This is a genomic window from Pseudomonas fluvialis, assembly GCF_002234375.1.
Classification (GTDB): domain Bacteria; phylum Pseudomonadota; class Gammaproteobacteria; order Pseudomonadales; family Pseudomonadaceae; genus Aquipseudomonas; species Aquipseudomonas fluvialis.
This window is the reverse complement of sequence record NZ_NMQV01000014.1, coordinates 1-55829: the sequence shown is the minus strand read 5'-3', so window position 1 is coordinate 55829 and position 55829 is coordinate 1. Positions and strand designations below refer to the sequence as shown.

52 protein-coding genes are annotated in these 55829 nt (G+C 64.0%); 20 read left to right on the top strand and 32 right to left on the bottom strand.

The genetic code is table 11. The features are described from left to right. Nucleotides 1-14: 14 nt before the first annotated feature. The 8 genes from CFY91_RS08390 to CFY91_RS08355 all read right to left on the bottom strand — a co-directional run bounded on the left by CFY91_RS08390 (nucleotide 15) and on the right by CFY91_RS08355 (nucleotide 6235). Nucleotides 15-422 carry a ClpXP protease specificity-enhancing factor gene (locus CFY91_RS08390; protein WP_093985905.1) on the bottom strand — a complete coding sequence of 136 codons (408 nt, stop codon included), beginning with the start codon at nucleotides 420-422 and terminating at the stop codon, nucleotides 15-17. 9 nt (nucleotides 423-431) lie between these two features. Further along, nucleotides 432-1049, bottom strand: coding sequence for a glutathione S-transferase N-terminal domain-containing protein (locus tag CFY91_RS08385; RefSeq protein ID WP_093985904.1), 618 nt, complete (start codon nucleotides 1047-1049; stop codon nucleotides 432-434). A gap of 92 nt (nucleotides 1050-1141) precedes the next feature. After that, on the bottom strand, nucleotides 1142-1921 hold the full coding sequence (locus CFY91_RS08380; protein ID WP_093985903.1) for a cytochrome c1: 780 nt from the start codon (nucleotides 1919-1921) through the stop codon (nucleotides 1142-1144). After that, a complete protein-coding gene (locus CFY91_RS08375) occupies nucleotides 1921-3132 on the bottom strand; it encodes a cytochrome b (RefSeq protein ID WP_093985902.1) in 1212 nt (403 codons plus the stop codon). Before CFY91_RS08375 ends, CFY91_RS08380 begins: the two co-directional genes overlap by 1 nt. Then, entirely contained in the window at nucleotides 3132-3725 is a 594-nt protein-coding gene (gene petA / locus CFY91_RS08370; RefSeq protein ID WP_093985901.1) for a ubiquinol-cytochrome c reductase iron-sulfur subunit, read from the bottom strand. The genes CFY91_RS08375 and petA overlap by 1 nt, the downstream gene beginning before the upstream one ends. Nucleotides 3726-4021: 296 nt before the next feature. Continuing rightward, complete coding sequence (gene rpsI / locus CFY91_RS08365) at nucleotides 4022-4414, bottom strand: 30S ribosomal protein S9 (RefSeq protein WP_093985900.1); 393 nt, start codon at nucleotides 4412-4414, stop codon at nucleotides 4022-4024. 14 nt (nucleotides 4415-4428) lie between these two features. Further along, nucleotides 4429-4857, bottom strand: a complete 429-nt coding sequence (gene rplM / locus CFY91_RS08360) for a 50S ribosomal protein L13 (RefSeq protein WP_093985899.1) — start codon at nucleotides 4855-4857, stop codon at nucleotides 4429-4431. A 241-nt stretch (nucleotides 4858-5098) separates the two neighbouring features. Then, complete coding sequence (locus CFY91_RS08355) at nucleotides 5099-6235, bottom strand: acyl-CoA dehydrogenase family protein (protein WP_093985898.1); 1137 nt, start codon at nucleotides 6233-6235, stop codon at nucleotides 5099-5101. A 255-nt stretch (nucleotides 6236-6490) separates the two neighbouring features. On the opposite strand from CFY91_RS08355, the gene CFY91_RS08350 reads away from it, so the two are divergent. Further along, nucleotides 6491-7390: a GlxA family transcriptional regulator gene (locus CFY91_RS08350; protein WP_165765317.1), complete on the top strand. Its 900-nt coding sequence runs from the start codon at nucleotides 6491-6493 to the stop codon at nucleotides 7388-7390. Between the two features lie 15 nt (nucleotides 7391-7405). Here the strand turns inward: CFY91_RS08350 and zapE are convergent, their stop codons facing one another. The 3 genes from zapE to CFY91_RS08335 all read right to left on the bottom strand — a co-directional run bounded on the left by zapE (nucleotide 7406) and on the right by CFY91_RS08335 (nucleotide 10592). After that, the gene (zapE, locus tag CFY91_RS08345; protein WP_093985896.1) at nucleotides 7406-8497 is read right to left on the bottom strand and encodes a cell division protein ZapE; all 1092 of its coding nucleotides are present in this window, start codon (nucleotides 8495-8497) and stop codon (nucleotides 7406-7408) included. Between the two features lie 92 nt (nucleotides 8498-8589). After that, the gene (locus CFY91_RS08340) at nucleotides 8590-9936 is read right to left on the bottom strand and encodes a tryptophan--tRNA ligase (protein WP_093985895.1); all 1347 of its coding nucleotides are present in this window, start codon (nucleotides 9934-9936) and stop codon (nucleotides 8590-8592) included. Nucleotides 9937-9965: 29 nt separating this feature from the next. Continuing rightward, complete coding sequence (locus tag CFY91_RS08335) at nucleotides 9966-10592, bottom strand: alpha/beta hydrolase (protein WP_093985894.1); 627 nt, start codon at nucleotides 10590-10592, stop codon at nucleotides 9966-9968. A 126-nt stretch (nucleotides 10593-10718) separates the two neighbouring features. On the opposite strand from CFY91_RS08335, the gene CFY91_RS08330 reads away from it, so the two are divergent. The 4 genes from CFY91_RS08330 (at nucleotide 10719) to CFY91_RS08315 (ending at nucleotide 16559) form a co-directional block, all read left to right on the top strand. After that, nucleotides 10719-11153: a Z-ring associated ZapG family protein gene (locus CFY91_RS08330; RefSeq protein WP_093985893.1), complete on the top strand. Its 435-nt coding sequence runs from the start codon at nucleotides 10719-10721 to the stop codon at nucleotides 11151-11153. Nucleotides 11154-11393: 240 nt separating this feature from the next. Next, nucleotides 11394-12548, top strand: coding sequence for an efflux RND transporter periplasmic adaptor subunit (locus CFY91_RS08325; RefSeq protein WP_093985892.1), 1155 nt, complete (start codon nucleotides 11394-11396; stop codon nucleotides 12546-12548). A 24-nt stretch (nucleotides 12549-12572) separates the two neighbouring features. Next, a complete protein-coding gene (locus CFY91_RS08320) occupies nucleotides 12573-15623 on the top strand; it encodes a multidrug efflux RND transporter permease subunit (protein WP_093985891.1) in 3051 nt (1016 codons plus the stop codon). A gap of 9 nt (nucleotides 15624-15632) precedes the next feature. Next, nucleotides 15633-16559 carry an alpha/beta hydrolase gene (locus tag CFY91_RS08315; RefSeq protein WP_093985890.1) on the top strand — a complete coding sequence of 309 codons (927 nt, stop codon included), beginning with the start codon at nucleotides 15633-15635 and terminating at the stop codon, nucleotides 16557-16559. 60 nt (nucleotides 16560-16619) lie between these two features. Here the strand turns inward: CFY91_RS08315 and cysN are convergent, their stop codons facing one another. The 4 genes from cysN to CFY91_RS08295 all read right to left on the bottom strand — a co-directional run bounded on the left by cysN (nucleotide 16620) and on the right by CFY91_RS08295 (nucleotide 20766). Beyond that, nucleotides 16620-18515: a sulfate adenylyltransferase subunit CysN gene (cysN, locus tag CFY91_RS08310; RefSeq protein WP_093985889.1), complete on the bottom strand. Its 1896-nt coding sequence runs from the start codon at nucleotides 18513-18515 to the stop codon at nucleotides 16620-16622. A 71-nt stretch (nucleotides 18516-18586) separates the two neighbouring features. Next, entirely contained in the window at nucleotides 18587-18931 is a 345-nt protein-coding gene (locus tag CFY91_RS08305; RefSeq protein WP_093985888.1) for a four helix bundle protein, read from the bottom strand. A gap of 38 nt (nucleotides 18932-18969) precedes the next feature. Next, nucleotides 18970-19887: a sulfate adenylyltransferase subunit CysD gene (gene cysD / locus CFY91_RS08300; RefSeq protein ID WP_093985887.1), complete on the bottom strand. Its 918-nt coding sequence runs from the start codon at nucleotides 19885-19887 to the stop codon at nucleotides 18970-18972. Nucleotides 19888-20007: 120 nt separating this feature from the next. Then, complete coding sequence (locus CFY91_RS08295; protein WP_093985886.1) at nucleotides 20008-20766, bottom strand: Nif3-like dinuclear metal center hexameric protein; 759 nt, start codon at nucleotides 20764-20766, stop codon at nucleotides 20008-20010. Between the two features lie 102 nt (nucleotides 20767-20868). On the opposite strand from CFY91_RS08295, the gene algW reads away from it, so the two are divergent. Next, nucleotides 20869-22008 carry a Do family serine endopeptidase AlgW gene (gene algW / locus CFY91_RS08290; RefSeq protein ID WP_093985885.1) on the top strand — a complete coding sequence of 380 codons (1140 nt, stop codon included), beginning with the start codon at nucleotides 20869-20871 and terminating at the stop codon, nucleotides 22006-22008. Between the two features lie 49 nt (nucleotides 22009-22057). Here the strand turns inward: algW and CFY91_RS08285 are convergent, their stop codons facing one another. Continuing rightward, nucleotides 22058-22399 (bottom strand): zinc ribbon domain-containing protein YjdM, encoded by a 342-nt coding sequence (locus tag CFY91_RS08285; RefSeq protein ID WP_093985884.1) that lies wholly within the window; start codon nucleotides 22397-22399, stop codon nucleotides 22058-22060. A gap of 197 nt (nucleotides 22400-22596) precedes the next feature. Between CFY91_RS08285 and CFY91_RS08280 the strand changes: the two genes are divergently transcribed. Continuing rightward, on the top strand, nucleotides 22597-23223 hold the full coding sequence (locus CFY91_RS08280; RefSeq protein ID WP_093985883.1) for a c-type cytochrome: 627 nt from the start codon (nucleotides 22597-22599) through the stop codon (nucleotides 23221-23223). Between the two features lie 67 nt (nucleotides 23224-23290). On the opposite strand, the gene CFY91_RS08275 is transcribed toward CFY91_RS08280, so the two are convergent. The 6 genes from CFY91_RS08275 to CFY91_RS08250 form a co-directional block, all read right to left on the bottom strand. After that, on the bottom strand, nucleotides 23291-24097 hold the full coding sequence (locus CFY91_RS08275) for an outer membrane protein OmpK (protein WP_093985882.1): 807 nt from the start codon (nucleotides 24095-24097) through the stop codon (nucleotides 23291-23293). 119 nt (nucleotides 24098-24216) lie between these two features. Then, the gene (locus tag CFY91_RS08270) at nucleotides 24217-24558 is read right to left on the bottom strand and encodes a winged helix-turn-helix domain-containing protein (RefSeq protein WP_093985881.1); all 342 of its coding nucleotides are present in this window, start codon (nucleotides 24556-24558) and stop codon (nucleotides 24217-24219) included. Nucleotides 24559-24621: 63 nt separating this feature from the next. After that, nucleotides 24622-27759 (bottom strand): efflux RND transporter permease subunit, encoded by a 3138-nt coding sequence (locus tag CFY91_RS08265; protein WP_093985880.1) that lies wholly within the window; start codon nucleotides 27757-27759, stop codon nucleotides 24622-24624. Continuing rightward, nucleotides 27756-29222: an efflux RND transporter periplasmic adaptor subunit gene (locus CFY91_RS08260; protein WP_093985879.1), complete on the bottom strand. Its 1467-nt coding sequence runs from the start codon at nucleotides 29220-29222 to the stop codon at nucleotides 27756-27758. The genes CFY91_RS08265 and CFY91_RS08260 overlap by 4 nt, the downstream gene beginning before the upstream one ends. Further along, nucleotides 29219-30469 carry a TolC family protein gene (locus CFY91_RS08255; RefSeq protein WP_093985878.1) on the bottom strand — a complete coding sequence of 417 codons (1251 nt, stop codon included), beginning with the start codon at nucleotides 30467-30469 and terminating at the stop codon, nucleotides 29219-29221. Before CFY91_RS08255 ends, CFY91_RS08260 begins: the two co-directional genes overlap by 4 nt. 81 nt (nucleotides 30470-30550) lie before the next feature. Then, entirely contained in the window at nucleotides 30551-30880 is a 330-nt protein-coding gene (locus CFY91_RS08250) for a hypothetical protein (protein WP_093985877.1), read from the bottom strand. A 160-nt stretch (nucleotides 30881-31040) separates the two neighbouring features. On the opposite strand from CFY91_RS08250, the gene CFY91_RS08245 reads away from it, so the two are divergent. Beyond that, complete coding sequence (locus CFY91_RS08245; RefSeq protein ID WP_093985876.1) at nucleotides 31041-32210, top strand: L-lactate dehydrogenase; 1170 nt, start codon at nucleotides 31041-31043, stop codon at nucleotides 32208-32210. On the opposite strand, the gene arsJ is transcribed toward CFY91_RS08245, so the two are convergent. The 3 genes from arsJ to CFY91_RS16295 are packed head-to-tail and all read right to left on the bottom strand — an operon-like array spanning nucleotide 32207 to nucleotide 35277. Further along, a complete protein-coding gene (gene arsJ / locus CFY91_RS08240; protein ID WP_093985875.1) occupies nucleotides 32207-33424 on the bottom strand; it encodes an organoarsenical effux MFS transporter ArsJ in 1218 nt (405 codons plus the stop codon). The genes CFY91_RS08245 and arsJ overlap by 4 nt on opposite strands. A 9-nt stretch (nucleotides 33425-33433) precedes the next feature. After that, on the bottom strand, nucleotides 33434-34438 hold the full coding sequence (locus CFY91_RS08235) for an ArsJ-associated glyceraldehyde-3-phosphate dehydrogenase (protein ID WP_093985874.1): 1005 nt from the start codon (nucleotides 34436-34438) through the stop codon (nucleotides 33434-33436). 56 nt (nucleotides 34439-34494) lie between these two features. Continuing rightward, a complete protein-coding gene (locus CFY91_RS16295) occupies nucleotides 34495-35277 on the bottom strand; it encodes a metalloregulator ArsR/SmtB family transcription factor (RefSeq protein ID WP_093985873.1) in 783 nt (260 codons plus the stop codon). Between the two features lie 105 nt (nucleotides 35278-35382). On the opposite strand from CFY91_RS16295, the gene arsB reads away from it, so the two are divergent. The 4 genes from arsB (at nucleotide 35383) to CFY91_RS08210 (ending at nucleotide 38263) form a co-directional block, all read left to right on the top strand. Next, the gene (gene arsB / locus CFY91_RS08225; protein ID WP_093985872.1) at nucleotides 35383-36462 is read left to right on the top strand and encodes an ACR3 family arsenite efflux transporter; all 1080 of its coding nucleotides are present in this window, start codon (nucleotides 35383-35385) and stop codon (nucleotides 36460-36462) included. Between the two features lie 11 nt (nucleotides 36463-36473). Beyond that, complete coding sequence (locus tag CFY91_RS08220) at nucleotides 36474-37478, top strand: permease (protein ID WP_093985871.1); 1005 nt, start codon at nucleotides 36474-36476, stop codon at nucleotides 37476-37478. 18 nt (nucleotides 37479-37496) lie between these two features. Further along, a complete protein-coding gene (locus CFY91_RS08215; RefSeq protein WP_093985870.1) occupies nucleotides 37497-37733 on the top strand; it encodes a thioredoxin family protein in 237 nt (78 codons plus the stop codon). Between the two features lie 62 nt (nucleotides 37734-37795). Further along, nucleotides 37796-38263 (top strand): hypothetical protein, encoded by a 468-nt coding sequence (locus tag CFY91_RS08210; protein WP_093986048.1) that lies wholly within the window; start codon nucleotides 37796-37798, stop codon nucleotides 38261-38263. A 4-nt stretch (nucleotides 38264-38267) separates the two neighbouring features. On the opposite strand, the gene CFY91_RS08205 is transcribed toward CFY91_RS08210, so the two are convergent. Continuing rightward, nucleotides 38268-39437, bottom strand: coding sequence for a nucleotide sugar dehydrogenase (locus tag CFY91_RS08205; RefSeq protein WP_093985869.1), 1170 nt, complete (start codon nucleotides 39435-39437; stop codon nucleotides 38268-38270). A 259-nt stretch (nucleotides 39438-39696) separates the two neighbouring features. Between CFY91_RS08205 and CFY91_RS08200 the strand changes: the two genes are divergently transcribed. The 5 genes from CFY91_RS08200 to CFY91_RS08180 all read left to right on the top strand — a co-directional run bounded on the left by CFY91_RS08200 (nucleotide 39697) and on the right by CFY91_RS08180 (nucleotide 45088). Then, the gene (locus tag CFY91_RS08200; RefSeq protein WP_093985868.1) at nucleotides 39697-41106 is read left to right on the top strand and encodes a circularly permuted type 2 ATP-grasp protein; all 1410 of its coding nucleotides are present in this window, start codon (nucleotides 39697-39699) and stop codon (nucleotides 41104-41106) included. Nucleotides 41107-41108: 2 nt separating this feature from the next. Continuing rightward, a complete protein-coding gene (locus tag CFY91_RS08195) occupies nucleotides 41109-42050 on the top strand; it encodes an alpha-E domain-containing protein (protein WP_093985867.1) in 942 nt (313 codons plus the stop codon). Next, nucleotides 42047-42844, top strand: a complete 798-nt coding sequence (locus CFY91_RS08190; RefSeq protein WP_093985866.1) for a transglutaminase family protein — start codon at nucleotides 42047-42049, stop codon at nucleotides 42842-42844. The genes CFY91_RS08195 and CFY91_RS08190 overlap by 4 nt, the downstream gene beginning before the upstream one ends. A gap of 43 nt (nucleotides 42845-42887) precedes the next feature. Then, entirely contained in the window at nucleotides 42888-43622 is a 735-nt protein-coding gene (locus CFY91_RS08185) for a proteasome-type protease (RefSeq protein ID WP_093985865.1), read from the top strand. A 143-nt stretch (nucleotides 43623-43765) separates the two neighbouring features. Further along, a complete protein-coding gene (locus CFY91_RS08180) occupies nucleotides 43766-45088 on the top strand; it encodes a sensor domain-containing diguanylate cyclase (RefSeq protein WP_093985864.1) in 1323 nt (440 codons plus the stop codon). Here CFY91_RS08180 and cysD (CFY91_RS08175) read toward each other — a convergent pair. Genes cysD (CFY91_RS08175) through CFY91_RS08165 form a run of 3 tightly spaced genes read right to left on the bottom strand, consistent with a single transcriptional unit; the run spans nucleotide 45085 to nucleotide 48286 of the window. Then, entirely contained in the window at nucleotides 45085-46008 is a 924-nt protein-coding gene (gene cysD / locus CFY91_RS08175; protein ID WP_229727128.1) for a sulfate adenylyltransferase subunit CysD, read from the bottom strand. The genes CFY91_RS08180 and cysD (CFY91_RS08175) overlap by 4 nt on opposite strands. Before the next feature lie 19 nt (nucleotides 46009-46027). After that, nucleotides 46028-46837, bottom strand: a complete 810-nt coding sequence (locus CFY91_RS08170; RefSeq protein ID WP_093985862.1) for a DUF6671 family protein — start codon at nucleotides 46835-46837, stop codon at nucleotides 46028-46030. A gap of 9 nt (nucleotides 46838-46846) precedes the next feature. Then, nucleotides 46847-48286 (bottom strand): NADP-dependent isocitrate dehydrogenase, encoded by a 1440-nt coding sequence (locus tag CFY91_RS08165; RefSeq protein ID WP_093985861.1) that lies wholly within the window; start codon nucleotides 48284-48286, stop codon nucleotides 46847-46849. Nucleotides 48287-48383: 97 nt separating this feature from the next. On the opposite strand from CFY91_RS08165, the gene CFY91_RS08160 reads away from it, so the two are divergent. Beyond that, entirely contained in the window at nucleotides 48384-49316 is a 933-nt protein-coding gene (locus tag CFY91_RS08160) for a LysR family transcriptional regulator (protein ID WP_093985860.1), read from the top strand. A gap of 71 nt (nucleotides 49317-49387) precedes the next feature. Then, the gene (locus CFY91_RS08155) at nucleotides 49388-49687 is read left to right on the top strand and encodes a DUF7352 domain-containing protein (RefSeq protein WP_093985859.1); all 300 of its coding nucleotides are present in this window, start codon (nucleotides 49388-49390) and stop codon (nucleotides 49685-49687) included. A gap of 84 nt (nucleotides 49688-49771) precedes the next feature. On the opposite strand, the gene CFY91_RS08150 is transcribed toward CFY91_RS08155, so the two are convergent. Genes CFY91_RS08150 through CFY91_RS08140 form a run of 3 tightly spaced genes read right to left on the bottom strand, consistent with a single transcriptional unit; the run spans nucleotide 49772 to nucleotide 54500 of the window. Continuing rightward, nucleotides 49772-50968 (bottom strand): osmoprotectant NAGGN system M42 family peptidase, encoded by a 1197-nt coding sequence (locus CFY91_RS08150; protein ID WP_093985858.1) that lies wholly within the window; start codon nucleotides 50966-50968, stop codon nucleotides 49772-49774. An 8-nt stretch (nucleotides 50969-50976) separates the two neighbouring features. Beyond that, nucleotides 50977-52710: an N-acetylglutaminylglutamine synthetase gene (gene ngg / locus CFY91_RS08145; protein ID WP_093985857.1), complete on the bottom strand. Its 1734-nt coding sequence runs from the start codon at nucleotides 52708-52710 to the stop codon at nucleotides 50977-50979. 20 nt (nucleotides 52711-52730) lie between these two features. Beyond that, nucleotides 52731-54500, bottom strand: coding sequence for an N-acetylglutaminylglutamine amidotransferase (locus tag CFY91_RS08140; protein ID WP_093985856.1), 1770 nt, complete (start codon nucleotides 54498-54500; stop codon nucleotides 52731-52733). A gap of 140 nt (nucleotides 54501-54640) precedes the next feature. On the opposite strand from CFY91_RS08140, the gene CFY91_RS08135 reads away from it, so the two are divergent. Beyond that, nucleotides 54641-55090 carry a MarR family winged helix-turn-helix transcriptional regulator gene (locus CFY91_RS08135; RefSeq protein WP_093985855.1) on the top strand — a complete coding sequence of 150 codons (450 nt, stop codon included), beginning with the start codon at nucleotides 54641-54643 and terminating at the stop codon, nucleotides 55088-55090. Nucleotides 55091-55829: the final 739 nt, after the last annotated feature.

Sequence of the window (55829 nt, the reverse complement as noted above, 5' to 3'; positions counted from 1 at the left end):
GTACGGCCGCCCCCTTACTTGACGACCTTCAGGCTGGGCCGACCGCCGGGCTTGGGCGGTTCATCCTGAGGCGTCGCACCTTCCTCTTCAGCCAGAACAGCTTCTGCTTCCGGGGCTTCCAGCTCGAAGACCATGCCTTGCCCGTTTTCTCGGGCATAGATCGCCAGCACGGCCGCGCAAGGCACGTATAAACGGTGCGCCACACCTCCGAAGCGCCCTTCGAAACTGACCGCCTGGTTGTCCATTTCCAGGTAGCGCACCGCCGACGGCGAAACATTCAAAACGATCTGTCCATCGCTGGCAAAACCGGGCGGCACGCGCACCTGCGGATAATCGCTATTGACCAGCAGATGCGGCGTGCATTGGTTATCCACGATCCATTCGTAGAGTGCACGCAACAGGTAGGGACGACTGGAGTTCATGCAGGCTCCTCAGCGCATATCGCGTTCGGCCGCCGACAGGCTGGCCTGGAACGCCGGTCGGGCAAAACCACGCTCCATATAATCAAGCAGGGGTTTGGCCGCACGGGGCAGTTCAATACCCAGCTGTGGCAGGCGCCAGAGAATGGGCAACAGGCAGCAATCTACCAGACTCATGTCCTCGCTCAAGAAGAAAGGCTTGTCGGCAAACAGTGGTGACACACCAATCAGGCTCTCGCGCAACTCCTTGCGCGCCTGCACCCGTACGGCATCCTTTTGCCGGGGATCAAGGATCTGGTCGACCTGTCGGCACCAGTCGCGCTGGATACGATGCACCAGAAGGCGGCTGTTAGCCCGCGCCACCGGATAAACCGGCAACAACGGCGGATGCGGATAGCGCTCGTCCAGGTACTCCATCACCACACTGGTCTCGTAAAGCGCCAGGTCGCGATCGGCCAGGGTAGGCAGGCTTCCGTAAGGATTGAGCTCGCTGAGTTGCGCCGGGCATTGTCCGGCCTGCACCTCGATCAGTTCGGCCTGCACGGATTTCTCGGCAAGTACCAGACGTACCCGATGGCTGTAATGGCTCAGCGGATCGGAAAACAGCGTCAGCTTGTTGATGGCGGCCATGCGGTGAGGCTCCTCCTCGCGGTTCAACTTTTTGGGAGGCAGAAAGACGCGCGCGCCCCGTAGGGCGCGCGCTGCGAACGGCCAGACAGTGCTTAGTGCACGTCTTTCCAGTACTCGCGTTTCAGCAGGTAGGCGAACACGAAGAAGAACGCCAGGAACAACAGTACGTAGGTACCGATGCGCTGGCTCTCCAGCTTGACCGGGTTGGCCGAGTAGGCCAGGAAGGTCACCAGGTTCTTCACCTTCTCGTCGAACTGCTCGGGTGTCAGCTCGCCACTGTTCGGCACAATGGTCAGCTGGTCACAGGCTTCGTGAGTGATCGGCGCACCGGTCAGCGGGTCGAACTGCTTCTTGCCGCCCTCCACTACCTGTACCTGCTTGCAACCTACTACCTGACGGCCTTGCAGACCAGCCAGTACGTTGGGCATGCCGACATTCGGGAAGACCTTGTTATTGACGCCGTAGGGACGGGTCGGGTCTTCATAGAAGGCACGCAGGTAAGTGTACAGCCAGTCGTTGCCACGTACGCGAGCCACCAGGGTCAGGTCGGGCGGCGCCGCACCGAACCACAGCTTGCCGTCTTTCTCGCGCATGCTGCTCTTCATGTGGTCGCCGATCTTGGCGCCAGTGAATACCAGGTTGGCCTTCATCAGTTCTTCGCTGATGCCCAGGTCACGCGCGACACGCTCGTAACGCTGGTACTTGGCGCCATGGCAGCCCATGCAGTAGTTGGCGAAGGTACGCGCGCCGTCCTGCATGGCGGCCTTGTCGCGCAGGTCGATATCCACTTTATCCAGCGGAACTTCCAGAGCAGCGGCAGAGGCAAAAGCCGGCAGGAGCGCAAAAATAAGTGCTGCAAATTGCTTTTTCATTAGCCAGTCACCCTTTCCGGAACCGGTTTAGTCTTCTCCATCCGGGTGTAGAACGGCATCAGGATGAAGTAGGCGAAGTACAGTACGGTGCAGATACGCGCCAGCAGCGTGCGACCATCGGTCGGCGCCAGCACACCCAGCACACCGAGGATCACGAAGGACACGCAGAACACCAGCAGCCACAGTTTGCTCATCCAGCCTTTGTAGCGCATGGACTTGACCGGGCTACGGTCCAGCCAGGGCAGCACGAACAGCACGGCAATCGCTGCACCCATGGCAATCACACCCAGCAGCTTGTCCGGCACGGCGCGCAGGATGGCGTAGAAGGGCGTGAAGTACCACACCGGGGCAATGTGCGCAGGCGTCTTGAACGGGTTGGCCGCTTCGAAGTTCGGTTTCTCCAGGAAGTAACCGCCCATTTCCGGGAAGAAGAACACCACGGCACAGAACACGAAGAGGAACACTACGACGCCAACGATATCCTTGACGGTGTAGTAGGGGTGGAAGGGGATGCCATCCAGCGGCACGCCATTCTCGTCCTTCAGCTTCTTGATCTCGATGCCATCGGGGTTGTTCGAACCCACTTCGTGCAGCGCCAGGATGTGCATAACCACCAGGCCAAGCAGGACGATCGGTAGGGCAATCACGTGCAGGGCAAAGAAGCGGTTCAGGGTAATCCCGGAGATCAGGTAGTCACCACGGATCCACTCGGTCAGGTCAGCACCAATCACCGGGATGGCACCGAACAGCGAGATGATCACCTGGGCGCCCCAGTAGGACATCTGGCCCCAGGGCAGCAGGTAGCCCATGAAAGCCTCGGCCATCAGGGCAAGGTAGATCAGCATGCCGAAGATCCACACCAGCTCGCGCGGCTTCTGATAAGAGCCGTAGAGCAGACCGCGGAACATGTGCAGATAGACCACCACGAAGAACGCGGAAGCCCCGGTGGAGTGCAGGTAGCGGATGATCCAGCCGTACTCCACATCGCGCATGATGTACTCGACGGAAGCGAAGGCTTCCTCGGCCGACGGGGTGAAGCTCATGGTCAGCCAGATACCGGTAAGGATCTGGTTGACCAGCACCAGCAGGGCCAGCGAACCGAAGAAATAGAAGAAGTTGAAGTTCTTCGGTGCGTAGTACTTGGACAGATGGTCTTCCCACATCTTGGTGGCGGGGAAGCGGGCGTCAACCCATTCCATGAACTTGCTCATCATGCCTTCTCCTGATCCACGCCGATGATGATGACGTCATCAGACTCGTAGCTGTACGGCGGAACCGGCAGGTTCAGCGGCGCCGGCTGGGCCTTGTAAACACGGCCCGCCAGATCGTACTTGGAGCCGTGGCAGGGGCAGAAATAGCCACCCTTCCAGTCTGGCCCCAGATCGGCCGGAGCGACTTCCGGACGGAACGACGGCGCGCAACCCAGATGGGTACACAGGCCGACGACCACCAGCAGCTCAGGCTTGATCGAACGGTGCTTCGGATCGACATAGCTCGGCTGTTCCGAGGCTTGCGATTGCGGATCCGCGACCTGCCCCTCGACAGCCTCCAGCGCAGCCAGAATCTCTGCGTTGCGGTTGAGGACGAACACCGGCTGACCACGCCACTCAGCAACGATTTGCTGACCCGGCTCGATCTTGCTGACATTCACCTTGACCGGGGCACCCGCAGCCTTGGCCTTCGCACTGGGGAACCATGACCCCACGAACGGGACCGCAGCGCCCGCCGCTCCTGCCGCACCTACCACAGAGGTAGCTGCCACAAGGAAGCGACGCCGGCCTGCATTCACGCCGTCATTGCTCATTAAGTCGTCTCCCATCAGCTGTATGGCCTGTGGTTCAGGCCTTTAGTATGAAAACGGTGGTGCGCTAAAAATTCGCCAGATGGTAAAGAAAAGCCCCAATTCTGACAAGGTAACAAGCTGTCACAGGGGCAGGAAAACCCCGGTAGTTCAGGCCTTTGCCGGGACCATCTCGCCACTTCATTGATCTGGCTCAAGCCCGCCGCACTCAACCGACCAACGCGACACCAGTAACGCTCCGGCATAAAAAAACGCCCACTTGCCAGTGGCAAATGGGCGTTCTTGGTGAAACGCCGAAATTAGCGCTTCGAGTACTGCGGACGCTTACGCGCCTTACGCAGACCGACTTTCTTACGCTCGACTTCGCGGGCATCGCGAGTCACGTAGCCGGCCTTACGCAGCGGGCTGCGCAGACCTTCGTCATAGGCGATCAGCGCGCGGCTGATACCATGACGGATAGCGCCAGCCTGGCCACTTACACCACCACCAAGCACGGTGATGTACAGGTCAAACTTCTCCAGGGTCTCGGTCAGCTCGAGCGGCTGACGCACGACCATGCGCGCGGTCTCACGACCGAAGAAGTTTTCCAGAGTGCGGTTGTTGATGGAAATCTTGCCAGTACCCGGACGCAGGAATACGCGTGCGGTAGCAGTCTTACGACGGCCAGTGCCGTAGTTTTGAGTCGCCGACATAATCAACTATCCCGTTAAATCTTGAGTTCTTGGGGCTGCTGTGCGGTGTGCGGGTGAGCGGCACCCTTGTACACCTTCAGCTTGCGATACATGTCGCGGCCCAGCGGGTTCTTCGGCAGCATACCCTTGACCGCGATCTCGATGACGCGCTCAGGAGCCTTGGCGATCAGCTTCTCGAAGCTGATTTCCTTGATGCCACCCGGGAAACCGGAGTGCGAGTAGTACATCTTGTCGCTGGTCTTGGCGCCGGTCACACGCACCTGCTCAGCATTGATGACCACGATGTAATCACCGGTATCAACGTGCGGAGTGTATTCAGGCTTGTGCTTACCGCGCAGGCGGCTGGCGATCTCGGTAGCCAGACGACCCAGGGTCTGGCCGGCAGCGTCGACGACGTACCAGTCGCGCTTAACAGTTTCCGGTTTTGCAGTAAAAGTCTTCATTCGCTATAGCCTCAGGGGCCGCCCTGAAAATAAGACGGCGGATCTTACTGAATAGTACTTGCTTTGACAAGTCAAAGACGGCCGGAAACAGACACTGTCGGGGGCTCGGGTCAGTGCGTCCGCTACGGCAAGGGGGGTTCGGTGGACTAGGCATCTCCACCTTCCGTCACGACGAGCTAGGCATTCCCGTCGTGAAAGCCGGCGAATTATGCCCATGCGCGCCGCAAGCTGCAAGCCGGCCTTACAGGGCGCGGGCAATGATTTCCTTCATGATCTCGTTGGTACCGGCATAGATGCGCTGCACGCGGGCATCCGCCCAGGCCCGCGCCACCGGATACTCCCACATGAAGCCATAGCCACCATGCAGCTGCACGCACTCATCGAGCACCTTGCACTGCAGGTCGGTTCCCCAGTACTTGAGCATCGCCGCAGTCGGCACATCCAGCTTGCCGGCCAGGTGCAACTCCAGGCAACGATCGACGAACACCCGACCGATCTGGATTTCCGTGGCCATTTCCGCCAGCTTGAAGCGGGTATTCTGGAAATCGGCCACGGCCTTGCCGAATGCCTTGCGCTCACGGGTGTAGTCCAGCGTCCACTGCAACGCGGCCTCGGCCGAGGCCAGCGCGCCCACGCCGACGGTCAGGCGCTCCTGAGGCAGCTCCTGCATCAGGTAGGCAAAGCCCATGCCGGCTTGCCCCAGCAGGTTCTCCTTGGGCACCCGCACATCCTGGAAGAACAGCTCGGAGGTATCCTGAGCCTTCATCCCGACCTTCTCCAGACGCTTGCCCTTGGCAAAGCCCGGCGTACCGGCCTCGACCAGGAACAAGCTGGTGCCCTTGGCGCCCGCCTTGGGGTCGGTCTTGGCGACCACGATCACCAGATCGGCCAACCAGCCATTGGTGATAAAGGTTTTGGAACCATTGATCACATACTCATCACCATCCAGCACCGCCGTGGTTTTCACACCCTGCAGGTCAGAGCCGGCACCCGGTTCGGTCATGGCAATGGCTGTGACCAGCTCGCCCGAGACCAGCTTGGGCAGGTAGTGCAGTTTCTGCGCCTCACTGCCGTAGTGCAGGATGTAGGGCGCGACGATGTCCGAGTGCAGCGAAAAGCCGATACCGGTCAGACCGAGACGGCCGATCTCCTCGATGACCACCGTACTGTAGAGAAAATCAGCACCCATGCCGCCGTAGGCTTCAGGAATATGCGAGCACAGCAAGCCGGCCTCACCGGCCTTGTTCCACAGCGCGCGATCGACATGCCCGGTCTTTTCCCATTGCGCATGGAACGGCACAGCCTCCTGCTCAAGAAACTTGCGCACGCTGTCGCGGAACAGTTCGTGATCGGAGCTGAAAAGGGTTCTGGGAATCATCGTTGCACCTGCAGACCTGAACAAAAAAGAGTGTTCAGGCACTCTAACCAAGCAACCGCTTGCTTAGCACTGGACAGTTACGCCAATAAATAAGACGATCCCGCCACACTCTGGCTGCTTAGCCTTAGACCAAAACAACAAGACTGCCCAGCCATGACGCTCGCCGCCCCCCATCGCCCGCTGCATACCGTGAACATCCTCGCCACCGACGGCGTATTCGCTTCGACACTGATGCAAGCCAAGGATTATTTCCACATGGCCAGCCTGCGTCATGGCAAGCAACAGGGGCTGGGCCTGAGCCCCAGCTTCAACATTCGCCTGGTCAGCCCGGACGGCCATCCGGTGCGCAGCTTCAGCGGCGTGAAGATCCCCGTGGATGGCGCTCTGGCGCCTTGCGACCTGATCCTGCTGCCCGCGTTCTGGGGAGATTTCGCCAGCCTAAGCCAGCGCCATCCACAGATCATCGACTGGCTACGCCTCTGCCACGCACAAGGCAGCGCGCTGTGCGGTGAAGCCACCGGGGTGTTCTGGATGGCCGAAGCCGGGCTGCTCGACGGCAAGGAGGCAACCACCTACTGGCGCTTCTTCCAGGCCTTCGCCGAGCGCTTCCCCAAGGTCAACCTGCGCCAGGACAAGCACCTTACCGATGCCGATAACCTGTACTGCGCCAGCGGCGTCACCTCGGCCTGCGACCTGTACATCTACCTGATCGAACGCTTTTGCGGCAGCCAGCTGGCACAGGGCGTAGCGCGTGACATTCTCTACGAAGTACAACGCAGCTACACACCGGGGCGCATGGGGTTTGGCGGCCAGAAGCTGCATCAGGACCTGAGCATCCTGCACATCCAGCAATGGCTGGAGGAGCACTATGCCGAGCGCTTTCGCTTCGAAGACCTGGCGCGCGAGCATGGCATGAGCATCCGCAACTTCATGCGACGCTTCCAGGCGGCGACTGGCGACAAACCGCTGCACTACTTGCAACGACTGCGCATCGAAACCGCCAAGGGCCTGCTCAGTGCCACCCGCAAGAGCATCAAGACCATCAGCTATGACGTCGGCTACGACGACGCCAGCTTCTTTGCCCGCCTGTTCCGCCAGCACACCGGGCTGTCACCCAACCTGTACCGCCGCCAACTGCAGCAAAAGGACAGCTGAACGAGGCGCCCGCCTTCAGGGACGGTGCGGGCGCGAGAGGAACTCGTGACTCTGCATTTCCAGCAGGCGACTCAGCGTGCGCTGAAACTCGAAACTCAGCCGGCCGCCGGTATACAGATCCTTGAGCTCCACTTCCGCGGAAATGATCAGTTTGACGTTGCGGTCGTAGAACTCGTCGACCAGGTTGATGAAGCGACGCGCCATGTCGTCCTTGGCCACGCTCATCTGCTCGACGTTGGCGAGGATCACCGCGTGGTAGATCTTGCCCAGCTCGATGTAGTCGTTCTGGCTACGCGGGCCGTCGCACAGCTCGCGGAAATCGAACCAGGCGATGTCGTCACCTTCCTTGCGCGCGACGATCGGGCGATTCTCGATCATCAGCGTCTTGTTTTCTTCCACCACGCAGTGCTCCGGCAGTAGGCTGCGGAAGCTCTTCTCCAGGCTGGTCTCGGCCTCGGCATCCAGCGGGAAGTGAAACAGCTCGGCCTGCTCCAGGGCACGCAGGCGATAGTCCACACCACTGTCAACGTTGACGATCTCGGTGTGTCGCTTGAGCAACTCGATGGCTGGCAGGAAGCGCGCGCGCTGCAGGCCGTCCTTGTACAGGCCATCAGGAACGATGTTGGAGGTCGCCACCAGGCTCACCCCGTTCTTGAACAGTTCTTCGAGCAGGGTTGCCAGAATCATCGCGTCGGTGATGTCGCTGACGAAGAACTCATCGAAGCAGATCACCCGCGCCTCGTCCGCAAAACGTTTGCCGATGATGGTCAGGGGGTTCTTCTCGCCCTTGAGGGTCTTCATCTCCTCATGCACACGCTTCATGAAGCGATGGAAGTGCGTACGCATCTTCTGCTCGAAGGGCAACGCATCGAAGAAGGTGTCGACCAGATAGGTCTTGCCGCGCCCTACTCCACCCCAGAAATACAGGCCCTTGACCGGCCCCTGGCGCTTCTTGGCGAACAGTTTGCCGAGCAATCCGGATGCCTTGGAGTCCGCCACCAGCTCGTCATACAGGCGCTGCAGATGGCGCACGGCATTTTCCTGGGCGGCATCATGGAAGAAGTCCGGCCGCTGCAGATCGGCCTGGTAGCGTGCGAGGGGCGTCATATTCGTTAGCCAAGCAATGAAAAACGGGGGCGTAAATGTAACGGCGCCCCCGTCGCTTGGCAATCGAACCTGTGGCCAACGGTCGCAGCAGGCTAGGCCTGCGCCGTCAACGCCTCGCGCAAACGCTGCTGCGCCACCGCGCAGGCCGGCTCATCGGCGAACTGCGGGCTGTGTCCGACACACTGCTCGTCCAGCCACAGGCTGAAGGTAGCGCCGGCCTGGCGTACATCCAGTGGCTCACCGGACTGCAAGCGCTTGCTGACCTGGCCGGCCGCCTTGCCATCGGCAAACGACACGGACAGCAGCAACTGCTCGCCCGCTGCGTCCAGCACACGGAAGCGGAAGCTGCCGTCGTCGTCGCGAAAGCTAACCACGCGGGCGCTTTTCGCGGCTTTCTTTTTCTCGCTGACCGCAACCTGCACCTGCTCGCGGAACGAGCGCAGACCGACGGCTTCGCGCAGCTCGCCGAGGAACGGCGTGGCGATCTTGCGCGCCTTGCTGGCACCGGCCAGGAGGATGTCTTCCAGGTCTGCCGGCCGGGCGATCAGCGTGTTGTAGCGCTCGCGCGCCTCGCCCAATTCATTTTCCAGCAACTGATACAGTCGATTCTTCGCCTCGCCCCAGGCCAGACCACCTTCCAGCTCGGCGCGGAACTCGGCCTGCTGCGCCTGACTGGCAAAAGCCTGGTACAGGGTAAACAGATGCGAGCCGTCGGCATCCTTGGGCTCACCGGGCAGGCGCGAGTCGGTGACGATACGCGCAACGGCATCCTTCAGCTGCTTGGCCGTACCGAACAGCGGGATGGTGTTGTCGTAGCTCTTGCTCATCTTGCGGCCATCGAGACCGGGCAGGGTCGCCACCTCTTCCTCGATCACCGCTTCGGGCAGGGTGAATAGCTCGCGGCCCTGGCCGAACAGGTGGTTGAAGCGCTGACCGATGTCACGCGCCATTTCCACGTGCTGAATCTGATCACGACCAACCGGCACCTTGTGCGCGTTGAACATGAGGATGTCCGCGGCCATCAGTACCGGGTAGCTGAACAGGCCCATGGTCACGCCGGCATCCGGGTCTTCGCCGGCCTCAACGTTCTTGTCCACCGAGGCCTTGTAGGCATGCGCACGGTTGAGCAGGCCCTTGCCGGCGACACAGGTGAGCAACCAGCACAGCTCGGGGATCTCGGGGATGTCGGACTGCCGATAGAAGGTCGCCTTGTCGGTATCCAGGCCCAACGCCAGCCAGGTGGCGGCGATCTCCAGGCGCGAACGCTGGATGCGCGCCGGGTCGTCGCACTTGATCAGTGCGTGGTAATCGGCGAGGAAATAGAAGGAATCAGCCTGCGGGTCGCGGCTGGCAACAATCGCCGGGCGGATGGCCCCGGCATAGTTGCCCAGGTGGGGCGTGCCGGTGGTGGTGATGCCGGTAAGAATACGGGTGGTCATGGGCAATCGCTTGTCGAATATCGGAATGGTCACAGGCGCGGCAGGAGGAGCGTCTTCAGCTCAACCAGCCGGCCGTGGAAAAAGTGGCCGCATTCTGCCACTTTCAGCAGCTCGTGGGCACGCGGCAAGGCCTCGCACCAGGCGTACACCTGCGCCGGATCAATGACTTCGTCCTGTTCCGGCTGGATCACTACCAGCTGCCCGCCTGTTGGCACCGGCTGCGCCTGCAGGCGGGTCACCGCCGGAGCCAGCATGAGCAGGCGCTGCACGGCAATGCCGCGCGCCTCCAGGCGGGCAGCCAGGCTACAGGCGACAAAGCCCCCGAAGGAAAATCCCGCCAGGCTCACCGGCAACTGCGGATGCTGCGCGCAGAGCCAGTCCAGCGCGGCCTCGGCATCGTCGATCTCGCCACTGTGCATGTCGTGCACGCCCTCGCTGGCGCCCACCCCGCGGTAGTTGAAGCGCAAGGTTATGTAGCCGGCATCTCGGGCGCAGCGCTGCACGCTGGAAACCACCTTGTTGAGCATGCTGCCGCCCTGGGTGGGGTTGGGGTGACAAATCAGTAACAGCCCCTTGGGCTGTTCCAGTGGCTGGTAAAGTGCTTCAAGCGCGCCGCAGGGGCCGCTGAGCTGCACGGGGGTTTCACGCATCAACAACAGGGAACTCCGTGACCCTGACGCGGGTCTGCACGTCTTCGAATGGCATTGGCGCGGCGCTATACAGCCCGCCGGCAAGTCGCTACCGTAAAGCAAAGCCGCCCTTAATGAACAGAGGAAGGATTCGTGGAACAGACTCTCTCGGCCTGGTTGCTGCCAGCCCTCGCCCTGCTTGCCGGTGTCGGCATCGGCTTCATCATCGCCCGCCTGGCGCCCAACACCATTCCAGGGCGTACCCAGCGCCAGCTGGATGATCTGCAGGAGCGTTTCGACAGTTACCAGAACGACGTGGTGACCCACTTCAACACCACCGCCAGCCTGGTCAAGAAACTCACCCAGAGCTATCAGGACGTACAGGAGCACCTGGCCAGTGGCGCTACGCGCCTGGCACTCGACGAGGTCACCCGGCAACGCCTGCTGGCCGCCCTGCAGATGGACGACAGCACGCCCCACAACGAGCGCCTGGAGCCACCTGCCGGCTATGTACCGCGCGACTACGCGCCGAAAAGCGATGCCAACAGCCCCGGTACGCTGGCCGAAGACTTCGGCCTGAAACGCTAGGTAACAGCCTGCCGACCGGCAACAGTCTGACCAAGGCGTCAACTCGATTGACGCCAGGGCCCGCCTGGTGCGAACCTTCGCCACCTGTTCCGGGCCCGCCGCAGAGCCTTCGGCCCTGAGGGGCTGACAGCCAGGCGTACACCGCCAAGCCATAGCATCGCCCAGCCTCGCCCGGAACCCGCCAGGTCGCCCTGCATTCGACCTGCTGCCTGACTCTCCTGCCGTCAAGGAACCGGAACTATGTTGCTGCGCCGCATGCTGACCATGCTGGGTATCGTTACCTTGGTCGTTCTCGCTCTCGCCGCCTACAAGGGCTACAGCATCTACCAGCAGGTACAGATGTTCTCCGCCCCGCCGCCCGCCATCAGCGTGGCCGCCAGCCGGGTCGAAGCACGCCCCTGGCAACGCCTGCTGCCCGGTATCGGCACGCTCAAGGCTTATCAGGGCGTCGACCTGACCGTAGAAGCCAGCGGCACCGTACGCGAAGTACTGTTTGCCTCCGGCGAGCAGGTCAACACCGGGCAACCCCTGCTGCAACTGGACAGCGAGGTCGAACAGGCCATGCTGGCCACCGCCGAGGCGGCCCGCAACCTGGCCCGCGTGGAGTACGAGCGCGGCCGCAACCTGGCTGGCAAGCAGGCCATTTCCAAGAGCGAATTCGATCGCCTGAACGCCGAACTGCTCAAGGCCGAAGCCACGGTCGCGCAACTACGTGCGCAACTGGCCAAGAAACGCATCGTCGCGCCATTCAGCGGCACCATCGGCATCCGCCAGGTGGATGTGGGCGACTTCCTCTCCTCCGGCACCACCCTGGCTACCCTGCAGGACCTGTCGCGCCTGTATGTCGACTTCTTCCTCCCCGAGCAGGCGGTGCCGCAACTGGCCATCGGCCAGCAGGTACGCCTGCGCGTAGCCGCCTACCCCGACGAGCTGTTCAACGGCGAGATCAGCGCCCTCAATGCCAAGGTCGAGGACAGCACGCGCAACCTGCAGGTACGCGCCACCCTGCCCAACCCCGAGCAAAAGCTGCTGCCAGGCATGTTCGCCAACCTCGACGTGCTGCTGCCTGAGCAATCCCCGGTACTGGTGGTTCCGGAAACCGCGCTGACCTACACCCTGTATGGCAACTCGGTCTACGTGGTGCTGCCCGAACTCAACGAGCAAGGCCAGCCAGAAAAGGACAGCGATGGTCAGCCGCTGCTCAAGGTCGAACGCCGCTACGTGGATAGCGGCGAGCGGCGTGACGGTCTGGTGGAAATCCGTAAAGGCCTGCAGGCCGGCGAGCAGGTGGTCACGGCCGGCCAGCTCAAGCTGGACAGCGGTGCCCGCGTACGGCTCGGCGACGACCCGCTGGCCCAGCCGGGCCAGGCCAGCGCAGCCCACCCGCAGCCCTGATCCCTCGGCGCCAAGGACCTCGATATGGCTTTCACAGATCCCTTCATCCGCCGTCCGGTGCTGGCCAGCGTGGTCAGCCTGCTGATCATCCTGCTGGGCATGCAGGCCTTCAGCAAACTGGTAATCCGCCAGTACCCGCAAATGGAAAGCGCGCTGATCACGGTGAGCACCGCCTACCCCGGCGCCAACGCGGAAACCATCCAGGGCTACATCACCCAGCCGCTGCAGCAGAGCCTCGCCAGCGCCGAAGGCATCGACTACATGACCTCGTCGAGCCAGCAGAACCTCTCGGTGATTTCCATCTACGCACGCATCGGCGCGGACAGCGACCGACTCTTCACGGAACTGCTGGCCAAGGCCAACGCGGTGAAGAACCAGTTGCCGCAGGAAGCCGAGGACCCGGTGCTGGCCAAGCAGGCCGCCGATTCGACGGCGCTCATGTATGTCAGCTTCTACAGCGACCAGCTGTCCAACCCGCAGATTACCGACTACCTGTCGCGGGTCATCCAGCCCAAGCTGGCCACCTTGCCAGGCATGGCTGAGGCAGAAATTCTCGGCAATCAGGTATTCGCCATGCGCCTGTGGCTGGACCCGGTGAAGATGGCTGCCTACGGGGTAACCGCCGATGACTTCAGCAGCGCCGTGCGCCAGTACAACTTCCTCGCCGCCGCCGGCGAAGTGAAGGGTCAGTACGTGGTCACCAGCATCAATGCCAGCACTGACCTGAAGAGCGCCGAAGCCTTTGCCGCCATCCCGGTGAAGACCGTCGGCGACAGTCGCGTGCTGGTCGGCGATATCGCCCGGGTGGAGATGGGCTCAGCCAACTACGACTCGATCAGTTCGTTCGACGGCATCCCTTCGGTGTACATCGCCATCAAGGGCACGCCCAGCGCCAACCCGCTGGACGTGATTAAGCACGTGCGCGCCGCCATGCCTGAGCTGGAGGCGCAGCTACCCCCCAACCTCAAGGTCGCCATCGCCTATGACGCCACGGAGTTCATCCAGGCATCCATCGACGAAGTGCTGAAGACCCTGGCCGAGGCGGTGCTGATCGTCATCGTGGTGGTCTTCCTGTTCCTCGGCGCGCTGCGCTCGGTGCTCATCCCGGTGATCACCATTCCGCTGTCGATGATCGGCGTCCTGTTCTTCATGCAACTGATGGGCTACTCGATCAACCTGCTGACCCTGCTGGCCATGGTGCTGGCCATCGGCCTGGTGGTGGACGACGCCATCGTCGTGGTGGAAAACATCCACCGGCATATCGAGGAAGGCAAGACACCGCTCGATGCGGCCATCGAGGGCGCCCGCGAGATCGCCGTGCCTGTGGTCTCGATGACCATCACCCTGGCGGCGGTGTATGCCCCTATCGGTTTTCTCGAAGGGCTGACCGGCGCACTGTTCAAGGAGTTCGCCCTGACCCTGGCCGGTGCGGTGATCATCTCCGGCATCGTCGCGCTGACCCTCTCGCCGATGATGTGCGCCAAGCTGCTGCGCCACGAGGAGAACCCCAGCGGCCTGGCGCATCGCCTCGATCAACTCTTCGAGCGGCTCAAGCGCCGCTACCAGCGCGCCCTGCACAGCACCCTGGAAACGCGGCCGGTGGTGCTGGTGTTCGGCCTGATCGTCATGCTGCTGATTCCGGCATTCCTCGCCTTCAGTACCAGCGAGCTGGCCCCGGAAGAAGACCAGGGCATCGTCTTCCTCATCGCCAATGCCCCACAGCCCAGCAACCTGAACTACCTGAACGCCTATACGGCGGACTTCGTGAACATTTTCAAAAGCTTCCCGGAGTACTACTCGTCGTTCCAGATCAACGGCTCGGACGGCGTGCAGGCCGGTATCGGCGGCTTCCTGCTCAAACCCTGGGGCGAGCGCGAGCGCACCCAGATGGAGCTGCTGCCGCTGGTCCAGGCACGCCTCGACCAGATCCCCGGCCTGCAGATTTTCGGCTTCAACCTGCCCTCGCTACCCGGTACCGGCGATGGCCTGCCGTTCCAGTTCGTGATCAACACACCCAATGACTACGAAACGCTGCTGCAGGTTGCCGAGCGCATCAAGCAGCGCGCCATGCAGTCCGGGCAGTTCGCCTTCCTCAACGTCGACCTGGCCTTCGACAAGCCGGAGATCGTGGTCGATATCGATCGCCAGAAGGCTGCGCAAATGGGCGTATCCATGCAGGACCTGGGCACCACCCTGGCCACCCTGCTCGGTGAAGGCGAGATCAACCGCTTCACCATCGACGGGCGCAGCTACAAGGTGATCGCCCAGGTCGAGCGCGCCTACCGCGACAATCCGGGCTGGCTGAACAGCTACTACGTGAAGAGCAGCAGCGGCGAGATGGTCCCGCTGGGCACCCTGATCAGCCTCAGCGAGCGCGCCCGGCCGAGTCGTCTCAAGCAGTTCCAGCAGCTCAACGCCGCGACCCTGGAAGGCGTGCCAATCGTCAGCATGGGCGAGGCATTGGCCACCGTGCAGCGCATTGCCCGCGAGGAAGCCCCGCGCGGCTATGGTTTCGACCAGGCGGGCAGCACGCGGCAGTTCGTCCAGGAGGGTAACGCCCTGTACCTGACTTTCGCCCTGGCGCTGGCGATCATCTTCCTGGTGCTGGCGGCACAGTTCGAGAGCTTCCGCGACCCGCTGGTGATCCTGATCACCGTGCCGCTGTCGATCTGCGGTGCGCTGATCCCGATCTTCCTCGGTTTCTCCAGCATGAACATCTACACCCAGGTCGGCCTGGTCACCCTGATCGGCCTGATCAGCAAGCACGGCATCCTGATCGTCGAGTTTGCCAACCAGCTACGCCACGAGCGCGGCCTGAGCGTACGTCAGGCCATCGAAGACGCCGCGGCCATCCGCCTGCGGCCGGTACTGATGACCACCGCCGCCATGGTCTTCGCCATGCTGCCGCTGATTTTCGCCAGCGGCGCCGGCGCGGTCAGCCGCTTCGACATCGGCCTGGTGATCGCCACCGGGATGACCGTGGGCACGGCCTTCACGCTGTTCGTGCTGCCGTGCGTCTACACCCTGCTGGCCAAGCCCGATAAGCCGCCGGTCGGCCAGGCCCAGACGGCCTGACTGCGCAGCATGTCAGGCCACGCCGCGATCACCCGCTACCCGGCGCCCAGCGAGCAGCCGTTGCTGCGCGCGGCGCTGCGCGGTGCGCTGACCCTGCTGTTTCGCAGTCTGATCCGTCCGGGCATGCCGATCAGCGGCCAGCGCCTGGTGCTGCGTGTACTGACCGCAGTGCATCCCACCCAGCCAGGCGTGCGACGCCAGGCTGGACAGCTGGCCGGACGCCCCTGCGAGTGGCATCGGCCACAGGGCGCCAGCCACGGCACGCTGCTCTATCTGCATGGCGGCGCGTTCATGCTCGGCGCGCCGGCCAGCCACCGCGCACTGTGCGCGGCACTCGCCCACTATGCGCAGCTGGATGTCTGTGCGCTGGATTACCGGCTGGCTCCCGAACACCCCTTCCCGGCGGCCCTCGACGATGCGCTGGCGGCCTATCGCTGCCTGCGCGCACAGGATGAGCGGGCGCTGTTCATCGGCGGCGATTCAGCCGGCGGCAATCTGGCTCTGGTTACCTGCCTGCGCCTGCGTGAACAAGCCATCAGCCAGCCCGCCGCCCTGCTCTGCCTGGCCCCGGTGGTGGACTTCTCCGGCGTGCAGCTGCACCAGCCGGCCGCCGGCGATCCGCTGCTCAACCCCGCCTGGCTGGAACAGGCCCATGCCTGCTATTGCCCGCCCGGCGTCGATCCGCTGCAACCGTGGATTTCCCCGATCAATGCCGACCTGCACGGCCTGCCGCCCCTGCTGCTGCAGGTGGGCGAGGACGAGCTGCTGCGTAATGACAGCCTGCGCCTCGCCGAAAAAGCCGCCGCCAGTGGCGTCAGGGTGCGTCTTGAGCATTACCTGGGGCTGTGGCACGTATTCCAGTGCCACGCCGGGCTACTGCACGCCGCCGACCGGGCCTTGCAATCGGCGGCCGACTTCCTCCGTCAGCATTCCTGAACAGCCGTCCAGAAAAAAGCCCCGCGCGGTTTCCCGGGCGGGGCTGTGGCTGACCGGCGATCAGATCGCGCCGCGCGAACGCAACAGCTCCAGCACCGCCTTGACGCCCTCTTCCACCGACATGGCCTGGGTGTCGATCAGCAGATCGGCATCCAGCGGGATGTCGTAGGGGAAGGACTCGCCCGGGATGTTGTCGCCAGCGGCGGCATACAGGCCCTGCGGATCGCGCTCACGGCACACCGCCGGCGAGGCCTGTACGTAGACCGTGAGCAGGCGCTCGGCGCCGACGATGGCCTTGGCCTGTTCGCGGCCCTCGGCATCCGGGGCGACGAAAGCGGCCAGGGTCAGTAGGCCGGCCTCATTGAACTGCTTGGCCACCTGAGCGGCACGCCGCCAGTTCTCGGCACGTCCGGCACGATCCTGCGGCAGGCCCTTGTTCAGGTCATGGCGCAGGTTCTGGCCGTCCAGCACGTATACGGCACGGCCCATGTCGAACAGCTTGCGCTCCACGGCATAGGCCAGGGTGCTCTTGCCGGCGCCGGACAGGCCGCTGAACAGCACGGTGGCCGGCTGCTGACCGAAACGACTGGCACGCTCCTCGGTGGAAACATGCGCCAGCTGGCCGTGGTGACCGCCACCAGCGCCGACCGGATCGGCGATGATCATGCCGGCGCCGACGGTACCGTTGGTCAGGCGGTCGATGACGATAAAGGCGCCGGTGGTGCGGTTGTGCTCATAGCCATCGAGGGCGATGGGCGCATCCAGGGCCACCTTGACCCGGCCAATCTCATTGAGCTTCAGCTCGCTCGCCGCGCCCTGTTCCAGGGTGTTCACGTCAACGCGATGGACGATGCTCGGGATCGACCCCGGCACGTAGCTGGTGGCGCGCTTGATGTCGTATTTCTTGCCCGGCAGCATGGGCTCCTCGCCCATCCATACCAGCATGGCCTCGAAGCTGTCGGTGACCTGCGGGCGACTGTTGGCATGCACCAGCATGTCGCCACGCGACACGTCGATCTCGTCTTCCAGGGTCAGGGTAATGGCCTGGCCTGGGCCGGCCTGCTCCAGCTCGCCCTCGAAGGTGACGATGGACTTGACCTTGCTGCTCTTGCCCGAGGGCAGCGCAGTCACTTCGTCGCCCTTGCGCACGATGCCGCTGGCCAGGGTGCCGGCGAAACCACGGAAGTTCAGGTTGGGGCGGTTGACGTACTGCACCGGGAAGCGCAGGTCGCTGAAGTTGCGATCGCCCGCCACTTCCACGGTTTCGAGGATTTCCATCAACGACTGGCCGTCATACCAGGGCGAACGCTCGCTGCGGTTGACCACGTTGTCGCCCTTGAGCGCCGACATCGGCACGAAGTGCAAGGTGGTCGGTTTGAGGTTGATCTTGTCGGCGAAGGCCAGGTAGTCGGCCTTGATCGACTCGAACACGCCCTGGTCGAAGCCCTTGAGGTCCATCTTGTTGATGGCCACGACGATGTGCTTGATGCCCAGCAGGCTGGCGATAAAGCTGTGGCGCTTGGTCTGCGTCTGCACACCGTAGCGCGCATCGATGAGGATGATCGCCAGATCGCAGGTCGAGGCACCAGTGGCCATGTTGCGGGTGTACTGCTCATGACCGGGGGTGTCGGCGATGATGAACTTGCGCTTGGCAGTGCTGAAATAGCGATAGGCCACGTCGATGGTGATGCCCTGCTCGCGCTCGGCCTGCAGGCCGTCGACCAGCAGCGCCAGGTCGACGTCATCGCCGGTGGTGCCGACCTTCTTGGAGTCCTTGGTGATGGCTTCCAGATGGTCTTCGTAGATCATCTTCGAGTCGTGCAGCAGGCGCCCGATCAGGGTGCTCTTGCCGTCGTCGACGTTGCCACAGGTGAGGAAGCGCAGCAGTTCCTTGCGTTCGTGCTGGGCCAGGTACGCGAGGATGTCTTCGGAAATCAAATCGGACTGATGGGACATGGTTTTTCTCTAATCGCTAAAGGCTTGAAGCTGGAGGCTGAACGAAAAAGCACACCGAGCCAGCCGATAATTCATGGACGCTGAAGCAACCTGAGCAGACCGGAGAGCATCGCCGCGATACGCTTGCAGCGGTCAATCCAGTTCCGACCGATCTCGGTCGAAATAAAGCCGACCTCAACACCTATATAAATCTGAGTTCGCAACTCCGAACATGACCCTTTGGCCATGCTCAGAAAGTAACGTTTTTCCTTGTCGCCATCTCGCGTCATGCCTTCGGCAATATTGCTGGGAACGGACAAGGCCGAGCGGGTTATCTGATCCTTGAAGCCAAAATCCCGACAACCAGCCAGCTCTCGATATACATCCACCGAAAGTCTTGCAGAGAGTTTCCATACATCGAGCCGCTCGAAATCCATTTCATTCAGCCTCCAGCCTTCCAGCGCTTGTATCGGCTTTAAAAGTACCCCTGACGTTTCTTTTCTTCCATCGAACCGGCCTGATCATGGTCGATCACCCGGCCCTGGCGCTCGCTAGTACGGGTCAGGAGCATTTCCTGGATGATTTCCGGCAGCGTGGTCGCGGTGGATTCCACGGCACCGGTCAGCGGGTAGCAGCCGAGGGTACGGAAACGCACCATCTTCTTGGTGATGCGCGCCTTTTCCTCGTCCGACAGGTGCTCAAGGATGCGCTCGTCGTCGATCATGATCAGCGTGCCGTTCTTCTCGATCACTTCGCGCTCGGCGGCGAAGTACAGCGGCACGATCGGGATCTGCTCCAGGTAGATGTATTGCCAGATGTCCAGCTCGGTCCAGTTGGACAGCGGGAAGACGCGGATCGACTCACCCTTCTTGACCTTGCCGTTGTACACGTTCCACAGCTCGGGGCGCTGGTTCTTCGGGTCCCAGCGGTGCTTGCTGTCACGGAAGGAGTACACGCGCTCCTTGGCGCGGGACTTTTCCTCGTCGCGGCGCGCGCCACCAAAGGCGGCATCGAAGCCGTACTTGTCCAGCGCCTGCTTGAGACCCTCGGTCTTCATCACGTCGGTGTGCTTGGCACTGCCGTAGGTGAAGGGGTTCATGTCCTGCGCCACGCCATCTGGGTTGATGTGGGTGAGCAGGTCGAGGCCGTATTCGCTGACCATCTTCTCGCGGAAGCGGTACATCTCCTGGAATTTCCAGCGGGTATCCACGTGCAGCACCGGGAACGGCAGCTTGCCGGGGAAGAACGCCTTGCGCGCCAGATGCAGCATCACGGCGGAATCCTTGCCGATGGAATAGAGCATCACCGGGTTATCGAATTCGGCGGCCACCTCACGAATGATGTGGATGCTTTCCGCCTCGAGCTGTTTGAGGTGCGTCAGTTTGTCGAGCATGGCTACTCACGATTGGCTGGCTGAGGACGGCCCGAGGGCCTTGAACGTGGCGCACTCTAACACAGCACTTGCTTATATTGATGGCGCCACTTAGATCAAAACGTTCTGCTCATATAGCCTTCAAATCGGGTTGGGGCAGTCGATGAAGCGGTGTTCCAGAGCGAAATGGCTGGCCAGGTATTCACCCAGCGCCTGTACGCCGTAGCGCTCGGTGGCATGGTGCCCCGCGGCGATGAAGGCGATGTCGTTCTCCACGGCACTGTGGTAGGTCTGTTCGGAAGCCTCGCCGGTCAGGAACAGGTCCACTCCGGCGACAATCGCCTGTTCGATATAGCCCTGCCCGCCACCGCTGCACCAGCCAATGCGGCTGACCCGTCGCTGCGGGTTGACCAGCAGCGGCGCGCGTCCCAGTACCTGCTCGACGCGGGCGGCAAACTCGCCGGCCAGCAACGGTTGCGGCAGGCTGCCCTGCAAACCGATCACCTTGGGATTGCCCGGCACCAGCGCATCCTCCACCTCGATGCCCAGGCGGTGCGCCAGTTGTACGTTGTTACCCAGTTCGGCATGCACATCCAGCGGCAGGTGATAGGCCAGCAGGCTGATATCGTGCGCCAGCAGCGCCTTCAGACGGCGCTGCTTGCTGCCCACTACCCGGGCATCCTCGCCTTTCCAGAAGTAGCCGTGATGAACCAGCAGCACATCGGCTTCGGCGGCAATCGCCGCATCGATCAGCGCCTGGCTCGCCGTCACGCCACTGACGATACGCCGGACTTGCGGGCGCCCCTCCACCTGCAGGCCATTGGGGCAGTAGTCGCTGATACGTGCAGCATCCAGCAAGCGATCGGTTTCGGCGACCAGGTTGGTCAGGGCAATGGCCATGGCAGGGACTTCCTCGAACAGTACGCAGCGCGGCGGCTGCCGCCTATAATGGCCGCCACCTTAAGGGGCCGCCCGTGCCTCGACAACCCTCAGGATGTCTCCATGAACCAGGCCTTGCGTTACTTTGGCTGGCCGCTGCTGGCCGGCCTGCTGCTGGCGTTACTGCTCATCCAGCGCTACCCCCACTGGGTCGGCCTGGACCAGCCCGGCGCGCACGGCCAGGCTCTGCTTGGCGCCCGCTCGCTGGCGGCCACCTATTCCTATGCCAACGCGGTGGACAAGGCCTCGCCGGCAGTCGCCAACCTGTACACCAGCAAGCTGGTCAGCCGTGCCATGCACCCGCTCATGGAGGACCCGCAATTCCGTCAGTTCTTCGGTGACAACCTGCCGCGCCAGCAACGCATGGAGTCCAGCCTCGGTTCGGCGGTGCTGATCAGCCACGAGGGCTACCTGCTCACCAACAACCACGTCATCGCCGGCGCCGACCAGATCATCGTAGCCCTCAAGGACGGCCGGGAAACCCTGGCGCGTCTGGTCGGCAGCGACCCGGAAACCGACCTCGCGGTGCTCAAGATCGACCTACCCGACCTGCCGGCGATTGCCGTCGGGCGCTCCGACCGCATCCGCATTGGCGATGTGGCGCTGGCCATCGGCAATCCCTTCGGCCTGCAGCAGACGGTGACCATGGGCATTATCAGCGCCACCGGACGCAACCAGCTGGGCCTCAACACCTACGAGGACTTCATCCAGACCGATGCAGCGATCAACCCCGGCAACTCGGGGGGAGCGCTGATTGATGCGGAAGGCCAGCTGGTCGGCATCAATACCGCGATCTTTTCCAAGTCCGGCGGTTCGCAGGGCATCGGCTTTGCCATCCCGGTCAAGCTGGCCATGGAGGTGATGCAGTCGATCATCGAGCACGGCCGGGTGATCCGCGGCTGGCTGGGCATCGAAGTGCAGCAACTGACCCCAGAACTGATCGAGGCTTTCGGCCTGCAGGGGCGCGCCGGCATCCTGGTCGCCGGGATCTACCGGGGCAGCCCGGCGCAGCAGGCCAACCTGCTGCCCGGCGACATCATCCTGAGTATCGACGGCGAGGCAGCCAGCAATGGCCGGCGCTCCATGAACCAGGTGGCACGCACCCAGCCAGGACAACGCATCCAGATCGAAATCCTCCGCGATGGCAAGCTGTTGCAACTCAGCGCCGAGGTCGGCGTCCGCCCGACCGCCGGCGAGCAGTAGACACCCCGGCCGGCCCGCGCTGCGCGCTGGCCGGCCGGCAGCAGGGTGATCAGACCTTGCGCACGAACATCGACTTGAGCTTCATCGCGCCGATGCCGTCGATCTTGCAGTCGATGTCGTGGTCGCCGCCGCACAGACGGATGTTCTTCACCTTGGTGCCGACCTTGACCACCAGCGAGCTGCCCTTGACCTTGAGGTCCTTGATCACCGTAACGGTATCGCCGTCCTGCAACAGGTTACCTACCGCATCCTTGATCGGCGCATCAGCGTCGACGGCATCGCTGTCGCCCGCGGCCGACCACTCGTGGGCACATTCGGGGCAAATCAGCAGATCACCGTCGGCATAGCTATAGGGACTGGCGCATTGCGGGCAGGGTGGCAACTGGCTCACGGAAACTCCTCGACGGAATGGGAAAGCGCGGCATTGTACGCCGTTGACCGGGATGACGATCAGACACCGGCAAAAACCTGCCATTTCATTGATCTGCTACGGGGAAAAGTGCCGGCAGATCCTTATAGTGACCCACCATCACCTCTTTCGAGGTACTCCCTGTTCAGCGTGCCGCCTGCGTCCAAGGATTTACGCCCATGCGTGTCATCGTCATTGCTCTACTCGGCTGCCTGACCGGCAGCGTCATGGCCAGTGAAGAAGCACTGGAACGCTTCAACCGCATCACTGCCGACCCGCAACTGCGCGAACAGGCCTACGCCAGTGGCGCAGAGCGGGTACGCTTCTGCAGCTACTGCCACGGCGAAACCGGCAACAGCAAGCGCGCCTACATTCCCAACCTGGCGCAGCAGAGTCCGATCTACCTGTTCAATGCCTTCGAGAAATTCGCCAATGGCCAGCGCAGCGATTTCGTGATGAGCAAGCTGGCCAAGACCCTGACCCTGGAGGAGCGCGTGGACATCGCCGTGTACTTCAGCCAGCAGCAGGTCAAGGCACCCAAGGAGCCGGTCGATCCGGCCCTTCTGCAGCAGGGCCAGGCCATGTTCTCGAGGATTTGTGTGGCCTGCCATGGTGCCCAGGGCGAAGGCCAGGAAAGCATGCCGCGCCTGGCCGGCCAGCCTGCCGAGTACGTACGCAAGGCATTGACCCGCTTCCGCGACAAGGACCCCAGCCGCGCCGGCTCGGTGATGCTGACCATCGCCGAGAAGTTCACTGACCAGGAGATCAACGCCCTGGCCAGTTTCCTCCAGCAACTGGAACCCTGAGTCAGCAGCGGCCGGGTGACGCACCTCGAACAGCCAGGGCTGGCTGTTCGAGGCGTTTAGCAGGCGCTTAGAAGTGCGCCTTGAGCAGCAGGCTGGCGGTGTTCTGCTTGGTCGAACCGACGAAGTTGTCGCTGACGAAACCACCGTCCTGGATGCCGTACTTGTGCTTCCAGTAGTCGTATTCCACACCGACGTAGAACTGCTTCTCGCCCCAGCTCAGCGCCTTGCCCAGGTCATACTTGATCTGCGGGTTGATGTGCAGGTTGGCGTGATACTCACCAGCCGGGCCGTTGTCATCGTTATCGACCACCCAGTCGATGAAGCCGTCGATGAGGATGTCCGAGTTGCCCACCGGCAGGGTGTAGCCCCACACCGGAGTCACCTGCCAGACACCACTGCCGGCGCGCTTGCCATCGGTTTCGCGACGGTAGACGTTGAGCTGGAAGTAATCGAAGCCCGGCACCGCCAGGTCGAAGCCCGGGCCGATCAGGTAGCTTTCGACATCATCTTCACCAAACTCGTAGGTGGTCGCCAGCAGCACGTCACTGATCGGGCCGATGCTCAGCGGCATGTCGAAGACCTTGCCCAGGCTCAGTCGCGGCGACAGCTCGCCGTAGAAGGTACGGCTATCACCGGCACCGTTCTGCCCGCCGTTGTAGTGAATCAGGTCGGTGAAGAAGAACAGGTCACCGAAACGCCAGCCACTGGCATGTTCGAAGGTCACGGTTTGCTGGATGCCCGGATCGACCTTGTAGTCATGACCATACAGGTAGCTCAGGCTGTTGTTCTGCCAGTGCAGCAGCTCGCCAGCCAGCGCCGGCGTGGCGACAGTCAGCGAAGCGGCCAGGGCCAGCGCGCGGTAGGTGTGCGTCATAGGAATACTCCTGAAGGCGGCTGGCCATCGCCAGCATTAAAAAAGCTGGCGATTAAGTCAGATAACCCTGCCGGGAGCAATGGCATTTTTTGCCGCAGCCGGGAAAAACCGACCGCCGTTCAGCGCAACAACGCGGCCAGTTCCGGCCAGTCCTGCTCGGCCACTGCGCGCAGGCGCGCCTGCAACTGGCGGTAGCGCTGCAGCACCTGGCGGCCTTCGTCGCTGAGCTGGGCACCACCACCCTGGCGACCGCCGGCCAGGGCCTGCACCAGGGGCTGGCTGAAGCAGCGGTTCATGGTTTCCACCAGCAACCAGGCACGCCGGTAGGACATGCCCAGCGCACGGGCTGCCGCACTGATCGAGCCTTCCCGCTCGATGGCCTCGAGCAGATCGGCCTTGCCCGGCCCCATGGCAATCTCATCGCCCAGCATCAGGCGCACCTTAAGATCCAGCCGCTGCATCGCCTGCCCTCCTGTCGCGCCAGCGCCGCCAGTGTCGGCAAGCGCCGGACGCGACGCAAGCCTTCAACTACCGCCGCGCGCCAGACGCCAACGCTGCAACAGGCCATAGGCCGCCGGCAACAGCAACAGTGACAGCAAGGGCGCGCTGAGCATGCCGCCCACCAACGGTGCGGCGATACGCTGCATGATCTCGGCACCGCTGCCGCTGCCCCAGAACATCGGCAACAGCCCGACTACCAGCACCGCCACAGTCATCACCTTGGGCCGCACCCGCAGCACCGCGCCCTCCACCAGCGCCTCCTGCAAGGCCTGGACACTCTTCGCGCCTGCGGCCTGGCGGGCTCGCCAGGCATTATCCAAGTAGAGCAACATGATCACCCCGAACTCCGCCGCCACACCGGCCAGGGCGATGAAGCCGACCGCCGTGGCCACCGACAGGTTGAAGTCCAGCAGGTAGAGCAGCCATACCCCGCCGATCAGCGCAAACGGCAAGCTGGCCATGATCAGCAGGGCCTCGCCAACACGCCGGAAGGTCAGGTAGAGCAGCACGAAGATGATCAGCAGGGTCGCCGGCAGTACCCAGGCCAGGCGCGCATTGGCACGCTGCAGGTACTCGAACTGGCCGGCATAGGCCAGGGCAACGCCGGCCGGCAAAGCCACTTCGCGGGCAATGCGCTGCTCCAGCTCACGCACCGTCGACAGCAGGTCACGACCACGAATGTCCACGTAGACCCAACCCGCCAGGCGCGCATTCTCGCTACGCAGCATCGGCGGCCCCTCGCTCAGGCTGATCTGCGCCACATCACCGAGGCGCAACTGCTGCCCAGACGGGCTGAGCAGCGGCAGCCGCCGCAACGCCTCCGGACTATCGCGCCAGGCCCGCGGATAGCGCAGGCTGATCGGGAAACGCGCCTGCCCCTCGACCACCTCGCCGATAGTGCGACCACCAACCACCCCGGCCACCAGTGCCTGCACGTCGGCAATGTTCAGACCGAAGCGCGCGGCAGCTCGCCGGTCGATCTGCACATCCAGGTAGGCGCCACCCACCAGGCGCTCGGCGAGCGCCGACGTTACCCCCGGCACCTGGCGCGCCTGGGCTTCGACCGCCTGCGCCACCTGCTCGATGAGCTGCAGTGACGGCCCGCTGACCTTGATGCCCAGCGGACTCTTGATCCCGGTGGCCAGCATATCGATGCGGTTGCGAATCGGCGGCACCCAGACATTCGCCAGGCCAGGCACCTGCACCGCGCGATCCAGCTCTTCGAGCAGGCGCTCCGGGGTCATGCCGGGGCGCCACTCGTCACGGGGCCGCAGGCGAATGCTGGTTTCGAACATTTCCAGCGGTGCCGGGTCGGTAGCCGTCTCGGCACGCCCGGCCTTACCCATCACCCGCTCTACCTCGGGTACCGTACGGATCATCCGATTGGTTTGCTGGAGCAGCTCGCTCGCCTTGTTGGCAGACAGCCCGGGGAGTGCCGAAGGCATGTACAGCAAGTCGCCTTCATCCAGCGGCGGGAGGAACTCGCCACCCAAGCGACTCAGCGGCCACAGGCAGGACAGCAGCAACAGCAGTCCCAACGCCAGGGTCAGTCGCGGCCAGGCCAGCACGCGCAGCAACAGCGGCCGGTAGGCGGCAATCAGCCAGCGATTCAACGGATTGCGCTGCTCACCGTGGATGCGTCCACGAATCCAGTAGCCCATGAGTACCGGCACCAGGGTCACCGACAGGCCCGCCGCCGCCGCCATGGCATAGGTCTTGGTAAACGCCAGCGGGCCGAACAGCCGGCCCTCCTGCGCCTGCAAGCTGAATACCGGAATGAACGACAGGGTAATGATCAGCAGGCTGAAGAACAGCGCTGGCCCCACCTCCTCGGCCGCATCGCCGATCAGCTGCCAGTGTTGCGCACCGTGCAGACGCTGCCCGGGATGCGCCTGCTGCCAGGCCTCGATGCGCTTGTGCGCGTTCTCGATCATCACCAGCGCCGCATCGACCATGGTGCCGATGGCGATGGCGATACCACCGAGCGACATCAGGTTGGCATTGACGCCCTGCCAGTGCATGACGATGAAGGCCAGCAGCACCCCCAGCGGCAGGCTGATCACCGCCACCAACGAGGAACGCAGGTGGCCCAGGAACAACAGGCAGACCACGGCCACGACGATGAACTCCTCGACCAGCTTGCCACCCAGGTAGCCGATGGCGCGATCAATCAGTTCGCTACGATCGTAAGTGGTGACGATCTCCACGCCTGGCGGCAGGCTGGCGCGCAGTTGCTGCAGTTTCTCGTGCAGCAGCGCGAGGGTGGCCCGGGCATCCTTGCCGGCACGCAGGATCACGACGCCACCGACCACCTCGCCTTCGCCATCCAGCTCGGCAACGCCGCGGCGCATCTCCGGCCCCAGCTGGATATGTGCCACCTGGCCAAGCAACACCGGCACGCCTCGCGCATCCACACGCAACGGCACCTGGCGGAAATCCTCCAGGCTCTGCAAGTAGCCAGTGGCGCGGACCATGTACTCGCGCTCGGCGAGCTCCAGCACGGCGCCACCGCTTTCCTGGTTGGCGGCCTGCAAAGCCTGCTCCACCTGTTGCGGGGTGATCCCGTAGACCAGTAACTTTTGCGGGTCGAGCACGACCTGGTACTGGCGCACCATGCCTCCCAGGCTGGCAACCTCGGCCACATTGCGCAGGCTGGTCAGCTCATAGCGCAGGAACCAATCCTGCAGGGCGCGCAGCTCGGCGAGGTCATGGCGGCCACTACGATCGACCAGGGCGTATTGGAAGATCCAGCCCAGCCCGGTGGCATCCGGCCCCAGGCTGCTCTGCACGCCCGGCGGCAGGCGCCCCTGCGCCTGGTTGAGGTACTCCAGCACGCGCGAGCGTGCCCAGTACAGGTCGGTGCCCTCCTCGAACAGCACATAGATGAAGGAATCGCCATAGAAGGAATAGCCGCGCACCGTCTGTGCACCCGGCACGGCCAGCAGGCTGCTGGCCAGTGGATAGGTCACCTGCTGCTCGACCAGCTGCGGAGCCTGTCCGGGGTAGCTGGTGCGGATGATCACCTGCGGATCGGACAGGTCAGGCAGGGCATCCAGCGGGGTCTGCTGGAGCGACCACAGTCCCCAGGCGCTGAGCAGCAGCGTGCTCAGCAGCACCAGCAGGCGCTGCTGCAAAGACCAGCGGATGATGCGCGCAATCATGGCTGCACCTCCAGCACATCGATGCGTTCCACCTGCAAGCCCTGTGCGCCCTGGCTGACCCCGACACGCACGCGCATGCCCTCCACCAGCCCCTCGCCCAGCTCGGCACGCGCCAGGCGAAACGGCATGGTCATGCCCGGCATGTTGAGTGTTACAAAGGGCCCGTGTTCGAGCAGCAAACGCTGCCCTTCGATACCGCGTATCCAGCCGTCCGCCTCATGCAGCGGGGCCTGCGCCGGACGACTGGCCAAGCCACGCAGGCTGGCTTCGGAATCGAGCAGAAACTGCCCGGAACTGACGACCTGCTGCCCCTCCTGTAGGCCTTCGAGGATTTCCACCCACTGGCCGTTATCACGGCCAAGGCGTACCTCCTGGGCAACGAAGCGCCCGTCCTCCTCAGCCAGCATGACCAGGTTGCGCTGGCCACTGCGAATCACCGCTTCACCCGGCAGGCGCAGACTCGGCTGCGCGTCCTGCAGACGCAGTTCCAGTTCGGCGAACATGCCTGGGCGCAGCCGCCCCTCGGGGTTGGCCAGCTCGCTGCGCAGGGTCAGGGTACGTGTCTGCGCATCCAGGCTGGGTAACAACGCCAGCACCCGGGCTTCCAGCGGCTGCCCAGGTTGGGCCGCCAGGTGTACGCGCAACGGCATGCCGGGACGGACCCGCAGCGCCGCCTGCTCAGTCACTGCTGCCTCCAGCCATACCGTGTCCAGCCCGTTGAGCAGGGCCAGTTGCTGCCCGCTGCTGACGCGCATGCCCAGGCGCAGATCAAGTTGCTGCAGCTCGCCGGCCGCCGGGGTACGCAGGGTATAGAGTCCTGCCGCGCGTCGACTGCGCGACAGTTCGGCGATGTCCGCGGCAGGCATGCCAAGCAACAACAAGCGCTGGTGTGCCGCCTCCTGCAAGGCTCGGTCGGCATGCGCCAGCAGGGCCAGGTACTCCAGTTGCGCCGCCTGCCAGGCAGGCACCAGCAGGTCAGCCAGGGGCGTGCCGGCCGCCAGCACATCGCCGGGGGCATGCCCATAGACTCGCTCGACAAAGGCATCGGCGCGCGCCTGCAGGCGTATGACCTGGCGCTGGTTGTAGGCCAGGCTGGCGGGCAGTCGCCAGTTTTCCTCCCAGGCGGCGCGAGTGACCCGCGTGGTACGCATGCCCAGGCTCTGTACCCGCTCGGCACTGACCTGCAGGCCGGCCTGTTCGTTCTGCTGGTCGGCATAGCGCGGCACCAGCTGCATGTCCATGAACGGCGACTTGCCGGGTTGGCTGAAATGCTGGTCGGGACGCATCGGGTCATACCAGTACAGGACTCGGCGCTCATCGCTCGGCGTATCCGCAGCGGCAGACCCATGAGCATGTCCCGCATCCCCGTCGGTCGGCTGCTGCATCGCCAGCCAGTAGCCCAGCAGGCCGCCGGCCAGTAACAGGCCGACGGCCAGAAAAGTCATCAGGGTAGCGCGCTTCATGGCTGCGGCTCCTCCAGGTAAAGGTGATAAAGCTGCGCATCGAGCTGGCTCAGGCGCCCCTGTAGCTGCAATTCGCGCAGGCGGCTGTCAGCCAGCGCCTGGCGCGCCAGCAAGACGGCCTGCAAGGGCTGGCCTCCCGCCTGGTAGGCCGCCAGTTGCAGCGTCACGGCTTGCTCGGCCAAGGGCACCAGCTGCGTCTGGCTGCGCTGCACGGCCTGTTGCAACTGCTGGCGGCTGGCCAGCGCGCCCTGCAGCTCGGCCTGCAGTTGACGCCACAGGGCGTCCTGCTGCGCCTCGCTCTGCCGCTGTAACTGACGCTGCGCGGCGATACGCGGTCCCTGGCGACTGCCGACGAACAGCGGCAGATCGACCCGCCACTCCAGCATGAGCATGTCGCCATAGCCGGCACGGTTGCCGTAAGCCACTTCCACAGCCCAATCCGGGCGCTTTTCGGCCAGCGCCTGCTGCAACCCGGCATCCGCCTGGACAACTCGCGCCCGCTGCACCTGCAAGTCCGGGTGCTGCTGCAGGGCAGCCTGCAACTGCGCGGCATCCAACGTTCGCTGCGGCGGCGGACCTTGCAGCGACTGCCAGGCCGCTGCGCCAATCCAGCGTGCCAACTGGCTACGCGCGGCCTGCAGATCACGCTGCAACTCCTCGTCGCGCTCATCCAGCAACAGCCATTGCTGGTCCAGCTGCAGCCACTCGGCTGGCGTGCTGCGCCCTTCCGCAAGGGCCGCCGGCAAACTGTCACGCTGCATGGCCACGGCTTGCCGCCATTGCGCCAGCAAGGGCTGGCGCTGTTCCAGGTAATACAATTCCAGCCAGGCCAGGGCCGCCTGCAAACGGCTTTGCCGCTGACTGAGCTGGCTGGCGGCCAGCGCCAGGCCGATCTCCGCCTCCGCCTGCTGTTCGCGTGCGGCACGTTTGGCCGCGTTGGGCACACTCTGCATGACACCCAGGCGCCGCTGGGTCATGGGGTCCTGATTGAGACTGAAGCGTTCGCGGCCATCCAGCGGCAGGTTGTCCAGGCCGAGGATCAGTTGTGGATCGGGCAGTTCGCCAGCAGCCTGGCGGACCACCTGTGCGGCCTCCAGCCCTGCGGCAGCGGCTTCATTCTGCGGTGCCGAGTGCAGCGCCAGGCGCAACGCGTCGGCATAGCTCAGCGACTCCGGCGCAGCGCCCAGGCCCTGGCTGATACACAGCAGCCAAAGGCCCAGGGCAACGCCACGGGAAAAAACAGGCATGGTCGGTTCTCCAATGCACAGTAACAGGCCGTGGACAGCCGCCACGGCTACTCGCCGGTCAAGCCGGCACGGTTCAGGGCATCAGAGGGCGCGGGGTGGACGCCAATGGGGCAAGGGCGCCAAGGCCAGGGGACGGGAAAGCATGGGCTGCAGTGGCGCTTGCACCAGCGGTTGCTGCAAGCTCATCGGCCAGGCCAGTACCAGGCAGGCGCCACCACAACTGTGGCCATTCTCGCAGGAGCTGGGCGCCTGCTCGGCTGCGAGGGCATGGCAGTCATCGACGACTGCTACGTCATGCGCTGCAGCCTCGCTATGCTCAGCGCAATGCGGCATCGCCACGGCCGCACTCAAGCCGGCCAGGCTCGGCAACAGCAGGGCAGACAGCAGGCTCAACAGCAGCAACAGGCGCACAGTAGGATTCCGCACAAAACACGACCCGGACGGTCACGCTGGCCACAGTCTAGCCTAACGAAGGCTACCCCGAAAGCCGATCACCGCGGCGGCTTGTCGCCGGCAGCACGAGCTGGCAGGGTGCAGCCTGTCCCCACAACAACAGCTACAGGACACCCGCATGTCGCGCACCTACCGCATCATTCCCGCCGACTGTGCCGATTACCGGCGCCTGGCCGAACGCCGCCTGCCCCGCTTTCTTTTCGACTACATCGATGGCGGCGCCAATGCCGAGCACACCCTGACCGCCAACTGCGCCGACTTTGCCCGCCTGCGCCTGCGCCAGCGCGTGCTGTGCGACGTCAGCCAGCTGGACACGCGCTGCCAGCTGTTCGGCCGGACGCTAAGCATGCCGCTGACCCTGGCACCATTGGGCATGGCCGGGCTCTATGCGCGGCGCGGCGAGGTGCAGGCGGCCCGTGCCGCCGAGGCTGTGGGCGTGCCTTTCAGCCTGTCTACCGTCGGTATCTGCGCCGTGGAAGAAGTACATGCGGCGTGCGCCCAGCCCTGCTGGTTCCAGTTGTACATGCTGCGTGACCGTGGCGCCGTAACGGCCTTGCTGCAACGGGCGCTGGCGGCTGGCTGCGACACCCTGCTGTTTACCGTGGACCTGCCGGTGGCCGGCATCCGCCGGCGCGATATCCGCAACGGCATGCTGGATGCCGGCTGGCGCGGGCGGCTGGCCAAGGCCACGCAACTGGCACTCAGCCCGCACTGGCTGGTTGACGTGGGCATTGCCGGCAAGCCGCATCATTTCGGCAACCTGGCTGACCGGGTGGCCGACCCCAGCGACCTGACAGCCTTCAAGGCCTGGCTGGATGCGCAGTTCGATCCCTCGGTCAGCTGGGCGGATATCCACTGGCTGCGCCAGCAATGGCCCGGCAAGCTGATTCTCAAGGGTATTCTCGAACCGGCCGATGCGCTGCGCGCCCTGCAATGCGGCGCCGACGGCATCGTGCTGTCCAACCATGGCGGTCGCCAACTGGACAGCGTGGCCTCGACCATCAGCCAGCTGCCCGGCGTGGCGAGCGCACTCGACGGACGCCTGCCGATCCTTCTGGATGGCGGCGTACGCAGTGGCGTTGACCTGCTCAAGGCCCTGGCCCTCGGCGCCCAGGGCGTGCTGATCGGTCGCCCCTGGGCCTGGGCCCTGGCCGGCGCCGGTCAGGCTGGCGTGCAAAACCTGCTGGAAGCCCTGCGCAACGAACTGGCTGTGGCCATGGCGCTGTGTGGCGTCAGTCGCATCGAGCAGATCAACGCCGAACTGCTGGAGCCCTGCCAGGCCGGCTAATCGCCTGCCCGGCGCGGCAATCCCAGCGAGCACAGCGCCGCCAGCAGCACGAACAGGCTCGACCACCACAGGCAGGTGGCCAGGCCGTACTGCTGGTAGAGCCAGCCCGAGAGCAGCGTACCCATCAGCCGGCCCAGGGCGTTGGACATGTAGTAGAAGCCCACGTCCAGCGATACGCCGTCTTCCTTGGCGTAGCTGACGATCAGGTAGCTGTGCAGCGAGGAGTTCACCGCGAACAGCACGCCAAACAGCAGCAACCCGCCGAGCAGCACCCACTGCGCTGGCCAGCCAGTACCGAGGCCCAGCGCGATCAGCGCCGGCAGGCCGGCCAGCAGCGCGGCCCAGACGAACGCGCTGCGGCCGTCCGGCAGCTGTCCGCGTTGTTTGCCGGTGATACGCGGGGCGAAGGACTGCACGATGCCGTAGCCGATGACCCAGGCAGCGAGAAAACCACCCACCATCCAGAAGTCCCAGCCGAACACCGTGCTCAGGTACACCGGCAGCGCCACCACGAACCACACGTCGCGGGCGCCGAACAAAAACAGGCGGGCGGCCGACAGGATGTTGATCGCCCGGCTCTTCGACAGCAGGTCGCGGAACTTCGGCTTGGCCTTGGCTTTGCCCAGGTCCTTCTTCAGCAACACCCGGCTGCCCAGCCAGATCAGCGCCAGCACGGCGGCCATCGCCAGCACCGCGCCGCTGAAGCCGAGCAGCGCCAGCAGCGCACCGCCGAGGAAGAAGCCGACGCCCTTGAGCGCATTCTTCGAGCCGGTGAGGATGGCCACCCACTGGTATAGGGTGCCCTGCTGGTTGTCCGGCACCAGGAGCTTGATCGAGCTCTTGGCGCTCATCTTGTTGAGGTCCTTGGCGATACCCGACAGCGCCTGCGCGCCCATCACCCAGGGCACGGTCAGCCAGGCGGTGGGCACCGTGAGCATCAGCAGGGCCAGTACCTGCAGGCCCAGGCCGAGGTTCATGGTGCGGTTCAGGCCCAGGCGCGCGCCGAGGTAGCCACCGACCAGGTTGGTGACCACGCCGAATATCTCGTAGAACAGGAACAGCGCGGCGATCTGCAGCGGCGTGTAGCCCAGGCTGTGGAAGTGCAGCACCACCAGCATGCGCAGGGCACCGTCGGTGAGGGTGAAGGCCCAGTAGTTGCCGGTGACCAGCAGGTACTGGCGGACTTGCGCAGACAGGGCTGACAACGCCTTCATGATCGCCGATTACCCCGCCGCGCCGACCAGCCGCGCCAGCTCTGCTGCGCGGTTGGCATAGCCCCACTCGTTGTCGTACCAGGCATATACCTTCACCTGGGTGCCATTGACCACCAGGGTCGACAGCGCATCGATGATCGAGGAGCGCGGGTCGGTACGGTAGTCGATGGACACCAGCGGGCGCTCCTCGTAGCCGAGGATGTTCTTCAGCGGGCCCTCGGCGGCGGCCTTGAGCAGCGCATTGACCTCCTCGGCGCTGGTCGCGCGCTCGACCTCGAACACGCAGTCGGTCAGCGAGGCGTTGGCCAGCGGCACGCGCACGGCGTGGCCATTCAGCTTGCCGCGCAGCTCGGGGAAGATCTCGGCAATCGCGGTGGCCGAGCCGGTGGTGGTGGGGATCAGACTGAGCCCTGAGGCGCGGGCGCGGCGCAGGTCCTTGTGCGGCGTGTCGAGGATGCTCTGGGTGTTGGTCAGGTCGTGGATGGTGGTGATCGAGCCGTGGCGGATGCCCAGCGCTTCGTGGATCACCTTGACCACCGGCGCCAGGCAGTTGGTGGTGCAGGAGGCGGCCGTGACAATGCGGTGCTGCGCCGGGTCGAACAGCTGCTGGTTGACGCCCATCACCACGTTCAGCGCGCCCGGCTCCTTGACCGGCGCGCAAACCACCACGCGCTTCACGCCCTGCTCCAGATAGCCCTGCAGCACGGCGACCGTCTTCATCTTGCCGCTGGCTTCGAGCACCAGGTCGCAGCCGCTCCAGTCGGTGTCGGCGATGGCTTTGTTGGCCGTCACGCGGATGCGCTTGCCGGCGATCACCACGCAGTCGCCATCGCTGCCGGCCTCGTGCTGCCAGCGGCCATGCACCGAGTCGAAATTCAGCAGGTGGGCATGGGTGGCGGCGTCGCCGGCCGGGTCGTTGATCTGCACGAACTCCAGCTCGGGCCAGTCCCAGGCGGCGCGCAGGGCCAGACGGCCGATGCGGCCGAAGCCGTTGATGCCTACTTTGATGGTCATGGTGAATCCTCGTTAACGGCGAAACGGGTAGGTGGAACGCGCGGTAGTGAGGCCTGTCAGGCGCACAGGGGCTTGCGCCCCGGCCGGTCGCGCATCTGCCAGAGGCGCTCGACGTCCTGGCGCAACCATTCGGCGTTGTGCTCCAGAGTCTGCCTGAGCACCTCGCCCACCCACGCCGGCAGTTGCGGATGCAGGCGGTAGTAGACCCACTGGCCGTTGCGCCGGTCCTCCAGCAGGCCGCTGCCGCGCAGCAGGGCCAGGTGGCGGGAAATCTTCGGCTGCGCCTCGTCGAGCGCCGCGGTCAGCTCGCAGACACACAGCTCCTGCTCCAGGCTGAGCAGCAGCGCGATGCGTGCGCGAGTCTCATCGGCCAGGCACTTGAACAGCTCGGTGGGCGACAGCAGGCCGCCTTCAGCCACGGGCGCGGCCGGCCGGCTCTTGATCAGCACGAACAGCTTTATCCGCTCGTGAATCTCCTGCAGCGTCTTGCGGTAGGCGGCCTTGTCCGTACTGGTCGCCGGGTCCGCGAAGTTCCAGGCGATGTACTCGCCCGCCCCGGGCAACGCCAGGCACTCCAGCGCGGATTTGTCGCACAGGGTGATCACATAGTCGAAGGGCTCGCCGGTCACCTGCTCGATGGACTTGCTGAACAGACCCTCGCAAGAGATGCCAAGCTGTTGCAGGGCATGGCGGGCGCGGTCATCCACCTGCGTAGGCGCGCTACCAGCGCTGAAGGCCTCGAAATGCTCCGGATCGAGGTGACGCAACAGGGCTTCGGCCATCTGCGAGCGTGAGGAGTTGGCTACACAGAGAAAGAGCACACGCTGTTTCTGACTCATGTTGATCTCTATCAAAGATGCACGGCAGCGAATATATTATTCTTCATATATTCGGTAAAGCGAATATTATTGGGCCCTTGGCCCGTCGAGGATAGGCAGCAAACGATGACATCTGCATGTGAAGTCGCGACAAAACAGGCCTCTGGCGCGCCGCTCGGCTTTTTCGAGCGCTACCTGACGCTGTGGGTGTTTCTGTGCATCATCGCCGGCACCCTGCTCGGCCTGCTGATGCCCGAGGCCGCCCAGGCCATCGGCGCGCTGGAAGTGGCGCAGGTCAATCTGCCGGTCGGCCTGCTGATCTGGGTGATGATCATCCCCATGCTGATGAAGATCGACTTCGCGGCGCTGCATGAGGTTCGCCAGCAGAAAGCCGGCATGGGCGTCACCCTGCTGGTCAACTGGGCGATCAAGCCGTTTTCCATGGCGCTGATCGGCTGGCTGTTCATCAAGGTGCTGTTCGCCGACTGGCTGCCGGCCGGCGAGCTGGACAGCTACATGGCCGGGCTGATCCTGCTGGGCGCCGCGCCCTGCACGGCGATGGTGTTCGTGTGGAGCAACCTGTGCAACGGCAACGCCAACTTCACCCTCACCCAGGTCGCGCTGAATGACTTGATCATGGTGTTCGCCTTCGCGCCCATCGTCGCCCTGCTGCTCGGTGTTTCGTCGATCCCGGTGCCCTGGGACACCCTGCTGCTTTCGGTGCTGATGTACATCGTCATCCCGCTGGCCATCGCCCAGTTCCTCCGCGCGCAGTTGCTCAAGCGCGGTGCAGAGGCGTTCCAGGCCGCGCTGGCGAAGATTTCGCCCTTCTCCATCCTGGCCCTGCTGGCCACCCTGGTGCTGCTGTTTTCCTTCCAGGGCGAAGCCATCGTCGAACAGCCGCTGGTGATCGGCCTGCTTGCCGTGCCGATCCTGCTGCAGACCCTGTTCATCGCCGCGCTCGGCTACTGGCTGTGCCGCCGTCTGCGGGTACGTCACGACGTAGCCGGGCCGGCCAGCATGATCGGCGCCTCGAACTTCTTCGAACTGGCGGTGGCCGTGGCCATCGTGCTCTACGGTTTCGACTCCGGCGCCGCGCTGGCCACGGTGGTCGGCGTGCTGATCGAGGTGCCGGTGATGCTCTGGCTGGTGCGCAGGGTCAATCGCAGCCGTGCCTGGTACGAACGCGCCCTGCCGCGCCCGTGAGGAGCTGAACCATGGATAGCTTCGCCTGGCTGAACGACCAGCTGCTGCGCATGAACTGGCTGTCCGATCTGGTGCGCCTGCTGATCGAAAAGGTCTTCGGCCTGGACATGGCCAGCCGCCTGGGCGGTAGCCTGCATTTCTTCATCTACGACGTGATCAAGATCTTCATCCTGCTCTCGGTGCTGATCTTCGTCATCTCCTGGGTGCAAAGCTATTTCCCGCCCGAGCGCACCCGGCGCATTCTCGGCGGCATGCGCGGCTTCAGGGCCAACCTCACCGGTGCGCTGCTCGGCACGGTCACGCCGTTCTGCTCCTGCTCGTCAATTCCGCTGTTCATCGGCTTCACCAGTTCCGGGCTGCCGCTGGCGGTGACCTTTTCGTTCCTGATCTCTTCGCCACTGGTCGACCTGGCCTCGATGATCCTGCTGGCCAGCATCTTCAACTGGTCGATAGCCCTGGCCTACGTGGTGGTCGGCATTGTTCTGGCGGTACTCGGCGGCAGTCTGATCGGACGGGCGCGCATGGAACGCTACGTCGAAGCCTTCGTGACCCAGCACCGGGCGCTCGATCTGCCCGTCGAGCAACTAACTCTGGCGGATCGCCTGCGCTATGCGCGCCAGCAGGTCGCGGAGATCATCCAGCGTGTCTGGCTGTATATCCTGATCGGCGTGGGCATCGGCGCCGCCATCCACAACTGGATTCCCGCCGAGCTGATCAGCGACCTGATCGGCCAGAACAACTGGTGGTCGGTACCGCTGGCGACATTGGTCGGGGTGCCAATGTACGCCGATATTTTCGGCACCCTGCCGATTGCCGAAGCCCTGGTGGCCAAGGGCGTCGGCCTGGGCACGGTGCTGGCGTTCATGATGGCGGTAACCGCGCTATCGCTACCAGCGCTGATCATGCTGAAAAAGGTGGTGAAGGCCCCCCTGCTTGCCCTGTTCTTCACCATCGTGGTGGTCGGCATCACGTTGATCGGCTATCTGTTCAACCATTTCGCCTACCTTTTGCTTTAGGCAGACAAGGAGCCTCCCATGCACATCAAGATCCTCGGCCCAGGTTGCAAGAAATGCCAACTGCTCCTGGAGAATACCCAGCAAGCCCTAGCCACCCTGGGCATGGATGCCTCCATCGAAAAAGTCAGCGACTATGCCGCCATCGCCGCCCTGGGTGTCATGAGCACACCCGCGCTGGTCATCAATGAGCGCGTCGTCGCCAGCGGCCGCGTTCTCGACAGTCAGGAAATCGCCCACCTGCTGCTGCAGGCCTGAAAGACTTACCCCTGCCAGGCGACCATGCGATGATGGCCGCCCCACTCACCTGGAACGCCATCATGCCTACCAGCCAAGCTCTGCTCGACGATCCTCACTGGCAACAACACTGTGAGGCTGCCGCCCTTGACCCCGAGCGCCGCCTGGCCGCACGCCTGGCCGTGCTACAGAACAGTCACAGCCTGGAAGCCACCCTGTATCGCCCGGACCACGAAGACCCTGATGCCGAGGAAAACGACCTGGGCGAGGCCTGCGTGGAACTGCGCGGGGTCTTCGAGCCACCGCAGGACTGGGATGCCGCCGAGCGCGAGGAGTACTACGACGGCGAAGATCCGCAGACTTTCTTCAGCGCCCGCGTGGAATGCCAGGCACGCCCTGGCAGCACAGACTTCTTCCAACCGGAACCCGGTGACCTGCTGGCCGTCACCGAAGCCGACGGCCGCGTGCAGATGTACTACCTCTACGAAAGCTTCGAGGATGACGACGGCTGGCAGTGCGTGCTGATCCGCGAGGACGAAGTGCTCGCCTGAGCCGTCAATCCACGCCGAACAGGTCGCGGCTGTAGACCTTCTCCGCGACATCGGCCAGGGCCGGATCGCGGCGATTGCAGAGAATCAGCTCGGCACGCGCCTTGAACTGGGCCAGCTCTTCGCAATGGCTGGCCCAGGGCAACTCCCTTTCGCCCAGGCCAGGCTGGTAGACCAGCACCTCGACCCCCTGCGCCTGCAACAGGCGCAGCACGTCGACGATGCTTGATTCACGGTAATTGGCCGAGCCCTGCTTCATCGCCAACTGGTAGGCACCCACCACCCGGGGCTGGCGGCGCAGAATATCCTCGACCAGCCACTGCTTGCGCTCGGCATTGGCCTCGACCACCGCCGCGATCAGGCTATGCGGCAGCCCGGCAAAATCGGCCAGCAACTGGCGGGTATCCTTGGGCAGGCAATAGCCCCCGTAGCCAAAGGACGGGTTGTTGTAGTGCCGGCCGATGCGCGGATCGGCGCATACCCCCTCGACCAGCTGCCGGGCATCCAGGCCACGCCCCAGGGCAAAACTGTCCAGCTCATTGAAGAACGCCACGCGCATCGCCAGGTAGCTGTTGGCAAACAGCTTGATGGCCTCGGCCTCGTCGCTGCCGCACACCTGCACAGGCGCATCACGCCGCTCGGCAGCCTCCAGCAGCAACTCGGCAAACGGCCGGGCCAGGTGCGGGTCACCACCGACCACGATGCGCGAGGGAGCCAGGCAGTCCTGCAGGGCCTGCCCTTCACGGAGAAACTCCGGACTGAACAGGAGCCGGGCGGTCTCGCCCAGCTGCCCACGCAACCGCCGGCAGTAGCCGATCGGCACCGTGGACTTGACCACCAGGCAGGCGTCCGGGCAATAGCGCTGCGCAGCGGCGGCCACCGTCTCGACGGAGCGCGTGTCGAAGCAGCCGCGCACGGCATCGAAGTCCGTGGGCGTGGCAATCAGCACATAGTCCGCGCCGGCATACGCTTCGGCAGGATCGAGGGTGGCACTCAGCGCCAGGCATTGTTCGTCCAGCCAGCGCTGCGCCAGCTGATCATCAATCGGCGAGCGGCGCTGGTTGATGCTGACCACCTTGTCGGCCTGCACGTCCAGCACCACCACCTGGTGCTGGCGCGCCAGCATCAGCGCATTGGCCATGCCGATATAGCCGGCCCCAACAACCACGAATTTCATTGTCCTGCTCTCCCATCCTTGATGAAAAACCACTCGAACAGCCGCGCAGCGCGCTGTTGCCGGGTATAGCGCGCCAAAGTGACAGGCAAAGGACGGCCCCGCCTCAACCTGGTGCCTGCCCGGCCGGCTGCGCACCTCGCCGCCCTGCTTTGGTGCGCACCATGGCCAGCCACCCCGCGGAGGCCTGATTTCACGGCTCTACACTTCTGGCACGCCGCTTGCGATGCACAGGATGCCCGCCGCGCAAGGAGAGGTATCCATGGCCCGCGAGTTCTATGATGAGATGTACGACGGCAGCGGCAACTGCCGCAGCCATTACCGCGAGTTCGCCCGCTGGCTGGCCGCGACACCCGCCGAGCAACTGGCACGTCGGCGCCAGGAGGCTGATCTGCTGTTCCACCGCGCCGGCATCACCTTCACCCTGTATGGCGACGAGCAGGGCACCGAGCGCCTGATTCCCTTCGACACCATCCCGCGCAGCATCCCGGCGCGCGAGTGGAAGACCATCGAGCAGGGCTGCATCCAGCGCGTGAAGGCGTTGAATATGTTCCTCGCCGACCTCTACCACGAGCAACGCATCCTCAAGGCCGGGATCATCCCCGCCGAACAGGTGCTGGCCAACGACCAGTACCAGCTGGCCATGCAGGGCCTGGACCTGCACCGTGACCTGTATGCACACATCGCCGGGGTCGACCTGGTACGCGACGGCGACGGCACTTACTACGTACTGGAAGACAACCTGCGCACACCCAGTGGCGTCAGCTACATGCTCGAAGACCGCAAGATGATGATGCGACTGTTCCCCGAACTGTTCGCCGCGCAGCGCATCGCGCCCATCGACCACTACCCCAGCCTGCTGCTGGCTACGCTGAAGAGCGCCAGCGCGGTGGACGATCCCTGCGTGGTGGTGCTGACTCCCGGTCACTTCAACAGTGCCTACTTCGAGCATGCCTTCCTGGCCCGCGAGATGGGCGTGGAGCTGGTCGAGGGGGCCGACCTGTTCGTGCGCGACGAGCAGGTGTTCATGCGCACCACCGCCGGCCCGCGGCGGGTCGACGTGATCTACCGCCGGCTGGACGATGCCTTCCTCGATCCGCTGGCCTTCAACCCCGACTCCATGCTCGGCGTACCAGGGCTGCTCTCGGCCTACCGTGCCGGGCGGGTGGTGCTGGCCAACGCCATCGGCACCGGAGTGGCCGACGACAAGTCGATCTACCCCTACGTGCCGGAGATGATCCGCTTCTACCTGGACGAGGCGCCGATCCTCGCCAACGTGCCGACCTGGCAGTGCCGCAAGCCGGCTGAACTGTCCCACGTGCTGGCCCATCTGCCCGAATTGGTGGTCAAGGAGACCCAGGGCTCCGGCGGCTACGGCATGCTGGTCGGGCCGACCGCCAGTCGAGCCGAGATCGAGGCTTTCCGCGAACGCCTCAAGGCCAACCCGGCAGCCTATATCGCCCAGCCTACCCTGAGCCTGTCGACCTGCCCGACCTTCGTCGAGCAGGGCGTCGCGCCACGCCATATCGATCTGCGCCCCTTCGTGCTGTCCGGCCGGGAAACCCGCCTGGTGCCCGGCGGCCTGACCCGCGTGGCGCTGCGCGAAGGCTCGCTGGTGGTCAACTCGTCGCAGGGCGGCGGCACCAAGGACACCTGGGTGGTGGAGGACTGAACATGCTGTCGAGAACCGCTGCCGCACTCTATTGGATGTCGCGCTACCTGGAGCGTGCCGAGAACCTGGCGCGCATGCTGGATGTCAGTTACTCGCTGTCACTGATGCCGCAGGACGGCAGTGGCGACGGCCTGGATGAACTGGCCATGCCGCTGCAGATCACCGGCACCCTGGAGGACTACCGCAACCGCCATGGCGCACTGGATGCCGAGCGCCTGCTGCACTTCTTCGCCCTCGATGGCGACAACCCCGGCTCGATCTTCAGCTGCCTGCGCGCCGCGCGCAGCAACGCCCATGTGGTGCGCGGACGGATCAGCGCCGACATGTGGGAGAACATCAACGCCACCTGGCTGGAAATGCGCGAGATCGCCTCGCAAGGCCTGGGCGGCTACGGCATCAGTGCCTTTTGCGAGTGGGTCAAGCAACGCTCACATCTCTATCGCGGTGCCGCCTTCGGTACCAGCCTGCGCAACGATGCCTTCCGCTTCATCCGCCTGGGCACCTACATCGAACGCGCCGACAACAGCCTGCGCCTGCTCGATTCGCGCTATGAAATGCTCGGCGAGCAGGCCGAAGAAGGCTCGGCGCGCGACTACTACCAATGGAGTGCGCTGCTGCGCGCCCTCTCGGTATTCGAGGCGTTCAGCGAGATTTACCGTGGCGCGCCGGACAAGCGCCAGGTCGCCGAACTGTTGATCCTGCGCGAGGACGTACCGCGCTCGCTGCGCGCCTGCCTGGGTGAAGCCGCGCTGATCCTTGCCAGCCTGCCTGGCGAAAACGGCCGTCCGGCGCAACGCATGGCCGCCGAACTGGAAGCGCGCCTGCGCTACACCGGCATCGAGGAAATCCTCGCCACCGGCCTGCACGCCTGGCTATCCGAATGCATCCTGCACATCAACCACCTGGCCGGCGCCATCCACAGCGCCTATCTGGAGGCCGCATGAAACTCGCCATCCGTCATGACACCACCTATCGTTACGATGACCAGGTGCGCGCCAGCATCCAGTACCTGCGCCTGACCCCGCAGGAAAGCCAGCGCCAACACGTACTCGACTGGCATCTCGAATTACCGCGCCCGGTACCGGCGCAGCGGGATCCCTATGGCAACATCCTGCATGTACTGAGCCTCGATGAGCCACATGACTCGCTACTGATCAGTGCGCATGGCCAGGTTGAAATCGACACCACGCGCGACTGCGAGCAGGACAGCCTGTCGCCACTGCCGTTCCTGCGTTTCACCCGGCTGACCCAGGCTGACGAGGCCTTGCGCCAGTTCGCCCGGCGCTATTGCGGCGCACACCGTGACCGCGCGGCCCTCAGCGAGCTGATGTTCGGCCTGGCCGATGCCATGCCCTACAGCCCAGGCAGCACCCGCGTCGACAGTACCGCCGCGGAAGCCTTCGCGGTCGGCGCCGGGGTCTGCCAGGATCACAGCCATGCCTTCCTGGCCTGCGCACGCAGCCTGGGCGTGGCCGCACGCTATGTATCCGGCTACCTGTTCAGCGATGACAGCGCCCACCTGGCCAGCCACGCCTGGGCAGAAGCCTGGATCGATGGCGCCTGGTACAGCTTCGACGTGACCAATGGTCTGACACGTGCTGAGCGTCACCTCAAGCTCGCCGTGGGACTGGACTATCTGGACGCCTGCCCGGTACGCGGCATGCGCCGTGGCGGCAGTGGCGAACAGATGCATGCACGTGTCCAGGTCAGCCAACAACGGGTGCAAGCCCAGCAATGATGCGCCAGACTGGCTACCCGCAAGCCCTGCAGAGTGCTCCGCCATGACGTACTGCGTTGCCATGAACCTGGCCGATGGCCTGGTGTTCGTTTCCGACTCGCGCACCAATGCCGGTGTGGATCACATCGCCACCTTCCGCAAGCTGCACCTGTTCGGCGTCCCCGGCGAACGGCTGATCGTGCTGCAAAGCGCGGGTAATCTGGCCACCTCGCAATCGGTGGTCAGCCTGCTGCGCCAACGCTGGGGCAGCGAGCAGGCCAACCTGCACAACGCTGCCACCCTGTTCGATGCCGCCGGATTGGTCGGCGCCACGCTACGCGAGGTGCTGCAGCGCGACCAGGGTGCCACGCTGTGCCAGGGCCTCGACCTGGGTTGCTCGTTCCTTGTCGGGGGGCAGATCGGCCACGAAACGCCCCGTCTGTTCAATCTCTACCCACAGGGCAATTTCATCGAATCGTCGCTGGACACCCCGTATTTCCAGATTGGCGAGAGCAAGTACGGCAAGCCCATCCTTGATCGAGCGCTGCACCATGCCACGCCCCTGGAACAGGCACTACGCTGCGCGCTGATCAGTTTCGACTCAACCATCCGCAGCAATCTGTCGGTGGGCATGCCGCTGGACGTGCTGGTCTATCGACGCAACAGCCTGGCCGTACCCCAGGGCTTTCGTATCCACGACGGAGACCCCTACTTCGAACGTATCCGCGCCCAGTGGGGGGGCGGCCTGCGGCAACTGCTTGGTGAACTACCGGATGTACCAGGCCAGTACTGGGACTAGTCCATAGCGTTTGGCTGGGTGAGCCTGGCGCACACACATTTGTCATCATCCAGCCGGCTAACTATCCTGTCAGCGCAGTCTGTCACCCAGGCCTGTCACGCAGTTTCCTGCACGCCGCAGCAATAATCCGGTAACTCGCCATCATGAAGAGCGGCGCTTTCATACTCGACAACACGGTCATGGACCTCCTGCTGGATACCATTTGCGTGGTAGACGCGCATGGTCGCTTCATGGCGCTGAGTGCAGCCTGCGAACAGCTGCTCGGCTATCGTGCCGACGAGCTGATAGGCCGCCCGATGATCGAGCTGGTGCTGGAGGAAGATCGTCCGCGTACCCTGCAAGCGGCGCGCGAGATCATGGCCGGCGCCCCGCTGCCCTGCTTTGAGAATCGCTATGTGCGCAAGGACGGGCAAATCGTCCACGTCATGTGGTCGGCCCGCTGGTCCGAAGCGCATCAAGTACGCATCGCCGTTGCCCACGACATCACCGCCCGCAAACGCAGCGAGGAACGCCAGGCCGCTACCTTCGCCCTATCCGAAGCGGCGCATTTTGCCGAAAACCTGCCCGACCTCCTGCAACGCGTCAGAGAGATCATCCACGGCCTGCTGCCTGACAGCGAGCTACATGTTGCCCTGCCGGACAACGACAGCGGCTTGTTGCAGCTGGCCCTGCCCTGCGCCACGCCCGCCGAGGCGAGCCAGTTACTGGCCGACGCTCAACAGCTGCTGGCTGGCCAGCCCCCGCCTGCTCATGCCAGCTACCGGCTGGCCATACCGCTGCAGGGCAGCTCCGGCAACCTCGGCGTACTGCTCCTGCAGGGACAGCGCAGCACGCTAAGCTACCAGGCCGTCGACCGGCAGTTGCTGCACTACCTGGCAACCCAGCTGGTTGCCTTCATCGAGCGGCAACAGATGCTCACCCGCCTGCAACTCATGGCGCAGTTCGATCCCCTCACCGGCCTGCCCAATCGCGCCCTGCTGTTCGACCGCCTGCACACTGCGCTGGAGCGTGCCCGACGCGAGAGGCACCTGTTAGGGCTGCTGTTCATCGACCTGGACAACTTCAAGCAGATCAATGACAGCCTCGGCCACAAGGCCGGCGACCTGCTGTTACAGCAAGTGGCCCAGCGCCTGCAGGGGTGCATGCGCCAGTCCGATACCGTAGCGCGCCTGGCCGGTGACGAATTCGTAGTGCTGCTGGAAGACCTTGGCAGTGCCAGCCATGCCCTGCGCGCCGCCGAGAAGATCCGCCTGGCACTCAACGCCCCCTTCACCCTGGAGCAGCTCCCACAGCAGGTGTTGCCCAGCATCGGCGGTGCCCTCTATCCGCTGCATGCACAGGAGGCCACGCAGCTTCTCCAGCAAGCCGATACGGCCATGTACGCCGCCAAGCGTGCCGGTGGCAATCGCATTCAGCTGGCCAGCGCGCACGGGGCCATGCCAGGTCAAGACGGGCTGCCCGGCTAGAAGTAGCCCTCGATCTTTTTCTTCTCCATCGAGCCATCCTGATCATGGTCGATGATCCGCCCCTGGCGTTCCGAGGTACGGGTCAGCAGCATCTCCTGAATAATCTGCGGCACATCGCTGGCGGTGGACTCCACGGCGCCGGTCAGCGGGTAGCAACCGAGGGTACGGAAACGCACCCAGCGTTTGCGGATGCCGGCGCGCTGGGCGGCGCTCAGGTGCGGCACGATGCGTTCGTCGTCGATGCAGATCAGCGTGCCCTCATGCTCTACCACCGGCCGCTCGGCGGCGCGGTAGAGGTCGACGATCTCGATGCTCTCGAGATGGATGTACTGCCAGATATCCAGCTCGGTCCAGTTCGACAGGGGGAACACGCGCAGGCTTTCCCCCGGCTGCACGCGGGTGTTGTACAGCTGCCAGAGTTCCGGGCGTTGCTGCCTGGGGTCCCAGCGGTAGCGGTTGTCGCGGAACGAGCAGACGCGCTCCTTGGCCCGCGACTTCTCCTCATCGCGGCGGGCGCCACCGAAGCAGGCATCGAAACCGTACTGGTCCAGCGCCTGCTTGAGCGCTTCGGTCTTCATCACATCGGTGTACTTGGCCGAGCCTACCGAAAAGGGCGTGATGTTCAGACGCGCGCCGTCGGGATTGATGTGCACGCGCATATCCAGTTTCAGCTTTTCCGCCAGGCGGTCACGGAACACGGCCATCTCGCCGAACTCCCAGCCGGTATCCACATGCAGCAACGGGAAAGGCAGCGGCCCCGGGAAGAATGCCTTGCGGGCCAGGTGCAGCAGGACGGTGGAGTCCTTGCCAATGGAGTAGAACAGGCAAGGGTTGCGCATCACCGCCACCACCTCGCGCAGGATGTGGATGGATTCGGCCTCCAGGGCGCGCAGGTGGGTCAGGCGGTCGGGATGGGTCATCGGGTTGGCTGTCATGGCTTCAGGGATTACAGCTGGGGCAGTGGACGGGGTCGGCCCGTTCGGGCCGCTGACGGGTTGCGCTGTGACCACAGGCCGGGCACAGCCAGTGCTCGCGGGCGGCCTGCGTGGTCGGCGTGGCGCAGGCCCGGCAGGGCAGGCCATGTTCCAGATGGTCGATGCCGTAGCCCGGCGCCTGGCAGGCCGGACAGTGCTGGCTCAGGCGGTCGGCCAGGCGTTGTGCGGCGCGGCGGATGACCGCCTGGCGGCGTGGATTGAGGTGGGCACGCATGTCCGTCTCGATCCACACGCTGGCTTGCGTGGCCAGCACTTCGCGCAGCAGTCCCTCGAACGTCTCACCGTGCTGCAGGCCCTTGCGAAACCAGGGCTCGCCGGGGCGGCCGAGAATCAATCCGTGCTCGGGGAGGCCGGCGGCGCGGGCGAAAGCCCGGCCCTCCTCCAGGCTGCGCACCTCGCGGTGGGCATAGTTGGTGTCGCTGGAACCCTGGCTGGCATATACCGCATAGCCGCGTTCATGGTTCCACCAACACAGCAGTTCGCTGTTCCAGGCCAGCATGCCCAGGTAGGGGTCGCGGCCGAAGCTGCCTTCGCTGCCCAGACCATAGCGGCTCCCAGTATGCTCGGCGGCCAGCCGCGCCTTGGCCAGTGCCGTTTCGTGGGCGCTGCCCAGGCGCTCCACCTCGCGGCTGAAGGTGCCGAAGCGGTCGGTATCCAGGCTGTCGAGGGTTTCCACCCGGAAGCCGCAGCCGGCCAGGGCCTCTTCCACCAGCGGTGCCTTGTGGTGGCAGGTGAGAAAGCTCAGGCGTTTCATGGGGTCTCCTCAGCCGTGCACGGCGGCGTAACCGGGTTCGCCATCGAAGGTGTAGAGGTTCTCGGTCTTGATCGGCTCGAAACCGGCCAGGTTCAGGCGGGTCTGCAGAGCGAGCAGCTCGGCGAAGTCCACCGCCTGCCCGGCCGGTGCCAGGAAGCGGCAGCGCCAGTGATCAACGCAGGTGGTTTCGGCAAAGCCGTTGGGCCACACCTTGACCCCGCGGTTGGTGATCACCGACAGCGGCAGGCCCGGGCTGGCCAGCGTCTGCAGCCGGTTGCCCAGTTCGCTGGCCGGTTGTTCGCGCTGATGGAGGAACACATCGACGCCGACCAGTTGCTTGTGCGCCGGCGGGCGCTCGGGCAGCGGCCGCTGGGGCAGACGGCTGTCGGCCGGGTAGTCCACCGCGCGCAGCATCTCAGGCCGCTGACCGAGGCGGGCGATCACCGCATCGGCGAACTCGCGGGTCCCCAGCTTTTTCCGGCTGTGGGCCTGGTCGAAGATGTCGTAGGTGTGCAGCCCCTCCTCGAGGGTGCGCAGCCAGGCGTTCTGCACTCGGCTGGCCACCTCACCCTGGCCGATGTGCAGCAGCATCTGCACGGCGCCCTGCAGCAGGCCGGAGGGGTTGGCCAGGTTCTGCCCGGCGCGCCGCGGCGCCGAGCCGTGGATGGCCTCGAACATGGCGCACTGCTCGCCGATGTTGGCCGAGCCGGCCATGCCGACGCTGCCGGCGATCTGCGCGGCCACGTCGGAGAGGATGTCGCCGTAGAGGTTGGGCATCACCACCACGTCGAACTGCTCCGGGGTGTCAGCCAGCTTGGCTGCACCGATGTCGACGATCCAGGTTTCCTGTTCCAGGTCCGGGTATTCGCGGCCGATTTCCTCGAACACCTGATGGAACAGGCCGTCGGTGAATTTCATGATGTTGTCTTTGACGAAGCAGCTGACCTTGCGCCGGCCCTGCTGGCGGGCGTAGTCGAAGGCGTAGCGGACGATGCGCTCGCAGCCGGGGCGGCTGATCAGCTTGAGGCACTGGAACACCTCGTCGGTCTGGCGGTGCTCGATACCGGCGTAGAGGTCCTCCTCGTTCTCGCGCACGATCACCAGGTCCATGGTCGGATGTTTGGTCTGCACGAAGGGCGCGTAGGCCACGCAGGGGCGGACGTTGGCGTAGAGGCCGAGTGCCTTGCGGGTGGTCACGTTGAGGCTCTTGTAGCCGCCACCCTGCGGGGTGGTGATCGGCGCCTTGAGGAAGACCTTGGTACGGCGCAGGGATTCCCAGGCTTCGGGAGCGATGCCGGCCAGCTCGCCGCGCTTGTACACGGCTTCGCCGACTTCGATCACCTCCGGTGCGATGGCGGCGCCGGCGGCATCGAGGATGCGCAGGCTGGCCTGCATGATTTCCGGGCCGATGCCGTCGCCGTAGGCCACGGTGATGGGAGTCTTGTGCATGATGCGCCTCGTCAGTCAGGGGATTCGAGGCTATTCTGGCCAGCAAGATTGATTGTTGATAATCGAATTTAATCAGCTAAAGCATTGCCTAAAGACGATGGATAGATCCCGCTTCCACACCCGCCAGACCACCTTCCGCCAGCTGGAAATCTTCCGCGAGGTGGCCGAGCGACTCAGCGTCACCGAGGCCGCCCACGCCCTGCACCTGGCCCAGCCGTCGGTATCGACCCAGCTCGGCAAGCTGGAGCAGGCGCTGGGGCTGAGTCTCTTCGAGCAGATCGGCAAGCGCCTGCACCTGACCGATGCCGGCCGTGAGGTACTGCTGGGCACCCGCGAGCTGTTCGAGGCGCTGGACCGCCTGGAAATGCGCCTGGGCCAACTGCGTGGGCTGACCGCCGGCCAGCTGCGGCTGGGCGTGGTGACCACGGCCAAGTACCTGGTGCCGCGCCTGCTAGGGCCGTTCTGCCGCAGCTACCCGCAGGTCGAAGTGCAGTTCAATATCGCCAACCGCTCCGAGGTGATCCGCCGCCTGCAGGACAATCTCGATGACCTCTATGTGTTCAGCCAGCCGCCGCAGCACCTGGATATCGTCGCCACGCCGCTGGCCGACAATCCGCTGGTGGTGATTGCCCCCGCCGCACACCCGCTGGCCGGCAAGCGCCTGCGCTGGGAAGACCTGGCCGAGGAGCCGTTTATCAGCCGCGAGCCGGGTTCCGGCACCCGCCGCGCCATCGAAGAGCACTTTGCCCGCTTTGGCTGGAGCCTGCGGCCGCGCATGACCATCGAAAGCAACGAGGCGATCAAGGAGTCGGTAGCGGCCGGACTGGGCATTGCCATCGTGTCGCGGCACACGCTGGTGCATACCGCGCCGGGCAATCTGGTGGAGCTGGAGGTGGAGCAGTTCCCCATCCCCAACCGCTGGTACCTGGTGCGCTGGCGGGGCAAGGCGCTGTCGCCGGTGGCGGCGGCCTTCAGTGAGTTCGTCCGTGAAGGTGATTCATTGCTGATCAGCAATTCAACCAGCACATAAAATCCATTGTTCCACGCCTGTCGGACCTCCCTAGTCTGTGACTGTCCCCTACCCGTACGGAGCGCCAGACGATGAAAACCGTTCACAAGCACATCATTCCTACCGATGCCTCGCCCGTGCAACTGCGCCTGCCACAAGGCTGGCGCCTACTCAAGGCGGAGTATGTGCTGGTCACCAAGCAGGTGTGCTGCTGGGTGGAAGTCCCCACCGACCCGCAACGCGCGCAGGAGCACCTAGAGCTGCGCCTGTTCCGCAGTGGCGATGGCATTCCCGCTGATTACCACTACGTCGATACCGCCGTGGATGCCCTAGCCCCCGAAGCCTGGCACCTCTACAGCCGGCCGAGTCGCGCAGCCCGGGTCGCCGCCTAAAGCGTTGCAGACGGCCGGACCGGCCTTGCTCCGCGTCGTGACAGGCAGGCGCGACGCGGAGCCAACCGGACAATCCCCCCGTTGTCAGGCCGTCGGCTCATCGCCGCCAACCTCCAGCAGGCTGCCCAGCGTGGGCAACTGGGTTTCACAAGCCATTTGCGTATCGCATTCGATCTGGCGGCTGAAGCGTTGCAGGGAATGGTTTTGCGCCGGCTGGGCATCACTGGCAAATACCGGCGGGCTCATCAGGTAGGCGCTGAGCAGTTGCGTCAGCCCCAGCAGACTGTCGATGTGGGTGCGTTCGTAGCCATGGGTGGCATCGCAGCCAAAGGCCAGCAGCGCCGTGCGGATATCATGCCCTGCGGCAATCGCCGACTGGGCATCGCTGTGGTAGTAGCGAAACAGGTCGCGATGCACCGGTATAGCCTGCTCCGCGGCCAGCCGCAACAGATGCCGGGTCAGGTGATAGTCATAGGGGCCGCCCGAATCCTGCATGGCCACGCTGACGCAATGCTCGCTGGACTGCTGGCCCGGGGCAACCGGAGCAATGTCGATGCCGACAAATTCACTGACATCCCAGGGCAAGGCAGCCGCGGCACCGGAGCCAATTTCCTCGGTAATGGTGAACAGCGGATGGCAGTCGATCTCGGGAGTCAGTCCTGATTCGACAATCTGCTTGAGCGCACAGAGCAGCGCGGCAACGCCTGCCTTGTCGTCCAGATGGCGCGAACTGATATGCCCACTTTCGCTGAACTCCGGTAACGGATCGAACGCGACGAAATCACCGATCGAGACCCCCAGCGCCTCGGCATCAGCGCGATTGCTGCAGTCGGCATCCAGACGCAGCTCGACATTGTCCCAACTGATCGGCAGTTCATCGATGGCCGTATTGAAGGCGTGCCCGGAAGCCAGCAGAGGCAGCACGCTGCCACGCAGCACGCCGTGGTCGGTAAACAGACTGACCCGGCTGCCCTCGGCAAAGCGACTGGACCAGCAACCGATCATGGCCAGGGCCAGACGGCCGCTATCCTTGATCTCGCGCACACTGGCGCCAATCGTATCCAGGTGCGCCGAGACGGCCCGATCCGGGCTCGACAGGCGCCCCTTGAGTGTGGCGCGAATGGTGCCACGACGCGTGAGTTCATAGGGGATGCCGAGTTCGTCAAGACGCTCGGCCACATAACGCACCAGCGTATCGGTGAAACCGGTGGGACTGGGAATGGCGAGCATTTCCAGCAGGACGCGACGCAGGTAGTCCAGGTCAGGTGCAGGCAAGCGCATGGTGGCTCCTAGCCCTGTGGGCGACTGAGGGGAAACAGAAGATCGATGAAGCGTTCGGCCGTCGGCTGTGGCTCATGGTTGGCCAGCCCGACCCGCTCGTTGGCTTCGATCAGCACGTAAGCCGGCCGGTCTGCCGACTCGACCAGCAGATCCAGGCCGACGACCGGAATCTCCAACGCCCGCGCAGCACAGACTGCCGCCTCGGACAGCTGTGGATGCAGGCGCGCAGTGACATCTTCCAGCGTGCCGCCGGTATGCAAGTTGGCTGTCTTGCGTACCGCCAGGCGCGTACCGGCCGGCAGGATGCTGTCGAGGGCATAGCCGGCATCACGCAGGGTGCGCAGGGTTTCCTCGTCCAGCGGAATTCGACTCTCCCCGGCCGTAGCGGCAGCACGGCGGCGGCTCTGGGCTTCGATCAGTTGCTCGATACGGTGCAGACCGTCGCCTACCACCATGGCCGGATGCCGGATAGCCGCAGCAACCACCTCATAGCCGATGACCACGATGCGCAGATCATGGCCGGGGTGATAGCTCTCCAGCAGCACACGAGCATCGAACTGTCGGGCACGCATAATCGCCCGCTCCAAGGCCTCGGCATCCCGCAGGTCCACGGCCACGCCCTGGCCCTGCTCGCCATTGACCGGCTTGACCACAACCCGCCCATGCCGCGCCAGGAACTCGGCATTGGCCGGCGCGCCTGCGGCCAACTGCTGGGCGGGCTGGCTAAGACCGGCCTGGGCCCAGGCTCGATGGGTCAACTGCTTATCGGCGCAGAGCGTCATGCTCACCGCACTGGTCAGGTCTGACAGCGATTCCCGACAGCGTATCCGCCGCCCCCCGTGGCTCAGCGTGAACAGCCCCGCCGGCGCATCATCGACCTGCACCTCGATACCCCGGCGTTGCGCCTCGTCGACGATGATCCGCGCATAGGGATTCAGCGCAGCATCCGGACCAGGGCCGAGGAACAGGGCCTGGTTAATGCCGTTGCGGCGCTTGATGGCAAACGTCTGCAGAGGCCGGAAACCCAGCTTGCGGTAAAGCGCCTTGGCTTGCTGGTTGTCATGCAGCACCGACAGATCCAGATAACTCAAACCGCGACTCATGCCATGCTCAACCAGGTGGCGCACCAGCGCCTCGCCCACCCCCGGACACGGACAGTCGGCGGCGACCGCCAGGCACCACAGGCTGCTACCGCCCTCCGGGTCATCAAACGCCTTGCGATGATTGAGCCCCATGACGCTGCCGATTACTGCGCCGCGGGCGTCCTCCGCCAACCAGTAACTGGGCCCGCCCTGCTCTCGGGGAGTAAGTTGTTCAACATCCACCGGCAGCATGCCGCGTTGTACATAGAGGCAATTGACAGCAGACCAGTCGCTGCTCGTCTGTACGGGACGAATACTGAAGCCGCGAAAGCGCCGGCGAGCCGGGCGGTAATCACTGAACCACAGGCGCAGGGTATCCGAGGGATCAAGAAACAGTTGCTGCGGCGCATAGGCCAGCACCTGCTGGGGCGCTGCCACATAGAGCGCAATATCGCGCTGGCCAGGTTGCTCACCCAGTAAATCCGTGGCCAGCGCCTCAGCCCGTGGATAGGTGTGGCCAATCAGCAAGCGCCCCCAGCCACAATGAATACGCTGCGGCTCGCAAGGTTGGTTGCCAGCCTTGGCATGGTGCGCCTGGAGACGCTCGTAACTGGGCGATTGACCGCGCACCAGACGCTGTTTGTAGGCCGTTGCACGCATGATGGGCTCCTGTGAACGGCCTACAGACCGTGCTGCGAAAGCCAGAGGTTGAGCGCAGCCAACTGCCACACCTTAGAACCCTGCAGTGGCGTGATATGCCCGGCTGGATCACTCAACAGGCGGTCCAACATAGCGGGTTCATAGAGACCGCGCTCCTGACTGCCATCGAGCAACAGGTCACGCACCCAGTCCAGCGTGGCCCCCTGCAGGTGCTTCAGCCCAGGAACCGGGAAGTAACCCTTGGGCCGGTCAATCACCGCCGCCGGGATCACCTGGCGCGCGGCCTCCTTGAGTACCTGCTTGCCGCCGTCACCCAGCTTGAAGCGTGGCGGAATACGTGCCGCCAGCTCGACCACGCGGTAGTCGAGGAAAGGTGTACGGGCCTCCAGGCCCCAGGCCATGGTCATGTTGTCGACCCGTTTGACCGGGTCGTCGACCAGCATCACCGTGGTATCCACACGCAGCGCCTTGTCCACTGGAGCGGCGGCGCCCGGCTGGGCGAAATGCGCGCTGACAAACTCGCCGGCCCAGTCGCCGGCATGCCAGCGCTCCTGCAAAGTGGCCAGTACCTCGTCATGCTCGCGGTCGAAAAAAGCGCGCCGGTATGCCTGCACAGCATCCGTCTGGCCGTCGATCTGCGGGTACCAGTGATAACCGGCAAACAGTTCGTCGGCGCCCTGGCCGCTCTGCACCACCTTGCAATGCTGGCTGACCTCGCGCGACAGCAGATAGAACGCGATGCAGTCATGACTGACCATCGGCTCGCTCATGGCGCGGAAGGCCGCCGGCAACTGCTCGAGGATCTCCCGCTCACTGATGCGCAGCTGATGGTGACGCGTGCCGTAGTGACGGGCGATCAAATCCGAGTAATGGAACTCGTCGCCGCGTTCACCTCCGGCATCCTCGAAGCCAATCGAGAAGGTCGAGAGATCCGCCACGCCAGCCTCGCGCAGCAGCCCGACCAGCAGGCTGGAGTCGACACCGCCGGAGAGCAGCACGCCAACATCCACCGCTGCACGCTGGCGAATCGCCACCGCCTCGCGCAGAGAGGTCAGCACACGCTCCTGCCAATCGCCCATTTCCAGCTGAATCTCGTCTCGCTGCGGGCCGAACGTCAGCTGCCACCAGCACTGCTGCTCGCGTCGGCCATTGGCATCGATACGCAACCAGCTGGCGGGAGGCAGCTTTTCCACCGCGCGCAGCAGCGTCCGAGGCGCCGGCACCACGCTATGGAAGCTCAGGTAATGGTGCAGCGCGACCGGGTCCAGGCCAGCGTCAACCCCGCCACCCGCGAGCAAGGCAGGCAGGCTGGAGGCAAAACGCAGGCGCTGGGCATCCTGGGTGAAATACAGCGGCTTGATGCCCAGCCGGTCACGGGCGAGAAACAGCGACTGGCTGTCCCGCTCCCAGATGGCGAAGGCAAACATCCCGTTGAGCTTCGCCAGCAGAGCCTCGCCCCAGGCGTGGTAGCCCTTGAGCAGTACTTCGCTGTCGCCGTCGGAGTGAAATACGTAGCCCATGCCCTGCAATTCGGCACGCAGCTCCGGATAGTTGTAGATTGCGCCATTGAAGACCAGCGACAAGCCGAGCTGCGGGTCGATCATCGGCTGTGCCGACGCCGCCCCCAGGTCCATGATCTTCAGACGGCGATGGCCAAAGGCCAGGCAGCCCTGGCTATGAAAGCCACAATCATCAGGCCCCCGCGGAGCCAGATGGTGAGTGATTCTTGCCAGTGCAGCCAGGTCGGCCGGCTGCTGGTCAAAGCGAAGTTCTCCTGCGATTCCGCACATAGTTCCTTACCGGTGTTGCCGTTGGGGAGGTGGTCGCGCAGTGGCGAATCCTTTTTTACCGAAACAAAAAAACACTTTCATGTCAAAGTTTTATTTCTGACAATTACTGATATAAATCTGAAATATTGGTTACAACTGAAATGGAATCACTACCAGTCGATGCGTTTGAACCCGCGCTTTTCCGGGCACTGCGACGCTTGCAGCAGGCCGGCGAAGTGCACGCCAAGCGACTATCCCGTTATGGCGGACTGACCCCCATGCAACTGCTGATCCTGCAAGTGCTGGCCGCCGAGCCCAAACTGACCGCCAGCACCCTCAGTCGCCGTGTCAGCCTGAGTGCGGCAACGCTCTCGGGCATGCTGGATCGCCTGGAAGAACAGGGACTATTAGGTCGGGAGCGCGACCCCGCGGATCGGCGCCGACAATGGCTTTCCCTAAGCGACACAGGGCTACAGCTCTTGCAGCAAGCCCCGCCGCTACTACCCCCCACCTTCAGGCTGGCATTCGCCGCACTACCGGAATGGCAGCAACATGCATTGACTGCCGCCTTGCTGCAGGCCGCAGAACTGTGCGGGGAAGCTGACAGTTGAGCCGTGCCCTCGGCACAGGGCTGGCCCACAGGGACGGCGACACCGCCCCTGTTTACAGAGACCGGCCAGCCCTCCTGTGGCGGGATGAGTCAAGAAGACATAGACCAGCAAACGCTTAACACACTTTTCGACAGCCAAAGAAAAACCCCTGATTTTCGCTAGAAAATCAGGGGTTTATTTGGTGGGCCGGGGGGAATTTAATTGACCTCATAAGGTACTGATTTATATAGATTATGAATAAACATTCAGTTTTTGTGCCCCCTAAAATGCCCCCGCGCAATCTTTTAGATGAACGGTCGTTTAGGGAGTTGAACTCGCATCCTGAATTAGAGTTTTTTAGCACGAAGGCCCGCTTCGCATTCCTGTTCGCTCAGAGTGATCTTGATCCGCCGGCAATTACCATCCTCGGAGGCATGATGCGGTGACCTATAGCCGGTGCTCTACCCCGCAGCTGCTCAGCGACGACTCGACGCGAGACGTTTTCCTGGCGGTGGTGTATGAACTACTGAAGAAGGGTACGGCGGCAGATATGCTGCAGAGGGCTAGAGACTGAGCTCGGCAGAGATGATTGTGGCCCTGATGCAATATCCGCAAATTACTGAACTTGCGGAGTTTGCCCGCTCAGTTCAACGGCTGGTTGCTACAAAACCTATTTTTCAACAGAAACGGCCGAAGAAATAAGCCGTGATACAAGCCCACGATGAAAAGCCCCGCAATGCGGTAATGCTGTTCACTTAAG

Excerpts from the sequence above, each read along its gene's own strand:
- CFY91_RS08390 (WP_093985905.1), bottom strand. The coding sequence starts at position 422 with ATGAACTCCAGTCGTCCCTACCTGTTGCGTGCACTCTACGAATGGATC.
- CFY91_RS08385 (WP_093985904.1), bottom strand. The coding sequence starts at position 1,049 with ATGGCCGCCATCAACAAGCTGACGCTGTTTTCCGATCCGCTGAGCCAT.
- CFY91_RS08380 (WP_093985903.1), bottom strand. The coding sequence starts at position 1,921 with ATGAAAAAGCAATTTGCAGCACTTATTTTTGCGCTCCTGCCGGCTTTT.
- CFY91_RS08375 (WP_093985902.1), bottom strand. The coding sequence starts at position 3,132 with ATGAGCAAGTTCATGGAATGGGTTGACGCCCGCTTCCCCGCCACCAAG.
- petA (WP_093985901.1), bottom strand. The coding sequence starts at position 3,725 with ATGAGCAATGACGGCGTGAATGCAGGCCGGCGTCGCTTCCTTGTGGCA.
- rpsI (WP_093985900.1), bottom strand. The coding sequence starts at position 4,414 with ATGTCGGCGACTCAAAACTACGGCACTGGCCGTCGTAAGACTGCTACC.
- rplM (WP_093985899.1), bottom strand. The coding sequence starts at position 4,857 with ATGAAGACTTTTACTGCAAAACCGGAAACTGTTAAGCGCGACTGGTAC.
- CFY91_RS08355 (WP_093985898.1), bottom strand. The coding sequence starts at position 6,235 with ATGATTCCCAGAACCCTTTTCAGCTCCGATCACGAACTGTTCCGCGAC.
- CFY91_RS08350 (WP_165765317.1), top strand. The coding sequence starts at position 6,491 with ATGGCCAGCCTGCGTCATGGCAAGCAACAGGGGCTGGGCCTGAGCCCC.
- zapE (WP_093985896.1), bottom strand. The coding sequence starts at position 8,497 with ATGACGCCCCTCGCACGCTACCAGGCCGATCTGCAGCGGCCGGACTTC.
- CFY91_RS08340 (WP_093985895.1), bottom strand. The coding sequence starts at position 9,936 with ATGACCACCCGTATTCTTACCGGCATCACCACCACCGGCACGCCCCAC.
- CFY91_RS08325 (WP_093985892.1), top strand. The coding sequence starts at position 11,394 with ATGTTGCTGCGCCGCATGCTGACCATGCTGGGTATCGTTACCTTGGTC.
- CFY91_RS08320 (WP_093985891.1), top strand. The coding sequence starts at position 12,573 with ATGGCTTTCACAGATCCCTTCATCCGCCGTCCGGTGCTGGCCAGCGTG.
- CFY91_RS08315 (WP_093985890.1), top strand. The coding sequence starts at position 15,633 with ATGTCAGGCCACGCCGCGATCACCCGCTACCCGGCGCCCAGCGAGCAG.
- cysN (WP_093985889.1), bottom strand. The coding sequence starts at position 18,515 with ATGTCCCATCAGTCCGATTTGATTTCCGAAGACATCCTCGCGTACCTG.
- CFY91_RS08305 (WP_093985888.1), bottom strand. The coding sequence starts at position 18,931 with ATGGATTTCGAGCGGCTCGATGTATGGAAACTCTCTGCAAGACTTTCG.
- cysD (WP_093985887.1), bottom strand. The coding sequence starts at position 19,887 with ATGCTCGACAAACTGACGCACCTCAAACAGCTCGAGGCGGAAAGCATC.
- CFY91_RS08295 (WP_093985886.1), bottom strand. The coding sequence starts at position 20,766 with ATGGCCATTGCCCTGACCAACCTGGTCGCCGAAACCGATCGCTTGCTG.
- algW (WP_093985885.1), top strand. The coding sequence starts at position 20,869 with ATGAACCAGGCCTTGCGTTACTTTGGCTGGCCGCTGCTGGCCGGCCTG.
- CFY91_RS08280 (WP_093985883.1), top strand. The coding sequence starts at position 22,597 with ATGCGTGTCATCGTCATTGCTCTACTCGGCTGCCTGACCGGCAGCGTC.
- CFY91_RS08275 (WP_093985882.1), bottom strand. The coding sequence starts at position 24,097 with ATGACGCACACCTACCGCGCGCTGGCCCTGGCCGCTTCGCTGACTGTC.
- CFY91_RS08270 (WP_093985881.1), bottom strand. The coding sequence starts at position 24,558 with ATGCAGCGGCTGGATCTTAAGGTGCGCCTGATGCTGGGCGATGAGATT.
- CFY91_RS08265 (WP_093985880.1), bottom strand. The coding sequence starts at position 27,759 with ATGATTGCGCGCATCATCCGCTGGTCTTTGCAGCAGCGCCTGCTGGTG.
- CFY91_RS08260 (WP_093985879.1), bottom strand. The coding sequence starts at position 29,222 with ATGAAGCGCGCTACCCTGATGACTTTTCTGGCCGTCGGCCTGTTACTG.
- CFY91_RS08255 (WP_093985878.1), bottom strand. The coding sequence starts at position 30,469 with ATGCCTGTTTTTTCCCGTGGCGTTGCCCTGGGCCTTTGGCTGCTGTGT.
- CFY91_RS08245 (WP_093985876.1), top strand. The coding sequence starts at position 31,041 with ATGTCGCGCACCTACCGCATCATTCCCGCCGACTGTGCCGATTACCGG.
- arsJ (WP_093985875.1), bottom strand. The coding sequence starts at position 33,424 with ATGAAGGCGTTGTCAGCCCTGTCTGCGCAAGTCCGCCAGTACCTGCTG.
- CFY91_RS08235 (WP_093985874.1), bottom strand. The coding sequence starts at position 34,438 with ATGACCATCAAAGTAGGCATCAACGGCTTCGGCCGCATCGGCCGTCTG.
- CFY91_RS16295 (WP_093985873.1), bottom strand. The coding sequence starts at position 35,277 with ATGAGTCAGAAACAGCGTGTGCTCTTTCTCTGTGTAGCCAACTCCTCA.
- arsB (WP_093985872.1), top strand. The coding sequence starts at position 35,383 with ATGACATCTGCATGTGAAGTCGCGACAAAACAGGCCTCTGGCGCGCCG.
- CFY91_RS08220 (WP_093985871.1), top strand. The coding sequence starts at position 36,474 with ATGGATAGCTTCGCCTGGCTGAACGACCAGCTGCTGCGCATGAACTGG.
- CFY91_RS08215 (WP_093985870.1), top strand. The coding sequence starts at position 37,497 with ATGCACATCAAGATCCTCGGCCCAGGTTGCAAGAAATGCCAACTGCTC.
- CFY91_RS08210 (WP_093986048.1), top strand. The coding sequence starts at position 37,796 with ATGCCTACCAGCCAAGCTCTGCTCGACGATCCTCACTGGCAACAACAC.
- CFY91_RS08205 (WP_093985869.1), bottom strand. The coding sequence starts at position 39,437 with ATGAAATTCGTGGTTGTTGGGGCCGGCTATATCGGCATGGCCAATGCG.
- CFY91_RS08200 (WP_093985868.1), top strand. The coding sequence starts at position 39,697 with ATGGCCCGCGAGTTCTATGATGAGATGTACGACGGCAGCGGCAACTGC.
- CFY91_RS08195 (WP_093985867.1), top strand. The coding sequence starts at position 41,109 with ATGCTGTCGAGAACCGCTGCCGCACTCTATTGGATGTCGCGCTACCTG.
- CFY91_RS08190 (WP_093985866.1), top strand. The coding sequence starts at position 42,047 with ATGAAACTCGCCATCCGTCATGACACCACCTATCGTTACGATGACCAG.
- CFY91_RS08185 (WP_093985865.1), top strand. The coding sequence starts at position 42,888 with ATGACGTACTGCGTTGCCATGAACCTGGCCGATGGCCTGGTGTTCGTT.
- CFY91_RS08180 (WP_093985864.1), top strand. The coding sequence starts at position 43,766 with ATGAAGAGCGGCGCTTTCATACTCGACAACACGGTCATGGACCTCCTG.
- cysD (WP_229727128.1), bottom strand. The coding sequence starts at position 46,008 with ATGACCCATCCCGACCGCCTGACCCACCTGCGCGCCCTGGAGGCCGAA.
- CFY91_RS08170 (WP_093985862.1), bottom strand. The coding sequence starts at position 46,837 with ATGAAACGCCTGAGCTTTCTCACCTGCCACCACAAGGCACCGCTGGTG.
- CFY91_RS08165 (WP_093985861.1), bottom strand. The coding sequence starts at position 48,286 with ATGCACAAGACTCCCATCACCGTGGCCTACGGCGACGGCATCGGCCCG.
- CFY91_RS08160 (WP_093985860.1), top strand. The coding sequence starts at position 48,384 with ATGGATAGATCCCGCTTCCACACCCGCCAGACCACCTTCCGCCAGCTG.
- CFY91_RS08155 (WP_093985859.1), top strand. The coding sequence starts at position 49,388 with ATGAAAACCGTTCACAAGCACATCATTCCTACCGATGCCTCGCCCGTG.
- CFY91_RS08150 (WP_093985858.1), bottom strand. The coding sequence starts at position 50,968 with ATGCGCTTGCCTGCACCTGACCTGGACTACCTGCGTCGCGTCCTGCTG.
- ngg (WP_093985857.1), bottom strand. The coding sequence starts at position 52,710 with ATGCGTGCAACGGCCTACAAACAGCGTCTGGTGCGCGGTCAATCGCCC.
- CFY91_RS08140 (WP_093985856.1), bottom strand. The coding sequence starts at position 54,500 with ATGTGCGGAATCGCAGGAGAACTTCGCTTTGACCAGCAGCCGGCCGAC.
- CFY91_RS08135 (WP_093985855.1), top strand. The coding sequence starts at position 54,641 with ATGGAATCACTACCAGTCGATGCGTTTGAACCCGCGCTTTTCCGGGCA.